This is a genomic window from Saccharospirillum impatiens DSM 12546 (assembly GCF_000423605.1).
In the GTDB taxonomy this organism is placed as follows: Bacteria; Pseudomonadota; Gammaproteobacteria; order Pseudomonadales; family Natronospirillaceae; genus Saccharospirillum; species Saccharospirillum impatiens.
Genome location: NZ_AUIH01000025.1, coordinates 1 through 57,671 on the forward strand (window position 1 = coordinate 1; position 57,671 = coordinate 57,671).

The window sequence follows — 57,671 nt, forward strand, 5'->3', positions numbered from 1 at the left end:
AGTTAATGTATGTTGCCGCACGTATCATTAAAACAGCCCGTTCAATTCACTTATCATTCGGGAAAGGCTGCCGGTCACTGGATGCTTTTAAGCATGTGTATGAAAAATTAGCTTATGAGTAGCTAAATAAAATGGTATTGAATGATTAACTTCTTCTCAGGCTAGGTTCTGCAGAATAGACTCGCTTGAAAAGAAGAAATTGTAGATAAAATGGCAATACGAAAATATTAACGCGCTATTTATGCTGAGCAGATATCAGAAAGGCAAGAATAATGGAGACTAACATCGTATTATTGGCATGACTAACAGTGTCTACAGAGAAGAAATGAGTTAATGCAATAAAATCACGGATTCAGGTGATTATTAACGCTGCCACCGGAATCGGAGCCGGAACTGTCGGCGCAGCCGGTAGCCAGGAGTACGAAGCCACAAGAGGCAAGAAAAAATACAGGGGTTTTTATGGAAAAGCGCCGGGTAGCAGAGACTGCCCGAGAAAAAAATACAGCAGGAAACATCATCAAATTCCTTTTTGATTCAAATACACCACACACTACAGGGGCCGTATGGCGGTCATGCCCGACCTTGCCACCCAGAGTCCATTCAACGGGTGCAATGTATACCATCTATTTACACAGGTGACCAGCCGTCGCGCCCGAAAAAATAAGAGTGACGGCTGGTCGCGATCTTACTCAACCGTGACCGATTTGGCCAGGTTACGCGGCTGGTCGACGTCTGTACCTTTGATAATCGCCACGTAGTAACTCAACAATTGCAGTGGCACGGTATAGAGCACCGGCGCGAGTATGTCGTCGATCGGTTCCAGCTCAATCAGCTTAAGGCCGTCGCCCGCCGTGAACTGGGCCCCTTTATCAGCGAACACATACAACTGACCACCCCGCGCACGAACCTCTTCCATATTGCTGTGCAGTTTCTCCAGCAGGTCGTTGTTGGGTGCAACCACAATCACCGGCATGTCGCTGTCTATCAGCGCCAACGGACCGTGTTTGAGCTCGCCTGCCGCATAGGCTTCTGCGTGGATGTAACTGATCTCTTTCAGCTTCAGCGCACCTTCCATCGCAATTGGATATTGTGTACCGCGACCCAGGAACAACGCATGGTGTTTGTCGGCAAAATCTTCGGCCAAATCTTCAATGGTGCTTGCCAGTGTCAGCGCCTGCTTCATCTGTGCCGGTAAGCTACGAAGACCCTGAACCACCTGGCCGATGATGGCCTGATCCACACCCCGGTGCTTGGCAATGCTCAACACCAGCAACATCAGGCCAATCAATTGCACGGTGAAGGCCTTGGTCGAGGCTACGCCAATCTCGGCACCGGCGCGCATCATGTACGCCAGGTCCGATTCCCGCACCAGCGATGAGCCGGGCACGTTACAAATCGCCAGCGTTGAGTGATAGCCAAGCTCTTTTGCCAACCGCAAAGCCGCCAGGGTATCTGCGGTTTCACCCGATTGAGAAATGGTGACAAACAAGGCGTTGTTCGCAACGACTGATTTGCGATAGCGAAATTCAGACGCGATTTCGACCTGGCACGGCACACCGGCGATTTCCTCGAACCAATAGCGCGCCACCAAACCGGCGTGATAGGAGGTGCCACACGCGACGATCTGCACGTTTTCTACGCCGGCCAGAATATCGTTTGACCCGGCGCCGAAGGCCTCGGTGATGACATCGGTATCGGTAATGCGTCCTTCGAGCGTGTTGTTGATGGCATCGGGCTGCTCATGAATTTCCTTGAGCATAAAATGCTTGAACGGGCCCTTGTCACCGGCATCGTGTTTGATATCACTGGTTTGGCTGGCGCGTTCAACGACCTGGTCGTCAACATCAACTATGTGCACACTGCGCCGGGTTATCTCGGCAACATCGCCCTCTTCCAGAAAGATAAACTGTTGCGTAACCGGCAACAGCGCCAACTGGTCTGACGCAATGAAGTTTTCGCCAATGCCAAGCCCGATCACCAAAGGCGAACCAGACCGCGCTACAACCAGGCGCGACGGATCACGCCGGTCCATCACCACCGTGCCGTAAGCACCCACCAGCTGTTTACGCGCGCGCTGCACGGCCTGCAACAGGGAGTCGGCTGTGCGCAGTTCTTTTTCGATCAAATGAGCGATCACTTCGGTATCGGTTTCTGATGCGAACTCAAACCCTTCCTGCTCCAGCTCCCGGCGCAAGCGAGCATGATTTTCGATAATACCGTTGTGAACAACGGCCACGTTCTCACCCGAAACGTGGGGGTGCGCGTTGCGTTCGTTCGGTTGGCCGTGCGTTGCCCAACGGGTATGGGCAATACCGGTACCTCCAGTCAGTGGCGACTCTGCCAACGCAGCGGCCAGCTCACTGACCTTGCCGACACGACGCACCCGGTGCATCTGCTGTTCATCAATGATCGCCACGCCTGCCGAGTCGTAACCCCGGTACTCAAGACGACGCAACCCTTCTACCAGAATTTCCGCCACATCCCGTTGTGCTACTGCGCCTACAATGCCACACATAGTTTTGCTCCTTGTGATTCGCTGCCCTGTGATATCAGGCAACCGTGAATCGATTGTTTGTGCCCGGCTTCGTATCAGATAACGTTGCCCGGGCTGTGTTCAGTTCAGTGTCTGTCTCTGCTCGCTTGAGCGGTTCCCGCAACCGGTTTGCCAGCCGGTATTAGGGCTTGACCGGGCGTGACCAGCCCTTCACGGTGACTTGCCGTGCCCGGCCAACGGTCAGTTGGTCGGCCGGTGCGGTTTTGGTCAGCACTGACCCTGCCCCCACAAAAGCACCAGCTTCAATGGTGACCGGCGCAACCAGAGTGCTGTTGGAGCCAATAAAAGCACCGGCACCAATGTCAGTCACAAATTTGTTCGCACCGTCGTAATTGCAGGTGATGGTGCCCGCGCCGATGTTGGCCCCCTCGCCAATCACGGCATCGCCAATGTAGCTGAGATGGTTAACCTTGCTACCAGCACCAATGCTCGCTTTCTTGGTTTCCACAAAGTTACCCACTTTAGCACCGGTGGCCAGTTCGGTACCCGGACGCAGGCGCGCAAAGGGCCCCACCGTTGCACCGTCGCCCAAAACAGCGCCGTCAATCAGGGTATTGGCCTCGACCACCACATCATCGCCAAGTCGGGCATTGCGAATCACACAATTGGGGCCAATGCGCACACCGGCGCCCAGGTCGACCTCACCTTCAAACACAGCATTGACGTCGATCAGACAGTCCGGACCAACCCTGACCGTGCCGCGAATGTCTATGCGTGCCGGGTCCATCAAGGTTGCGCCTTCCGCCATCAGGGCGTTGGCCGCACGCTGTTGATACCAGCGCTCCAGCACTGCCAGTTGCTGGCGGTTGTTGACGCCCAGGGTTTCTTCAACGTCATCGGGTTGCACGGCCTGTACCGACATACCCTCACTGACCGCCATACTGATCAGGTCAGTGAGGTAATACTCGCCCTGTGCGTTATTATTCTTCAGCCGGGGCAGCCAGGTGTGCAGCATCCAGGCGGGCATGGCCATAATGCCGCTGTTGACTTCCGTAAGGGCCAGTTGCTCGGGGCTGGCGTCTTTGTGCTCTACGATGGAGACCACCTGCCCCTGCTCATCCCGAACGATTCGACCATACCCCGCCGGGTTATCCAGCTCGACCGTCAGCAGTCCCATGGTCTGCTCAGTCACCTGCCCAATCAGCTTCTTAAGGGTTTCGGCCCGGGTCAGGGGGACATCGCCATACAACACCAGAACCACACCGGACTCCGGCAGGCCCGGCAAGGCTTGCGCGACAGCGTGGCCGGTTCCGAGTTGCTCTTCCTGAAGCCAGAAGTGGGAGGCGGTGTCGCTGAATGACTGCTTCACCTGGTCGGCCCCATGGCCCACGACCATATGAATGTCATTGCTGAATTGACATGCAGTCTGATGTACGTGGCGAGCCATTGGCACACCGGCTACGCGGTGCAGTACCTTGGGAAGACGGGACTTCATCCTTGAACCCTGACCCGCCGCTAAAATAACAACACTGACATCCATTTCTTTCTCCTGATACCCGAACATTAACGATTCGCTGCATTCTAGCGCCAAGTGTTCAGGTCGCAAGTGAGCAATTGTCAGAATTTTCCTGACAGGCTGCCTCATTTGAGGTTTCTTCCCGGCGACATCGACGAACGGGGCTCGGTCGTTAGAAACGGCCGTCTGCCCGCATTGAGCGCTGTCAGTTTTTCGACGGTCGGTATTAGTTCCGGAAAGAATGAGAACTGGTTCCGTAAAATGTCTCGATCACGTCAAACTTCCCACACAAAACCCTCGAAAACACGTCATTTATGTAACGAACGTCGGTATTTTTGTCAGCTTTCTGCAGCCTATGAACTCCGTCACAGGCGGCGCTCCGCCTTGTCCGTATAGTGGCCGAACGGTAGACATCCGAATCGAACCATTCCAGAGGCTTCTCTTACATGACGGCACGACTACTGGTTATTTGCACCACATTGCTGGCGCTCTATGGCTGCCAGATTGAGCCCGCAGAATTTGGTTCAGCCAATGCAGGCAGCGGCACTGGCTCCAGTATCGGTAATAGCAGCGATAACGACTCGGTTGCCCGCGCCCTGACTCTGTATTGGTCGGCTCCTGTCGAGCGCCTCAATGGCGAGCCGATGGATTTCACCGATATTGGCGGCTACGAGATTCGCTACCGTAGTCAGAATTCAGACAACTACACCAACATCGTGATCGACAACCCCGCCGTCGAGCAATACTCGTTCGATGCCCTGAGCAACGTTAACGACCTGGTATTTGAAGTGGCGGTGTTTGATGCCAATGGTATCTACAGCGAGTTTGTTATCGCTCAGGGCAGTTAGTCACGGCTGCGCTGTCCCCCTCTCTCTCTCTCGGGTGGAGAGAGGACTGCCGTGTGCAGTGCAGACCGCAACTGGCACGAGTTCCCAGGTGCTGCCCTATCTAAGTCTCTCCCCCTGTGGTGGAGAGAGAACTGTTGTATGCAGTGCTGCAAGCGATGGGCACTGGTTGTATTTCACCCAACCAACCGCTCCCTCTCCCGTCCCGCGGGAGAGGGCTGGGGAGAGGGCTCGCTTCACCCTCACCTGTCGACTTTTTTAACAAACGCCTGATCACCCGCCCATCACCGACTCACACCTTGCTCTATCTATCATGTATTTACATTAAGGAGTCGCATCGGCGTGGGGATGCCAATGTCCCCATACAATCAGCATCAGTCATGCATTGGCGGGCGGCAAAAGAGTCAACAACCGGCTACATCACGTGCGTTAGGCAGGCACGCCACACCGCCCTTTAATAGCCTGGCACGATAATCGCTAGTTATTGAGAAATGTCGCTGCACAGCGACCCAGACTGGGCGTCACCGTTTCATGGTAACGCTGCGTGAGCACTGAACTGTCTTCAGTCGGTCTTGTCTCAGGGAATGAACATGCGTAAAACCACAACTTCGATTGCGATCATTATTTCTTCTCTGGTTGCTGCCTCCAGCGCCCAGGCGGCCATTATTTTCTCCAACGTTACTTATGGCGCAACGCAGGCAACCCAGGCAGAAACCAATTACCTGACCAGCCTGGCAAGCTACCAACAGGAAACGTTCGATAATCTGGCCACGGTCACTGCAGCCGGCGCCACATCCCTGGGCGCTGCGCAAACAGGCAACCAGCAAAGTAGCTGGGTGATGGCTTCCGAACAGTTCAACACGTCAGTTGGCGTCTTCAGCATGGTGAAATCAGATGGCGCAGCCAACCGCAGCGATGTTCGCCCCGATTTGCTGATGATAGAAAACAGCAGCACCGGTGAATTCGGGCGCTCGCCTTCGCACGCTACGAACTGGCTCGACAGCAACGATGCCGATATTGTGAGCTGGGACATCTCCGGTGTCGGTTTTTTTGACAGCCTCGGATTCTACCTGTCAGACGTCAACGACCAGGGTGCAGCCCTCAAGCTGGTCTTCAACGATGGCACGGAACACACAACACAGTTGAACAGTTCCCTGAGCAATGGCAATCTGATGTACGTCTCCTTGATGGCCGATGTAGCGATCAGCAGTGCTTCCTTGCTGTTCGACAACGGAACCAACAAGAACGATGGCTGGGGTATCGATACCATTACCGTCGGTTCCATTTCAGTTCCAGAGCCCGCTACGCTGGCATTGTTGAGCCTTGGCCTGATTGGTGTCGGAGCGGCGCGCCGGGGCGTACGCCAGAACTAACGTTGTTTGGCTGTCAGGGCCTAAACAGAACCAGGTATTAATCCTGTTCAGGGTTGGCACATGCAACGCCATGCGCCAACCCTCCACCGGAAGTTGTAATGTCAGTAGTAGAACCAATAAAGCGATGTTTGCTGAGCCTGCGCCCTGGCTATACAGGGCTGTGCCTGTTGACTGTTCTTACTCTGTCACTGACCGGATGCATGGCACCTCAGGGCTTTAGCCGGGGCGATGTCATGCTGTATTGGGAAACCCCTCGAGAACGCACCAATGGCGACCCACTGCCTCTCGCAGAACTCGGCGGATACGAAATTCGCTACCGTCCGGCCAGCGAGAACCGGTTCACGGTCGTGTTGATTCGCGACAACGGCACAGACCAGTATTTGCTGGAAAACATCAGAAACCCCGACTCCGCCATCATCGAAGTTGCCGCATTCGATAAAGACGGCATTTACAGCAATTGGGTAAGAGCACGCTGACAGGCGGTCTTCTCCAAGCCTCATTCGCAGCAAACCAAAACATTGCCCTCCGAATTTGTAAAGTTTCTCGTCTACCTGCCTGACCCTGCTTCAACTTAGCGCTATACTGTTTCGGTATTCAAGGATGAACAGTGTTCTTTTAAGAACCGCTCAGGGAAAGCAATAACGGATTATGAACTACCTCTCGGTCACCTATACGGTCATCAGCACGGCTACTCTCATGACGGCCTGTTTGCTACTGGCTATGGCCTATCGCTCCCGCACCCAACGCTGGCAGTGGTCGCTCACGCTTGGCGTCGCCGCACAGCTCATCTGGCTGATCGCTCTGATCGGCAGCTATTCGCTGACCGCCAACCTCACCGCCTTGGTCTTGTCTGCTGAAGTGTTGCGCTTCGCCGGGTGGTTTGCGGCTATGGGCTGGTTATTGCACCGGCACGCTCAATGGTCGCAGTGGCCCCGCGCTACCCTGGGGCTCGTTCTGTTTTTTATGACACTGGCTGGCAGCTCGTTACTGGTGATCTGGCAGTTCAGCAAGGCCACCGACCTGACAGCAGCGCTGTACATCGCCATGGCCATTTCAATCCTGATCATGACTGAGCAGACCGTACGCAACGTTCGCCCTCACCGGCTGATCAAACTGCTGGCGGTTTGTTTATCACTCTCACTAGCGGGCGACGTGCTGGTGTATGCACAGCAACTGTTCACCGGCACCATTTCCACACTGGCCTGGCAGACTCGTACGGCCTCAGCCTGGCTACTGGCTGTTGTGCTGCTGATTGGCACATTGCTGTTTCGGGATCACCAGAACCACCGGCCACAGCTGCAGTTGTCGCGCCCGGTTTTTTTCTACTCGGCTTCCGTCGTGTTTACGCTGGGGTTTATGGCACTGGCGGCCATTGGCGGGTCGTACGTGAATCTACTGGGTGGTTTCTGGGGTGGCTACATCTACACCCTATTTACCCTGATTGTGCTTTTTCTGGCTGCCGCCCTGTTCATTTCAAAAGAGATGAGGCAGCGCTTTGAAGTGATGGCCAGCAAGCACTTTTTTAACCAGAAATACGACTACCGGCAAGAATGGCTGACGCTGATCCGCCGACTCTCCGAACTCGACCCTTCACACCGCCACTACCATCAACAGCTGTTGTCCGTTATTTGCACGGCGGTTAAGTCCAATGCCGGAACCTTGTGGGTAAACAGTGGGCCATCCCTGTCGTTCAAGGCGTCAACCATGAAGCAGGAATCATTGCCCCGGGAAATTTCGCTGGGAGAGCCCTTTGTTCGAACCATGGTAAAGCATGCCTGGATCTTTGTGCCCCATACCGACAACCCCAGTCTGGCCATGTACAACGACAACCTGCCAGATTGGGTGCAAGACGATGCACGCATCTGGATCATGGCGCCGTTGCTCAACCAGATGAAAATGACCGGCTTTGTCATTCTGGAGCAACCCATTGCCGCCCCCAACATCACCTTTGAAGACCTCGACCTGCTGACCAATGTCTGCACGCAAATCGCCAGCCACATTCGATTGCATGAACAGGAGAAGCTGATCAGCGAAGGCCAGCAAATGGAAACCTACCATCGCTTGTCAGCGTTCATCATGCACGACGTCAACAACGTTGTGGCCCAACTGGACCTGCTACATCGCAATGCCGAACGCCATAAAGACAACCCGGCATTTATTGATGACATGATCAAGACCGTCGCCAGTTCCGTGCGTCGCATGCAGGGGCTGATGTCGAAGTTCAACCCGTCGGCAAAAGAAGACCGGCGCCAATTGCAGGTTCAGGAATTGTTACGCGAACTGGTGAGCGAATGCAGCGACCGCGCCCCCAAACCCGAACTGCTGACGCAGGGTGACTTCTCAATCGATGCCGACCGGCAGAAATTCATGCTGGCCATTAAAAACCTCATTCGCAACGCACAGGATGCCACCTTGCCCGACGGACGCATCACCCTATCAACCGGTGTATCGGCCACCGGTTCACCCATGCTCAGCATAAAAGACACCGGCACGGGCATGCCACTGGAGTTCATTCAGGACCATCTGTTCAAGCCGTTCAGCACCACCAAAACCGACACCGGGGTTGGCATTGGTGCCTACCTGACCAAAACCTACCTTGAACATATTGGCGCCCAAGTGCGCGTTAACAGCGAGCCGTTTCAAGGTACCGAATTTGCCATTGTGTTCACCACCAATGGTGCTTAAACCACAAGGAGAGCCCATGGAAGCGCTCGATCGCATCATACTTATTGTCGAAGACGATGAAGGGTTGCAAAGCCAGTTGAAGTGGCACTTCGATGACTTCGAATCGACCCTGATTACCGCCCGGGACAGAACCGAAGCCCTGAACGCAGTGCGTATGTACAGCCCCAGCATCGTCATACAGGATTTGGGCCTGCCACCGGACGACGAAGGTGTCAGCGAAGGGTTTGCCTGCATAAAAGACATTCTGACCATTGCACCGGAAAGCAAGATCATCGTCATGACGGGCAAGAACGATCACAAAAATGCACTGGACTCGATCGCCGCCGGGGCATTCGATTTCTACTTAAAGCCCGTCGACCCTGAACAATTGAGCAAGGTCGTCGACCAGGCATTTCGCATCGCCCGGCTGGAACACGAAAACCGCTCGCAGCAAGCTTTCTTCGAACCCATTGCGGGCCTGGTCACGGCCGATGCGACGATGAAACGCGTGTGCCGCATGGCGGAGAAAATTGCCCAGTCGCCGGTAACCTCAACGCTGCTTGGTGAAAGCGGTACTGGCAAAGAAGTATTGGCCCGGGCCATTCACAACCTGAGCGATCGCAAGGCCTGCCCCTTTGTTGCCATTAACTGCGCCGCCGTCCCTGAAAACCTGATTGAGAGCGAACTCTTTGGTTATGAGAAAGGGGCCTTCACGGGCGCCGGAAAAACCACCGAAGGCCGCATTGAGCAAGCCAACAGCGGCACACTCTTTCTCGACGAAATTGGCGACATGCCCCTGCCACTGCAGGCGAAGTTATTGCGATTCTTGCAAGAACGGGTCATCGAGCGAGTGGGTGGACGTAAAGCCATCAACATCGATGCCCGGGTTATCTGCGCCACCAACAAAGATCTTAAGGCCATGGTCACCAGGGGCGAATTCCGCGAAGACCTGTACTACCGCATCTGCGAAATCGTGGTTGAGATTCCTCCCTTGCGCAACCGGGGCACCGATGCCCGGCTGCTCGCCAACTTCTTTTTGCAAAAATACGGGCGTTCCATGAAACAGCGAAGCCTGCGCTTTTCAGACGATGCGCTATCGGGCATTGATGCTTATGAATGGCCCGGTAACATTCGGGAAGTTGAAAACAAAGTAAAACGCGCGGTTGTATTGGCCGAGAACCACATTTTAAGCGCTGAAGATCTGGATCTGAAAAGCGATGGCGATGGGCTGCTGAACCTGAACCTGAGAAAAATTCGACAGTCTGCCGAAGTGGAAGCCATTGAGCAGGCGCTGGCCCTGAGTGAATACAATGTCTCAATGGCCGCCAAACTGCTGGGCATAACCCGCCCGACCCTGTACGACCTGGTCCGGAAATACTCGCTGAGTACCGACAAGAAAACAGACAAAGATTCGCTGTGACTTATTCAACATCATTCACACACGGCGCATCAATCCACCAAAAAAACTAGGACAGAAAACCCATGAACAGGATGTTTACCCCAAGCAATGCACTAACACCGCGCGTCTGTCGCCGGTCCTTTAGCTGGCTTGCGAGCCTGGCCGCTGCACTGTTGATCGTCGGTTGTAATGATTCGGCTCAGAGCGGCACCAGCAGCACGCACGTTCAACGCAGCCAATCCTATGAAGAACAGGGTCAGTATCGCGCCGCAATGATTGAACAACGCAACGCCATACAGGCCAACCCCGGTGACCTGGAGCAAACTCACCGGTACGCCCGGCTGTTACTCACCATTGGCAGCCCGAGCAGCGCCCAGACGTTACTGGAATCGGTCAGCGACCGCCACACCGATCAATCACGGCAATTACTGGCGCAGGCCTATCTGAACCAGGGGAAATTTGTGTCAGCCGATACGGTACTGGCCCAAGTGGCAACACCTGATGCGAACGGCGCAACGCAAGCCCGGCTGCGAGCGCTTGTCGATTTCCAAAGTGGCCAGACACAACCGGCCGTACAGCGCCTTACCCAACTGCATGCCGACTACCCGAATGATACTGACGTGACACTGGACCTGATCACCACCTTAACCGATACCGGTCGGTACACACAGGCGAATGCATTGATCGACCAACTGCCCGATGCGCAAAAAACCTTGCCACAAGTGAACTACCTGGCAGCGCGCGTTGACTACCAGAACAACCAACTGACTCAGGCCGAAGCGCACCTGACCCAGGCGCTGATCGACCTGCCCAACACCGACATGATGTTGCAAGACCGGGTTCAGGTATTGGAGCTGTTATCGTCTGTCCTTACCGAACTGGGCCGACCTACCGAAGCCACGGCTTACAACAACATCGTTCGCGAAGCCAACCCCGAAGCCTATTCCGCCCAGCAGCAATACCGGGAAGCCATTACTGCTGCCAGCCGGGGCGATGTGGTCAGTGCCAAGAGTGCGTTTCAGGACATCCTGAACCAGTTTCCGGCCAACCGGAACGCCGGCATGATGCTCGGCCTACTGACGCTTCAGGACGGCGAAGTCACCGAGGGGGAACAACTGCTGTCTAGCCACCTCGATCCGGAAACCGCACCGGCGACGTTTGTGCAGGCCGCCGCGCTGGCACAAGTTGAACTGGGCCGTAGCCAGGAAGCGCTGGATGTATTGAGCACCGCACTGCTGGCCCGCCCTGACGATACTGATCTGCTCGGCTTGTACGGCGCACTGCTGCTGCGCGACGGGCAAAGCCAGTTGGGCATTCAAACGCTGAGCAAAGCGCTCGAACTGGAGCCTGACCGCAGCCGTCTGATGCTGATGCTGGCTCAATACTACGCCGAACGCGGCCAACCCCAACTTGCCCTCGGCCATCTGCGCAAAGCCTATGCCCTGGCGCCTTCAGACTGGCTGACCACACAGTTTTACGTCACCACTCTGGTGGCGGAAAACGACCTGGCTGAGGCTCAGCGCATTGCCAATGAGCTAACCAGCGCCTTCCCTGAATCGCCGCAACCGTATTGGATCAACAGTATGCTCGTGTATCGCCAGGGCGATGCCAGCCGCGCGTTGATGCAGATGACGTCACTGCTGGAAGATCACCCTGAATTCACCGATGCCTACCCGGCCACAGCCCAACTGATGCGCCAGCAAGGACAAACGCTGGCCGCGACCGACTTGTTGATGAGGGGCTACCAGGCCATTCCCGAGCGACCCGATCTGCTCGAAGCCGCGCTGCAATGGCGAACCGATGCCACATCCGCCACCGCCACACTCGACTGGTTACTCGCCCAGGCCGCAAACAGCCCGCAAGATGTGGCCCTGCAATTAAACAGCGTCGCCATGAACCGACTGCTGGCCCAGGGCGACTTTGAACAGGCCAGCGGGCTTGCCGACCAGTATCAGGGCTATGACCAACCCATGGCCCGGGCCATGACCGGCCAGTATTTCAGAGTTCGGGCGCAACAAGCCGCCAGCCAGGAAAATTGGAACGATGCCGAACGCTGGGTGAGCCAGGCCGAGCAGCGCCAACCCCAAGACCTGCAGACGCAGTTTTTGGCCGCTCAGATCGAAAACAGCCAGGGCCGACCTCAGGATGCCCAGACTCGTCTTGGTGCTCTGCTGGCGAGCCGGCCCGATAACCACCAGATCGCCGCGCAGAAAGCCCGACTTACGGCAGCCAATGGCAACCGGGCTGGTGCCCTGAACGACCTCAGAACCTACTGGAACCAATCGCCCAGCCGTGAACTGGCACCCATCTATGTCGCACTGATCAGCGACCTGGAGCCCGAGCGACTGCTAATAGCCCTGGAGCAATGGCACCAGGTCGACCCGAATGCCGCCGCCCCCTGGTTTATGAAGGGTAACTATTATTTGAATCAGGAAGCTTCAGCCGACGCCATAACGGCTTACCGTGAAACCGTTCAGCGGGATTCAAGCCACGTTGCAGCGCTGAATAACCTGGCCTGGCTGCTGCGCGAAAACAGCCCAACCGAGGCACTGGACTTTGCCGCTCGGGCCGCCGACCTGGCACCGGAAAACGCAGGCGTACTGGATACCTATGGTTGGCTGCTGCACCTGACGGGCAATCACCAGCAAGCGGTGACCATTCTGACGCGGGCGCGCCAGCTGGCTCCCACCAATGCCGACATTGAACAGCATCTGAAAGCCGCAGAGGCCGGTGCGGTGTCTCCTGCCTAAACCTCGCCGGGCTCGCCCCGGCCGGTCAGTTTAACTGTCTGGCCACGGCATCGGTTATGCGTGCAACCGCGGCCCGGTCAATGCCCTCGTGCACGGGCAATGTGATCAGGCGGTCGGCAAACTGCCGGGCATTCGGCACCCTGGTTCGGTCGAACCGCCCTTCGAGCCCCGCAATATCTGGCAAAGCATGACGATACATCGCCGTTGCGCCGAGCCCAGCCTGTGACAGTGACGCCAACACCGCATCTCGTTGCTCCCGGTTGCTCAGCAGCACGGGGTAGCGCAACAAGCGCCCCCGGTTGGCTGTGCGACGGCCCTGTGTTGTGAGCCCCGGTACCTGAACCGACGTTATGCCCGCAAGGGCTTCGTCGAAACAGCGCTCCCGCCAGGGATCGAACCGCTGGTAGCGCTCAATGTTCGCCCCCAGTACCGCCCGGGGCTGCGGGTCCATGCCCACCAAACCGGTTAAAGCGTGATAACTCGTCTGCCCCAACGAAAGGCCGGGCAGCCGGCTCACCACGCCATACATCAGAGGGTGCAACAGGGCATTGTAAGCCCGGGCTTTTACCGGCCAAAGCCGATCGGTTTCAGGCGGTGTGATATCCATCGGTTGTGGCTGCACCCGAGTCGCCACCAAGCCACCGCCCAAAAGCCCAATGGCCTTGCCACGACCGAAGGAAAACGTCAGGTAATCGGCCTCGTTGGTCACAGGCCTGTCCGGCTCCGGGAACCACTGGGCGTTGTCTTCAATAATGGCAATGGGAGATACCTCGGGCAGCAAGCCCCGTATAGCATTCACATTAGCGGCAAGCCCCAAAAAGTTAACAGCCAATACCGCCAGCGTGTGTTCTGTCACCGCGCCAGCCAATGCCGCCGCATCGTACTCACTGGTACCATCGGCGAGATCGACCAGCCTTGGGGTGTAGCCTGCGTAATCGGCTGCCGCTACCAGATCGGGACAGCCATAGGCGGGAATCAGCACTTCCGGGTTTTCAACATGCGGGTGCAGCAACCGATGCTGGCACAAACACCACGCCAGCGCCGCCGTGCCCGATTGCAACCAGATCAACTGATGATCAGGAAACACACTACTGAAATCGAACGCTGACGACTGTAAGTCGACCGCGTTGCCCGCTGGGGGATAGACAGCCCAGCTCATCGGGCAGAGGGCTTCCAGGTCGTCATACGCTTGCCTTTAACGAACTGGATTGCCGAATCGGCCAGCGCCAGGTTCACCTGAACAAAAAAATACACCAGCCGAACCGCACTGTGATCCTGCCCACGGCGACCCCAATGCCCCCAGGCTGCAACGCCATAAAACACCGCTTGAGCCACCAGAGCCAGAGAATAGATCCAGCCATCGTTCGCCAGCACCAGCGTTACCACCAGCAATGCCCCCAAAAACCAGGGCACGCCCCAGCGCATGAGTTTGTGGCTGAACACCTGAAACGAAAACAAGCCAAACCGAACAGGGTTCAATACATCGGGGTGCCGCGCCAGCCCCGTCATGCCGCGCAACACGGTGCGGACTTTCCGGGCGTATTCACGAGAAGCGTCTTTGAGGTCTTCGTAGTAGCCGAGTACATCGGGCGCCGTCACCGAGCGCAACCCCAGGCGGGCGCAGTTCAGCGCCGTATTAAAATCGCTAGGGGAATGAATGTCCCATTGTTCACAGACTTCGGCGCGGGCAGCGAAAAAAGAACCACTCAGGCCCACCAAGCCTCCAAGCTGACTTTCTTGCCGGCGCAGCCACATTTCGTATTTAACGTAAGCACCCTCGCCAGCGACCTTTCCACTCTTGCTGATAAAACGGTCTTCACTCGACACCGCACCAACCCGCGAGTCGGCGAAATAAAGGCTCAGGTTCTGCAGAGCTTCAGGGTCCATTTGCGTGGCGACATCCGAAAACACCAGCACCTCCCCTTTGGCAGCCTGTATGGCCGCCAACTGGGCGTTTTCCTTACCCAAACGGTCCTGCGCCCTGACCAGCCGGATACCGCGGTCGGCATAGCCTTGCACGAGTTCATCGGTCCCGTCGTCACTGCAGTCAGACGCGACGATGAGTTCCAGCCGATCAGGCGGGTAGTCCAGAGCCAGCACGTTTTGAATCTTTTGCTCGATGCGGTGTTTTTCGTTGTAGACCGTAACAATCAGGCTGAGAAAGGGCGGCTCTGAGGCGTGAGTGGCTGGCGCCTTAATCGTGTCGGGGCGGATAAGGTTCCGCAACAGCAGCAGGGCCAAAGGGTAAAGGAAGTAGCTGTACACGGCGCAAAGCGCCAGAATCCAAAACAAGACAGGTAACATGGTCAGCTCCTTGGACCAGGGTGAATACGATCAAACACAAAGACCCGGAAAGGCGCTTTTAACGCAGCCCTCCCTGATGCATAATGTGCCACAGTATAACCAACACGGATGTTGAGTACATGTCGATTTCCCGATCCACAGAAAAGATCCGGGTCCTGCATATCATTTCAGGGGACCTTTGGGCAGGCGCCGAAGCCCAGGCCTACGCCCTCATCAAGCAACTCAACAAAGACTGCACCGTCGCTGCCGTTCTAATGAACGAAGGCGAACTCGCAACTCGCCTGCGCGCCATCGACATCCCCGTTACCGTACTCGACGAAACCCGTCTGTCAGCTTTGCGCCTGTTCCAGGGCCTGCGCAAGGCCATAAAAGCCTTTCGCCCAACGGTGATTCACACCCACCGCCAGAAAGAAAACATTCTCGGTAGCCTGTCCAACCTGACCACACTCCGCGCCCGATGCGTGCGCACCGTACACGGCGCCAGCGAATTCGACGGCGGCCTGAAAACACGCATACAGCGCTGGGCAGACACAGCCTGCGGCCGCTGGCTGCAAGATGGCGTGATCGTCGTATCACAGGAGCTTATGGACAAACTGCAAGGCCAATACGGTGCGCAAAAACTCTACTGCGTGCCCAATGGCGTCGACCTTGAAGAGCTGAACGAAAAAGCCAATGCCGGCACAGACCTGGTGTTTGAACCCGACTGCATACACATTGCCATCATCGGGCGACTGGTACCGGTTAAACGGGTGGATCTGTTTTTGGAAGCAGCGAGGCTCGTATTGGACCGATCAAACAACTACCGGTTCCACATAGTGGGTGATGGCCCCTTGGAAGTAGAACTGAAAACCCAGGCAAGTTTACTGAATCTCGTGGAGCCCAATGTTCAGTTTCACGGCCACCGATCGGATATACCTGCGATCATTAAAAAAAGTGATGCTGTCATCCTGTGCTCAGATCATGAAGGTATGCCAATGGTTGCATTGGAAACCCTTTGCTTGAAAACCACTCTGATCAATACGGATACAGTGCACCTAGAACAAAATGGTATTGCTACTGAGAGACAGCCCATTGTTCAATCTGCTAACGACCTGGCAAAAGCAATTCTAAATCTGCGACCAAGCAACGACCAACCCACCCTGAAAGATAAGAATTTTGAGCTTACTGTGGACATTTGTGCCCAAAAAACCCTAAGAGTTTACTGCAATAAATTGCTTGCTGAGTATGAGCCCAACTTTGTTCAGCCTTGATATCGACGATAACTGGAAATCTGCAGGCTAGTTAAGCCTGCCAACCAATTAGTGAGTGCACAATAAAATGCCAAAAATTCTTATGCTGTCAGACATCACGGGGCTAGGGCCAGACTATCACGTAGGCGATGAAGCCATGGCCGAAGTCGCTATAGAGCGCCTTGGAAAGCTGGTCGGGAAAGAAAACCTGATTCTAGGCTGTGCTAGCCCTGACAAGGTTCCAGAAACTTACGGCATAAAGGCCTTTGCGTTCTATCACACTCCAGAAGCAGAATTCCGAAAGATGCTCTGGAAAAAACCTTTGTCATACTTTAAAGCCATCGCCACCAATATCTATCAAGTCATCAAGTGCGATAAAGTGATTGTATGCGGTGGTGGCAACATGACCAGTGTATGGCCCGGCGTACTTGAAGCCCGGCTAAGGCTACTGAGAATAGCGAACTTCTTTAAGAAGGATGTCGTACTGGTTAGCCAAACCATAGGGCCTTACAACGAAACCCACCGTCGCGCCATTGATAAGGTACTTCCTTCTGCCAAATGGATTGGTGTTCGGGATATCAACTTCTCTCATACCCAGGTAACAGCACCTGTTCACTTCGCGCTCGACGATGCCTGCTTTCTAGAGAAAAAACACAGCGACTACACACAGAAAATCAGCGATTCTAGTAAGATATTCGCCTGTGTTTCGATGCGCAAATTCGGCGACATGGAAGACAAGGACGTACTGGCGGTTGCCACCGCCATGAGAAACACTGTGTCAGCGAACGACGTAAATACCGTGTTCATACCACACCATGCGCCCAGGGGGGCCGAAGGCGACATTAAACTGGCGAACAACATCCAACACTTGTGGCCTGAAGGTACATTCCACCTAGTCGACCCTATCCCGCTTGCATCGACGCTCAAGGCACTGACAGCCGACAGCCAGTTTGTTGTATCAATGCGCTACCATCAATTGATCTTTGCACTGTCGATTGGCGTACCAGCAGTCGGGATTTATGTGGATCAATACACCCAGGCGAAACTTACCGGCTCATTCGAGGCGCTGGGCCTAAAGCCTTTGGTAACCTCAATTCATGAAGTCGAGACCAGGCTGAGTGCGCTGGTAGAAGAGGCGTTGGCAACGAGAGCAGACTTCGAAGCAGCCGCGCGGAAGGTTCAGCTTGAAGCCAGAGCTATAAGCGAACGCCCCTACAACATCCTGGCAGGGCTGGCACCGCAATCACCGACCACCGACAGCACTGCAGACGCTACGGAGGCTAGCAGAACGTGACAGGGATGATGGTACTCTTTCACTGTGAATCCAACCCAGGTTATGCGGCATCCAGCCATGAACATACTTTTCTTGAGGTTGCGAAGCACTTTGTCGATGGAATGGACAAGGTTCACTATGCCTATGCGAACCTTGAAGGTGGAATGACACCTTCACTTCCCAGCGGTCTATCCAATGTCATACAGTTAGACACCCAATGGTCGGAGCCCTCCCAGCTCGAAGCCATAGAAACCTATATCAGGGAAAACAAGATCACTCGCCTACTGGGGTTCGACCAACCCGTGTCACGGCCCGCATACCAAGCATTAAGGCGAGGGGGTGTTAAAACTTTCGTTTCCTATTGGGGGGCTCCCATGAGCTCCATCAATACCGGCCTTAAGTTGATCCTCAAGAGACTTGAAGTGTCAGCCCGACGCTCTGGCCCCGATCACTACATCTTCCAATCTGACGGCATGCGCGATACCGCTGTAAATGGCCGTGGCATTCCTGCATCCAAAACGTCGATCGTTAAGACTGGGATAGATACAGAAAAGTACGCGCCAGACCCAACCAGGAAAGAATACGCCCACCAGTGTTTCGAGATACCCAGAAACCGGAAAATCGTTGTCTTTTCCGGTCATATGGAACGCCGAAAAGGTGTTCATATCATTTTGCAAGCAGCCAAAGTACTAACCCAGGATATGGACTACAAAGACGTCCAGTTCCTGATTCTTGGCAACCGGCCCGGCGAAAAAGAAGGGTTCAATGAGTTTCTTCAGGACCCAGAGGTTAATCAGCATATCACATTTGGCGGTTATAGAAGCGATGTGGCAGACCTCCTTAAAAGCTGCTCTGTGGGCATGATCGCATCTACCGAGTGGGATTCATTCCCAATGTCTTCATTGGAGATGGCAGCAACAGAACTGCCACTGGTAGTGTCTGACCTCCCAGGTTTGAACGAGGCAGTTACAAAAGAGACTGGCATAAAGTTCCCTGTGAGCGACCCTGTTTCAGCTGCCGAATCCCTGCACTCACTGCTCAACGACAATCCCCTGTTAACCGTAATGGGGGCAAATGGTCGAAGCCGCGTACAGGATGAGTTTTCAAGAAAGGCCCAAGCCAGGGGGATTATAAAAGTGTTCGAAACCCTAGAAGCCCAGCCGGAGTATTCGCTTTGAGCCAAGCTCAACAAATGGTGAAGCACTCAACCATCTATGCCGTAGGTAACATATCCAGGCAGCTTGTTGGTTTTATAATGCTGCCAATCTATACCAATTATCTAACGCCTGCCGACTATGGTGTTATCGGCCTATTAATCTTCATGGTAAGCCTGTTTGAAATACTATTGGGCGGACATATGTTTCAGGCTGTCCCAAAATTTTACCATAAGGAAGAAGAACGCCAACGAAAGAACGCTGTTGTTACAACCGCTTTGCTTGTAACATTATTTTTCAGTGGTATCGCTTGCATGATAATGGCTTTCTTCGCAAATCCACTTTCTATATTGGTATTCGGAGAACAAGAATACAGCATCTATATCATCATTTTCTCTGCGCTCATACTAACGCATGCCCTTGAACAATATGGCTTAACATACCTTCGCATCATCAAAAAACCCTGGGTATTCTTCAACTTCAGCATGCTGAAACTAGCAATGCAACTAAGCTTGAATATTATCACTATCGTAATCTTAGATTGGGGACTAATGGGTTTAGCACTAAGCAGCCTGATCTCATCTGTAGCAATATCAACACTACTAATAGCGTATACACTCTATAAAGTAGGGTTCAGGATTGACACCAAGGCAATAAGAAACCTACTCATATTCAGCTGGCCGCTTTGGATCTCTGGTTTTATAGGCCTGTATATAGGGTCATCTAACAGATATTTTATCAGGATATTTTCGAATCTAGATGATGTGGGCCTTTATGAGCTGGCTGCAAAATTTGGTATGATAGTTTCAGTCCTTGTATGGAGCCCTTTTTCGCAGTATTGGCAAACAGAACGCTTTGCCATTGCAAAAGATTCAAGTCCGTATCAAGCCTATTCAACTGCATTTCGCATGATACTAGCGTTGATGATGATATCGGGTATTGGTGTCATTGTCTTCTCTCAATTAGCAATAGATATTATGTCTGACCCACTTTTTCATCCCGCAACAAAGGCCGTACCCTTCCTGGTATTAGCTAGCATATTTCAAAGCTTAACTATCTTTAACAACTTTAGCTTTATGCATACCAATAGAACTATTGAGATCACGAAAAACAATATCGTTACTGCATTGTGCATTACCATACTCTATTTAGTGCTTATCCCTGCGTTTGGCTTCACAGGTGCTGCTGCAGGTTTTGCACTGGGATCATTAATCCAATATTCATACGCTTTGCACGCCGGGAAGAAACTATACGACTTACAGGTTTCACAGCGCCCCCTTATATTCACTACACTAATTCTCATCGCTAGTTCTCTAATATCCCAATCGATTATTCCCGATGATTTTAGTGCACTGCCGGTCATGTTGAGTATACTATTGGCAATAGTTAGTAGCTTTTTTGTAATATTAATCTCAATTGAAAAGAAAGAAATTGAGTACGCATGGACAGCAATAAATAGGTCCACTAAAAGGTAAAAAAATTGGGAGGAATTTTAGATATGACAGACCAAAAACAAAGGACGCGGTTTCGTATAATGAGTACATTTGGGAAGAGAGGGAGGCTAGATGGTAGGCTCGGCGCTTTCTTCCGCCAATCGTAAAAGCACTGTAGCCGTTCATTCCAACGCGCTGTTGACCGCTGCGTAGAGATCCAGTTTGTCATGGACAGACTAAATTCTAGACCAAGAGCTACACAAGATGGAAAATCATCGAACGGACTTTTTCTGGTGTGACAGGTAGATTTGCTTACCGCGCAAATGAATTGCACTTATTACTTGAAACTAAGGCATCTTTAATACATATTGCAATTAAGAAAGGGAACCGATACTGACATAGAGTAGCCTTGAGCACTACGCACTACGCACTACGCACTACATCAAATGCTGTCATTCAAACTTAGCTACTTGCATAAATTTATTACAGATCTAAATTTACCGCCCTTTCCTCGTGGTATCTCTTTTACAAAAATCACTTCAAAATCAAAATCATTTACGAAATATTCTTTTAATTTAGCTAATATCTTACACTTGAGTCCATCATCGAATTCTCTTTCTGGAATCACCTTCAATGTGATCAGACTCATACTAACCTGAATATACTGTGACTCTAGTATTGGCAAACCTTTAAGTATCGGACTCAACCTACTGTACTTTTTCCCGCTCTTGGAAATAACAACATCATCAACTCTACCTTCTATACCCCTGACTATTGGATAATGAGATCCGCATTCACATCTATCTTCCCTTATAACTTTAACCGTATCTCCAATTCTGTATCGAATTAATGGCATTGCATGATTTATAAATCCAGTACATATTATTTCTTGGCTTTGACCAGTTTCGTCAGTATCAACAAACTCGGCTAAGCCATAGTCTTCACGAATATGCATTGAACCATTCTGACACTCATAACCGAAAACACACATTTCTGCTGTGCCATATTGATTCCGGACTGGGCATCCAAAAGCATGTTCTATGGCACGCCTTTGATACCCGGACAACGTTTCAGATGATGTGCATATGAATTTCGGAGTTGGCAGTGAAATGCCATTAGTAATAGCAAAATTAGAAATTTCATACAGTACGGAAGGATAGCTATCTATGTATATTGGTTTGTATGCATTTATAGCCTTACAATACTCTCTCAAACTGGAATCGTTAATATGATACGCAGACATGTACAAAGTTCTATTAAAACGATCTAATAACCAATAGGGCGGTTTAACTCCGCTTGCTGGTCTAATTTTTCGCCCCGCAATAGTTATGGACTTATCTCTCGGTGTTGCTCCATGTATTCGAATAAACCAATCAAAGTACGCGTAGTTTCTTTTCCTGGCCTCAGCCGTACAAAATATCTCGAGAGGAGTTCCTGTCGACCCTGTGGTCTTTAATTTTAATAGTTTCAAATTTACATTTTTATCACTTATGTACTTTCTACCCTCAAGTTTTAAAGTTTTCTTCTCAAGCACGGGGAATTTTTTTAGCACGCCTAAAGCATCATTGTCATTGTCGCCTAAAGAATCGAAAAGTTTTCTGTAAGCTGGAACTTCTTTGGCTGATGCAAGAACTTCTTTTACGTTCGAATTTTTTATTGCATCTATGCGATCATGATCTAAATATGAGTTTTCTTCAACTTCCTTTAGAAACAGATAGTAATCCCCCGATCTTCGTTGAAAATACACATACATGCCAATTACATATAATAGAGCCTCTTGAATAAAGACAGGAAGCCTATAGAAAATCTGCTCAACAACTGACACTAGTTTTTACTCCATTCAGCTGTTACAGAATCAATTACCGATTTGATTTTCTTCCCAATTGTAGAATAAGAATAATTTTCTTCAATAAGCCGAATCCCTGCACGAGACATTAACTCTCTCTTAGTAGGGCTTCGCATAAGCGCTTCAATCTCTTTAACGTACTCATTAGCCGTGCGTGCAAAAACAACAGTATCTCCTTCTTTTACGTTAATACCTTCGCATGCTATAGGGTGAGCTATCAATGGAATGCCCATTGCCAAAGCATCTAGTACCTTCAACTTAGTACCACCTCCGTCATCTATAGGACAAACATATATCGCCGCTTTCTCCATAGGCATTCTAATATCATCAACAAAGCCCGCAGCAAATATTTTATTAGCTCTTTTAGATACATCTGCCAGCCCTTTGTGCCAGCCTTTTCCGCAGATAACAACCGGACCTTTCGTAATCGATAGATCGTACACCGGCTCTAACTCATTAACGATGAAATCAACGGCTTTAGCATTGGGATACCACTCAAGTCCACCTGCAAAAATACAACCCGTAACTTCTGAATCAGAGTAATCCTTTGAGCGTTTAAAATACTCAATGTCAACTCCATTCGGTATGACTTCTATCTCACAATTAACATATGTTCTCAATCTTTGTCTATCGAGTTCTGAACAAACTAAATTAACCTCTACCCTATTGCACCAATATTTCTCCCAACTTCTAGTTCTACTAGATTGCCACTTAAAATAGAGCTTTAAAATCCCAGAGGAATTGTTCGCTCTTCTCTCAAGCATCTGAGATTCTATATTATGATGATTTACTATCTTGGGGGAATTAACATTTCCTACATAAGCGGCCAGCCCTATAGTGTCAATGTACACTACATCATATTCATTACTCTCTAAAGCCTCCTGCACTGCTTGCTCGAATTTACTAGACCTTAGTGCGAGCACATCATAAGGAACTTGACTAAACAATGATTTGAAGCCCAGGAAATACTTGTTTAGCTTTCTTGCATTAAGTCCATGAGAAATTGTGACAAATTTTCTAACATATTTACTTAATGATTCAGAAATCTCTTTTTGGCCAGTCTGGAAGTCTGGGTAATAAGCTCTTACCTTAGATCGCGGCATTAACGTTACCAGATCAATATCTGCAAACCCTGCCATTTCTTTTAGCATGTTGAAAGATCTTTGCATTGCACCACCTTTAGGTGGATATGGTGCAAAATGCCCTATCCATAGAACTCTTACCCTGTCCATACTATCCCTTTTAATCAACTAGCAACTCAACTGTTAAGTTATGTATCTAATGCTAACTTACTCTTACGCTACCGCTATTATACTACTAGATTTGTCTTAGTCGAGGCACAGAGCCTGCATTAGACGCACAATGGTCAATTTCACTAGACATAAAGTGCTTCATCTTCCCGACCTAGTGCCGTATTTTTGACGGATTTAATTGACCAAGCGAGCCATCAATTGAAAATTGTAATTAATAGATAAAATGGCTAAGCCATCACGCTTTCAATTGTACTAGCTAGTGTACTATAGTTAGGTCAATCAATCTTGGTGAAATCATGAAACAGCATCTATTAGTATCATCACTTTTTTTCACAATTAGCTCGCTCGCGTATGCGGAGACCTCTTTAATCAATCCTGACTGGATATTTCAAGATGATTTCGAATCTACTGAAGACAGGTCGTTCTGGGGTAGCGAGGCATATACGGACTTTGGGGTTACCTGCCCTGGTGACAACTCTAATGGAAAGTCCCTTGTTTTCAACTACCAGGCTGACAAACCTGATGCAGGCAATAGTTGGTCTGAGAAAAGATTTAAGCTACCGGTAGACGCTGTTCAGCTTGAGATGAGCTACGATTTATTTGTGCCGACTGATTACATTAGATCTCCTCGCAATCATAAGAATTTTGTGCTTTGGTCTGGTACTTATGGCAAGTTTAACGCGAATATTTCTGTTTCTAGCGAAAGCTGGCCAACAGATGGAGGCGCGACTCCCTCTGTATATATTGGAGAAGATGGAAATAATTACGGCCATTCATTAAATCGTTTACGGCCCCACATGTATACTAATAATTCTGGAAGGTGGCAGCGAGTCCACGTCTTTCTGGAGCTTGCAACTGAACAGGGTGACTATGGAAAATTCGAAATTTCAAAAGACGGTGTATTTATCAATGGAACCCATCATCCCGATGCTAAAACAGACTCTTCAACAGATTTGAGCAATCAAATTAACTACGCTAACCGAGGAAACTTTATTGATCAGGGTTACTTGATGGGATGGGTTAATGGCGGATTCGACACTGAAACATCTTTCTGCGTAGACAATTTTGAAATAAAGGTCAATACAAGTCATGGAGAAACAACAGGTGGCCCGAATCTATCCTACGCCCCTGTCTTAAATAATGTCACTATTCAGTATTAGGTATTAAGTAAGAACTAGGAACTAGCACCAGTTTCGAGACAGGGATGTTTTACTAAACAAACTTCTGACTTTTTACCTTTACTTGCTTACCGTTTGATTTGCTAAGCCTACTCTTCGCAATGAAACCAACAACGCCGCAGATACCCATAGAAATGGATAGTATCCGACAGTGACAAATTGGCCCGCAATAAAGAAACCCAATACTCCTAAGCAAAGCCCTCTATCTATGTCTGAAAAAGGTTGATCCAATTTAGTTTTTGGAAATACACAATATCCAACTATTATTATGTAATATATAAGCGCCGGGATGCCTCCATCGGTACCAATTTGTATCAGGATATTATGTGGTAGTTCAGCAATTCTTTCGCCCTGGAGGTTCGTGAAAAGTATATCGTCCGGATAATGTTCAGTAAAGTATGGAATGTAATTGTAGTAGCCAACCCCTGTGAATGGGTGATCCAATATCATTTCAATACCTCTAGTCCAATACAATATTCTCTGCTCCGAAGTTCTATCCTCACCCATTGAGTCAAATCGATTTAGTTGCTCCTCTGGTAACAAAATCACAATTAGCGCCGATATCATTGCAAGAGAGATTAAGTACTTTATTTTGAATATTCGAAAGCGAACCAACCATATTATCAAAGCTACTAAAGCAAGCTGTGAACCTCGACTACTAGCTCCCAGTATCGTCATCACTGGAGCTAGTAGGCCTACAATTAAAATCAATCTTTCCCACTTGTTTGACAAGCCAAAGAAGCCTTTCATCAAATAATATGAAAGCCCAAAGAACACTAGCATTTGAATAGCCAACTCCCCGGAATTTTGAAAGTAACCTGGAGGTCCCATGATCCCAAAACTTGAAAATGAAAATCCTCGCTTTACCCAGATAAGTGCCGTGCCATACGCAAGCTTTAGTGAACATAAGTAGAAAACCAACAATAGTATGTAGAACCGTTCGCGAGTTGTCGTTATGTAAGTTATCGCAATGAAAATCACTACCCACTGTATAAAGAACTCTCTATACTCAATCGACCATTCTGGATAGTCTGCAGAAAAATATCCAAATAAAAACTGACAGCTCAGAAGGAAGATGCAAACATGAACTACTGATATTTTGAATTTTGACTTTTTGTCAAATACACTAAGTACGATAGCTCCCATTAGCAAGATTTGTGTCCAAGGTAGTATATTGATGGCTGGGTATATTGATTGTGGACGAAAGTACTCGAAAAAAAGATACCCACAGAGGAACCAGAACGCAGGGTGATCGCTCCAAAAATGCTTCCACAACGGTCCAATTTTTAGAAAGTAGAAGTCATCTACTTTAGCTTTTTTTCTGCTTTCTGAATTACCTGACATGTTCGATTAACGACATAGTTGCCGATACAACGATCGTTTCGCAATAGCTAAAAAAGGTTTTATTTGTGTTATATGGATCATGGATATAGGCGCTAGGACGATCACTGTAGAGACCGAGCAAGGTTATTTTTGCGTTACAATATTTCTCGCGTAATGGCAGAATATGCTTCGGTTCCATTCCAACAATCAGATCACCTTCAATATGCTTGTAATGCTCAATTGGTCTTGTTGCGTGATTAGTTAAATCAAAACCGGTAATGGAAGCAAAATTTATGGCTCGACAATCAGCAGAATCTCCCCCCGAAGTATTCAAGCCATAAGAAGTAGATTCCAACCCTACTGACTTCGCAACTATTTCAGCAATTGGACTTCTACAAATATTGCCTACACAGACAAAAACGATTCTATTAGGCTGACACTTCCTTTGAACCTTCAAATGGTCAAATTGACCTATTAGCCGCTTAAATTCAAAGTAAGAGTGTCGAGCAAAGCCCTTCTTTGAGCCATACCGATCATTAATCCAATTGTTGGGTACAGGCAAACTGCCAGCCGTGGTCATCGCACTTCCTTTTTGGTCATTTCTCCGCTCACTTGAAGGTTGTCTTGTTTGTAATTTACCTGCGCGGCCTCCTGCCTGCAGAATGGGTCGCCAATCTCTCTGTATTTCTTTAACATTGCATCAAGGCTGAAATTTGCTTCCACTCTAGCCATGGCGCTTGAATAAAGTTGCCCTGCTACCAAGGGCGACTGCATAACCTTCAGTATCGCCTGGGCAAGCATCTCTGGCTTACTAACAGGCACCAAAGCACCATCCACATTCAATCGAATAATTTCCTCTGGTCCACCACATAGGGTAGCTACAACGGGTATGCCACTGGCCATAGCCTCTATGGTTGCAATGGAAAACCCCTCACTGGATGAAGACAAAGCAAATACGTCGAGCTCTGCGAGAAAGTCAGCGGTTGAATCAATAAAGCCAATAAAGTGTACGTGACTTTGAACCCCAAGCGTTTGCGCTTGTTGGCTCAATTCAGACATCAACGGTTCTTTCTGGTGCCCGGCAATAACAAAATGCGCCCTTGGCTCTTGTTGAATCACATCGGCGGCGGCATTCAACAGATTGGCGTAGTCTTTTGCTGGCCTGATATTGCCCAGACTGCCCACCAGGAGTGCTGCGTCATCCAGGTTGAGCGACGCCTTCAATGCACCTGTTTTTTTATTGCGGTACTTACTTGTGTCGATGCCGTTGTGAATAACCGCTACCTGGCGTTCAGTAAAGACACCCCGGTCGACCATATTGTTGGCCAGTCGCTGGCTCACGGCTACCACCTTGCGCAGGCCATGCTTCATCAACCAGCGCTTAACGGGCACGAAACGCTCATTTGGGTTCACATCGACCTGGCCGTGAAGTACGCCAATAGCCGGTAAACGAGCCAACAGTCCAAACAGGGAAAAGGTTAACGCCGAGCCTAGTAGGTGGGCGTACACCAGATGAACCCGGTGTGTTCTTATCAACCGGTAAACTTGCCAGTAGTAAGGCAGGCTTAAAAAACCATGAGGTTTGAGCATTCGATAGGGGATGTGGCGCGCATCGAGCTGGTCTTGAACCCAGCCTGGGCCTTTAATCAGGGCTAACGTCTGGTGACCGGGCATTTGCAAATGCTCGGCAATATCCAGAAAAACGGTCTCTGCGCCACCCGGGCCGGTGGTGTCGATGGTATGCAATACAGTAGGAGTAGTGGCGCGCACGCTGGTCATTTCCTTTGAGCCAGTTGATGAATAGCATTCTAAACCTTGCAACTACTCCCGGCTAGTGCTGTTCAAGGTAAAAAGCATTTTGTACACTCTCGGGGCTTAACTCCAAGCAGTCATTATTGGAAAGCCTCGAATGGATTCGACATCGATCAGCGTTCTGGTTCCAGACGCCAATCAACGCAGTGCGCTCGCCGTTGTTCGTAGCCTGGGTCGTCATCCCGGCCTGCGTATAATTACCTGTGATTCCACACCAACTGCGCTTGCCGGGCAGTCCCGCTTCAGCGACTTATACATCCAGTGCCCTTCTGCTGAGCATGAGCCCATGCACTTTGTGGCCTGGCTAACGCGTTTTTTGGAAACGGAGCCCTGCCGGCTGGTAATGCCGGTTACCGAGGTGACCAGCCAACTGTTGCTGCAGTTTCAGGAAAGCGTGCCCGGCCTCAGGTTGCCGTTTTCTCCATTGTCGACGGTTTTGCAGCTTGCTAATAAATCCCATCTGGTGGCCCTGGCTGAGCGGTCAGGTGTTCCAGTGCCACGCAGCCAGCATTTTGAAGGTGCACATCAGGTAGATGTGCAGGCCGTGTCATACCCGGTGGTGGTGAAACCTGCGCTATCGCGCCTGTTCGATGGAAAACAATGGCTGGCAACCACAGTTCGAATTGCGCGCACCCCCGAAGACCTGACGCGTATTTTTCAACAGAACGCCTATCTGAACGAACACCCTTTCATGCTGCAGGCGTTTATACCCGGCACCGGTGCCGGTGTGTTTGCCCTGTTCAACCGCGGCAAGCCGGTGCAGTTTTTTGCCCACCAGCGGCTGCGTGAAAAGCCGCCGGAAGGCGGGGTCAGTGTGCTCAGTCAAAGCTGCCCGGTGCCGGCTGATCTGCAGGCGCACGCGCAAACGCTGTTACAGGCGGTCAACTGGCATGGCGTCGCCATGGTTGAGTTCCGCATCGGGGAAGACGGCACACCCTACCTTATGGAGGTGAACACTCGCTTTTGGGGCTCGTTGCAATTGGCGATTGATGCCGGGGTCGATTTTCCGTATCAGTTGCTGTGCGCCGAACTGGGCTGGCCGATTCCGGTAACGTCGAACTACCGCGTGGGCCAGCGGTTACGCTGGTTGCTGGGGGATCTGGACAGTCTGTACCTCGTGCTCAAACGCGCCAAAGGCTGGCGCACCCGGCTTCAGCGAATCGGCCAGTTTTTAACACCCCGGTTTCGCCAGCAGCGCCATGAAGTCAATCGCTGGGGCGATCTCGCCCCGGCATGGCATGAAATAAAACAGTACATTAGAGCATTACGGTGACTCAGCGATGACAACGCTCACACATACCCTGAAACAATCGATCAAGCGGCCGCTGAAAGCCGCGTTGAATCTGAGCCGGGACTGGCGCGGCGCGCACCGCAAACGCGCTGCGGAGCCTACGTTGTGGGTGCTGATGTACCACCGGGTACTGCCCGCGGACGATCCGCGTTGCGAAACGGAAGAACCCGGTATGGTGGTCACGCCGGAAACTTTTCGCATGCACTTACAAGAAATACAACGCTGGATGCCCGTCGTGGCCCTGGGCGATTGGGTTCAGCGTTTCGAGGCCGGCGAGGCAATGCCGGAAAAAGCCTGTGCCATCACCTTCGATGACGGCTGGCTCGATAACTACCAATACGCCTACCCTGAATTGAAACAACAAGGGCTGGTCGCGTCTATTTTTGCGGTGGCCGATCGAGTTGGCCAGGCGGCTCCGTTCTGGCCAAACCGCATCGCAGATCTGGTACTGCGTCAGTCGCCGTTGCTGCACCAACACCCGGTATTGGCGCCAGCCGCGCAACTGTTGGGCCAACCCTACTCACGTGAGGCCGTATCGGCCTGCATTCAAACCTTAAAACAACACAGTGAAGACACGCTGAATGCCGCGCTAAACAGCCTGGGCGATGCAACCGGGTCAGCACAAGGCACCACGCCCGATCTGATGCCCTGGCCAGCGCTTCAGGAACTGGATGCCAGCGGTGTGTTTGCCGTAGGGTCTCACACCTGCACTCACCGGCGCCTGAACCACGCCAATTCGCCAGAGCAACGGCACGCAGAAATCGTCGATAGCCGGCAGCGTCTCGAACAGCAGTTGGGCCATGAAGTGCCGTTGTTTTGTTTCCCCAATGGGGACTACGACGAAGCCAGCCTGACCCTGGTACGCGAACACTACCAGGCGGCCGTAACCACAAAAAACGGGCTGAACCGGGTCAGCTCGCTCGACTTGCACCAGTTGAACCGCATTGGTGTTCATGAAGGCAACTCAAGAACCACCCGGCAGCTCCGGGCCCGGCTGTCGGGCCTGGGTTAATGGTTCAGGGGGCGTTCTGGCGGGAGGGTGGAGCGTAAAGGCTGCGCTGGTCGAGCCAGGCATCCACCACCGCCAGGTTCTCGCCAAGCGCTGCTCTTTCGGCCTCGCAACCAGAACGCGTGCAGGGCGTTTGCACGTAAAACAGCGCCGTCACCGATCGACCCCGCAGCCATTCCTGCAACTGCCGGAGTTTCGCTGAGACGTCAGTCACTGCCGTTGCCTCGCCCAGTTGATAGGTCCAGATAACCAAACGTCGGGTACCGCTGGCATTCAATTCAAGAACCTGAACCGTGCGGCCACTGTCCAGTTCCCGGGTGTCGCGCTGCACTATGTCTGTAGCCGGGGCAATCCGGTTCCCATAGCCGACCAGTTCCTTGCCCTGAGTCTGCTCCAGGTACACTCTCTGCCCCAGTGTCAACTCAATGCCAGCGTGTTCAATTTGGTGAGTAAACTGCAGATCATAATGGTGAAACCCAGGTTGCCAGACGGGTGCGCCCGGGGCAGCCAACGCAGACCAGGACTCGGGCATTTGCCAGTTGCTCTGCACGCGCTGCTGCGCCAACCAGGGCGTACCTATGGCAATAACAACAGTCGCCGCGCCCAGAACAAGCTGAACTACCGGAGAAACCGGCGCCGTCTGATGACTGGCAGTGGCCTTGAATTGAGCAGCGCTGCTTGCCTTTGGCTGATAGGGCTTCAACCGGTGTGCCCAAACCAGAAAACCGACGTAAAACACGCAAAAGATGGCCCAGCCGAACAGGCCATGCTCAGTCACCAGCGAACTGGTCATTTCACTGTAATACGCGATCAAAATCAGGGCGCTCACCCGCACCCAGTTACCCACCATGCTGAGCAACAACAACACCAGCACGGCCAGCAATGTCATGGGGGTGGAAAGCTGCCGCTGCTGTCCGTAGGCCAGCGCCAGTACGATGGCTACCAGGCTGTAATTAAGCCCCGAGCAACCGCCTGCTACTTCAACTATCCCATAGGGCAAATGAATGAAATAACCATCGATGTAGGCGGGAATCGACCATTGCGCGATGGCGAAGGTGCTAACCACTGTCGTCAGGTTTTGCAGCGGAACGGTGAAAATATCCCAAATGGGAATGGCGAGGTACAAACCCAGCAACGGTGCCAGCGTCAATCGCAAGGCAGGCCAGCCAAACCCGGCTACGATAAGGCTGCCCAACAATGCCGGTAACGCCAGCTGTTGCAGCAAGCCGAGCTGAATCACAAAACCCGCCAGCCAAATGGCTGCGCTGAACCCAACGAATAACACACCCATCAGGCGTGGCCTGACCGGGTAAAAACCGGTCGCGAGCCGATACACCACTAACCCCAGACACACGGGAACCCAGAGGTACCCGTGGGAATAGGTGCCATTCAACTCTGTCCAGCGATCGTGCAGGGCACTCATGGTGTCGGGTGCCAGCGCCAAAAACAGGCCGGCTGCGAACAGGCACAGAAACAGCGGTAACCCGCGTTGGGTCAGAAAACCCGATCGTGACCGGGTAGCCGACCATTGATAGGACACAGCCATGTAACCTTCCTTTGGTTTGTCGAGTCGATCCATTACACTGCGCAGTATCACGGCATTTCAAAGTCGTGTAAATGGACCTCAACAAGACCGACTGGATTAGACATGGATGTGAACGACGCTCTAAAACGGCCAGAGCAGCTGGCTGCCTTTCTGTCGGACCTGCCTTACCCGGCGCACGCCCCGAGTGAAGCCTGCAAAGCCGACCTGCTGGCTAAAGCCGATGCTCTGCGTCGGCGCCAGCCAGAACTGAAGCAAAAGCTCACCGAAAAAAAAGCCATTGCCCGCCAGTTTCGTGAAGCCACCGATGAAACCCGCGAAGCACTCAAAGTAACCATGGCCCTTGCCAGCCAAACCCTCGGCCTACTGGAGACTGACCTGAAAGCTCAGCGTCAGGCACTGGTGGCACAATTGAGTGCTCTGACCGAGCCACCGGGAACCGAATCCATAGCCCAGTTTCAGCCCTGGGTGTCGCAGACCCCTCAGGCGTTTGATGGCGACATCACCATCACCGATTGGGAAGATCCACGCTGGGTCGACTGGTGCCAGCGCCAACCCCAGCGCAGCCAGTATCACCACCCGGCATTGGGCCGGGCCATACAAGAGGCTATGGGCCACCGGGGGCCGGTGCTGGTGGCCGTCAGCAACAACGTCGTTGTTGGTGCCTTACCCTTAATCATTCAGTGCAGCCGGTTGTTCGGCCGCTTTGCCACGTCGTTGCCTTATTTCAATTATGGCGGGCCGCTGGCGAATTCACGTGACGTTGCCATAGCGCTGATCAACGCAGCACGCCCCTTGCTGGCCGAACACCAGCTCAGTCACATTGAGATTCGAACCACCCAAGCGTCACTGCCCTTTGCGTGCAATGAACAAAAGGTCTCGATGCTGCTGCCACTGCCAACAACGGATGAGCGGCTGGATCAACAACTGGGGGCCAAAGTTCGCGCTCAGGCCAATAAAGCCGAAGAACACAAACCGGAAGTCCGCTTTGGCAGGGCAGACCTGCTGGACGATTTCTACCGGGTATTCGCCCACAACATGCGCGACCTGGGAACGCCGGTATACAGCAAGGCGTGGTTCAACACCCTGCTGCAAACCGAGGCCTTCAACGCACAGCTGGTGGTGGTGTACCAGGCCCGGCGGCCTGTAGCCTGCGGGTTTTTGATGGGTCAGGGCACTATGCTCGAAATACCCTGGGCTTCAACGTTGCGCCGCGCCAACCCGATGAACATCAACATGTGGATGTACCGGCAGATTTTACGCTGGGCGGTCGAGCAAGGTTATGAATGGTTCGACTTTGGCCGCTCAACCCGCGATGCCCCTACGTTTCAATTCAAAAAACAATGGGGCGCACAACCGGTTCAGCATTACTGGTACACGCTCACCCCCGGGAACAAACCCGCAGCAGCTACCCGGCCCGATAGCCCTAAGTTCAGGTTGATGATTGCAGTGTGGCAACGCTTGCCGGTTTGGTTAACCCGGGTGATAGGTCCGCCCATTGTGAAACAATTGCCTTAATAAAACGCTGTGTGGCTAAATTGATTTCTGTGTAAATCAAATCAGCCTGGAGACTGGACCGCTGTTTCATTTCGATCTGAAAAAGACATCGGAGCGTTGCGGAACCCAGCTAAATAGTTGATCAAAATCAATCGCTTGTACGGTGTTTCCCGATAAAGTGGTTGAACCAAACAAGCTTGTAAAACCAACCTGTCACGCGAGAGCGGACCAGTAGTTTCGCACTGAATAGCACCGAAAACTCTTCCGCTAGTCGCTAAACTGTGACAAAGTTGGCGTTGTTAAGGATAACAGCACTACATACAGACGAGATGTTACGGATGACCGTCAAAAGCACGCTTATTCAAGCGCTGACCAGCGCACCGATGAATCGCCTCATGGGTGGTTTGCGCAACCAGTGTCTGCCGGTGTTCATGTTGCACCGCATGCAAGACAAACCACTGGGCGTCAGCGGCCACAACCCGGATACCTTGCGTGCCGCACTGGCTTATGTGCGCCAACAGAATTACCACCCCATCTCATTACGTACCCTGATCGAGCACCTGCGCGAGGGAACCCCGCTGCCAACAAGAGCCGTAGCTTTCACCATGGACGATGGCTTTTACGATCAGGCTGAAATCGCCATTCCCATTTTTCAGGAGTTCCAGGTTCCCGTTACCGTGTTTATTGCCACGGGTTTACCGGATAATGAATGGTGGTCGTGGGATTACAAGCTCGAATACCTGATTATGTCGCGTATGAAAGGCGGGCAAAAGCTTCACATTGGAAGCCAGGCTTGGCAGTTAGAAAACACCAATAAAAACACTCGCCGGGCTTGCCTGCGTTCGGTGCGGTCGTTCATCAAGGGTCAGGATGGTACCGGCCACGACGATTACGTTGATGACATCAGCCAGCAATTGGGTTGCGACCTGCCACCGCTGCCACCGCCCGCTTATCGGGCCATCTCCTGGTCTCAGGCAAGAGCCCTTGAATCTCAGGGGGTCGAATTCGGCCCTCACTCGCACAGACACAATATATTACAAGCACAGTCACTGACCGACGCCGAACGAGAGATCCGCCACAGCTGGAGCCGGCTAAAAGCGGAGCTCAAGCACCCGCTTCCCGTCTTCTGTTACCCCACGGGGCGTACCGGTGTCGATTTCGGCCCCCGGGAAATGGCCATCGCACAGCACATTGGCCTACGAGCAGCTTTCTCAGCCGATGCGGGGTATATTGATCTGGGGCCCGATGCAAAAAATAACCTCTTTGCCCTGAGGCGATTTGCCTTCCCGGAAAAACTCAACGACTTCCGCCAGTACTGCAGTTGGCTGGAGCGGTTCAAAGAACAACGTTACGTTTTTTAACCCCACCATCGCGTGGCATTTACCTTAAAACCGAATATACTCATTAAAGAACAATCAGGGAGTTAACACCGTGTATCAGGAAAGGATTCGAAGCATAGTTGCAAAGTCCGTCAAGTTGTCGAAAGACATCACCGACATTCAGGATTCCGACGACCTCTACTCGGTAGGTCTGACGTCACTGACCACCGTCAATCTGATGCTCTCCCTCGAAGACGAATTCGACATTGAATTCGACGATAACCGTCTTTCCCGTCAAACCTTTGAAAGCATTGCCGCGTTAAACGACGCCGTTGAAGAGCTGAGCGCCTAGCCAGCTGTAATTGGCAGATCACGTCTCCGCTCTTTTAGCAAAAACAGGAGAACACGCATGGAAGCACACGCACTTAGAACCTTCGCCCAAATCAAAGCCACTGTCCATGAACTGGGCCAGAGCATTGTTGCCGCTCACGCCAACGACGTAGACCAACAAGCCCGATTTCCCCACGAGGCCTTTGCCGCACTGCGCAGTGAGCGTTTGTTATCCAGCTACGTGCCCGCAAACTTCGGTGGCGATGGCCTGAGCCTCACCGAAGTCTCGGAATTGTGCCGCATACTTGGCCACTATTGTTCATCTACCGCAATGATCTACGCCATGCACCAGATTCAGGTCGCGTGCCTTGTTCATCACGGTCAGGAATCCACGTATTTCAGCGGTTATCTGCGCAGGATGTGTGAAGAGCAGTTGTTGCTGGCTTCGGCAACAACAGAAATGGGGGTTGGCGGTGATCTGCGTTCGAGCATTTGCCATGTTGAAGTCGAGGGTGACCAGTTCACACTCACCAAACAAGCCCCGGTCATTTCCTACGCCCAGCATTCCGATGCCATTCTCGTCACCTGTCGCAGCCATAAAGAGGCGCCTGCCAGTGATCAGACCCAGGTACTGGTCGACACCGCCAAAACCAAACTGACGCCGCTGACCGGCTGGGATACGCTGGGTTTTCGCGGCACCTGCAGCGCCGGGTTCACCCTGGAGGCTCAGGGTCACAAAGACCAGATTCTGCCGACCCCGTTTTCTGTGGTGTTAGCGCACACCATGCACCCGGTGTCTCACCTGACCTGGGGTTCACTCTGGACGGGTATGGCACAGGGCGCCACGAACAAAGCCCGGCTTGCCGTGCGCGACATGATGCGCCGCAGCGATGAACTGCCCCAGGTCACGGCGCTGCGGCTGGCCGAACTGGATGAAGTGTTGTTCAGCATGAAAGGTGGATTGGCCGGCGCCATGCAGGCTTACCAGGCCATGCTCGACAGCAATAATCTGTTTCAGGCTGAAAAATACGGTTTCGCCATTCAGGTGAACAACGTGAAAACACGCTGTTCGGAAATGGTGGTGGATGTGGTTAGCAAAGCGCTGCAGATCGTCGGTATCGGTGGCTATCGCAACGATGGCAAATACAGCCTGTGCCGCGAACTGCGCGATGCCCACGGCGCTGCACTGATGGTCAACAACGACCGAATTCGTGGACACAACGCCACCATGCAGGTGGTCGTTAAGGAAAGCTAACACCCGAATCGCAAGGAGTGGCCGGGCTGATTCAGCACCGGCCAGCGCTGCCTATGAAACAGATACTGTCACTGGACCCAAGCACTTATCAGCGTCACGCCCTACACGGTGAGGACCGGGTGTGGTCGGAGACCAACTGCTACGTCGATGTTCTGATCGAACAAATACACGCCCTGGGTTTCGACCCGGTAGCTGGCCTCGCATTTACCCTGGCCATCGATTTTGAAGTCGACCAGTGGACGTTTTTCAAATACCCACCGGCCGATTTATGGCAACTCTACGGGTTTGAAATTCAGGAGATGAACCCCTGGCACTCCCTGGTCGAACACGTTGAACGGCACGTTGCGGATGGACGACCGGTGTTGGTGGAACTGGATTCGTGCTACCTGCCCGACACGCAGGGCACCACCTATCACGCCGAACACGTTAAATCGACGGTATCCGTCAATGCCATTTCCGTGGCTGAGCGCACCCTGGGGTACTTTCATGGCCAGTCGTATTATCAAGTCAGTGGCGATGATTTCGACCAGATATTTCAGACCGGCGGCCAGGTTCATGAACGCATGTTGCCACCCTACGTCGAGTACATTAAACGCCATCACACACCGGCAACACTCGATGCCACAACCCTGACTCAGCGTTCACTGGCGTCACTGCGCAACCAGTGCGATTTAATACCAACACACAACCCATTCAGCCTTTTCATAGAGGCCTTCAGCCGCGAGTTACCAGCGCTGAAAGCCGCTGGCATAGGCCACTTTCATCTCTACTCCTTTGCGACCTTACGGCAATTCGGGGCCTGTTATGCATTGGCTGAAACCTACCTGAACTGGCTGAACGAACGAACCGATTTACCGTTTGAAAACGCTGCGGCGGCCTTTGGGCGCATCAGCCAACAGGCAAAAACCCTGCAATTTCAGCTCGCGCGTGCCATCGCCCGTGATAAGCCACTGGATTTGACCGCCATGGAGCAGATGGCAGGCGACTGGCAACGGGCGATTGATGACGTCCGCACACAGATACGGGCTTGATGTCATGACGGTTGTATCCATCAGCGACTGCAACGGTTGGCAGCTGGCCAGCACCGTACCCGGTGACGAACCCGGGGCGACCGACTGGTACCCCATTCCTGCGGCACGGTCGGTCAACGCCCTGTTGAACGACGGTGTGCTGGATCACCTGCCCCGGCTCGCCGTTGCCCAACCCGGTGAACGGGACTGGTGGTATCGGTTAGCCTTGCCAGAGGAACGGCCCGCACACGCCGTGATAACGCTGGCCGGTCTGGCTACGCTGTATGACCTCTGGATCGACGACCAACCGGCTCTGTCCGGGCACAATGCATTCATCACCGACTACGTCGCCTTGCCCGCTTCCGCCAGGCAACTGACGCTGCGTTTCCGCTCGCTGGCCCGGGCAGTAAACGAGCGCAAGCCACGGCCTCAGTGGAAAACCGGACTGGTCAACAATAACCTTCGCTGGTACCGAACCTCATTGCTCGGCCACACTGCCTGGTCAGGGTCTTTGTGGGCCATCGGCCCGTGCGAACCGATGGTTTGCCGCAGCAATGCACACACCTGGCTCGACCAATGGTCGCTGTGCCCGGTCGTGCAGGGCAGCGACTGCCAGGTGCTGATTCGCCCGCCGGAAAATACCCCACCCGACCTGAGCGACACACGCCTCACGCTTCAATTGAGCGATGCGCCGTCAATCGCCTTATCGGGTACCGATGAAACCCGCTCTTTCGGTGACCTGCCTTTGTGGCAGGTACACAGCCAGGGAACCCCGCACCGCCATCGGTTCACCCTGGCCGTGTGGCAGGGCGAGGAATGTCTGGCAGAAAAGACGGTTCTGCTGGGGTTCCGGGCCATCGACGTGACCCGAAACGACCAGACTCTGGCGTTTCAGATCAACCAGCGCTCGCTGTTCATGCGCGGCGCCTGCTGGTCACACAGCAACCTGGCCGGCTACGAGTTCGATGCTGGCAAAGCCAGAAAAATACTCACTGCAGCCCGGGACGCAGGCCTGAATATGGTGCGCATTGGCGGCACCATGCAGTATGAAGCCGACGCTTTCTATGAGCTGTGCGATGAACTGGGGTTGCTGGTTTGGCAGGATGCTGCTTTCGCCAACATGGATTACCCCCATGACGATCCGGATTGGCTGGCGTCTGCGTCGACCGAAATTCGCCAGCAAGCCCGCCGGCTGAGCCAGTATGCATCGGTCGTGGCCTGGTGCGGCAACAGCGAAGTGGAACAACAAGCCGCCATGCTGGGGCAGCCTCGCGACCGCTGGCGCAACCCCTGGTTTGCCGAACACCTACCCGCCCTGCTGCGCGAGGCCAACCCCGATTGGCCCTACTGGCCTTCTACCCCTTGCGACGGTGCCCTGCCGTTTCATACCGATACCGGCCTGGCCCACTATTTCGGGTTGGGCGCCTACCGTCGCGACGAGCAGGACCTGCAACTGAGCCAGGTGCTGTTTACACCCGAATGTCTGGGCCATTCTCACCTGCCCGACGACGCCTTTATCGCCCGACACTTCGGTGCGCCTGCGCCACTGACCCACACCCCGGCCTGGAAAGCAGGCGTGCCACGGGATGCCGGCTGCGGCTGGGATTTTGAAGACATCCGCGATCACTACCTGCAACAGTATTTTCACACCGACCCGGTGCGGTTGCGTTCGGTTGACCCGGCTGGCTATGCCCAGCGCAGCCGCCTGCTAACCGGCTATCTGCTGAGCCAGGCCTTTCGTCTGTGGCGCAGCAGCGCGAGCCCGTGCCAGGGGGCGTTAACCTGGTGGCTCAACGACCTCGTTCCCGGCGCAGGCTGGGGGTTGTTCGACAGTGATGGCGGCGCCAAGCCAGCCCTACACGGTGTCGCCTCGGCCTGGCAAAGCGTGCAAGTCAGTCTGGTGCCTCGCGGGCTCAATGGTCACAGTCTGTCGTGCATCAACGAGGGGCCCACCCCGGTAGACGCGCGACTGAACGTAATGCTGTTAAACACCCGTCGGGGCAACCGGCTGGATCACCAACAACCACTGACTCTGGCCGCTCATAGCGATAGCCTGACGTCTCTGGATGTTGTGCTCGATGGCTTTCAGGACACCACCGCAAGCTACCAGTTCGGCGCCGAGCCATGGGATGTCATTGCGGTCTCGCTGCGCGATGGGAACAACGCCTTGCTCAGTCAGCACTGCCATTTCCCGACGGGGCTGGATTTACCGGTGGAGTACGACAGAGACACCCTGGGCCTCACCTGCGAGATCGAACGCCAGGGCGCTGACGTCTGGCTTACCCTGAGCGCCCAGCGTTTTGTGTTTTTTGCCGAATTCACCCTGACCGGCTGGCAGGCAGAACGGCAGGGCGTACACCTGCTGCCCGGCGCGCCTCAGAGAATCAGGCTGGTGCCCGACTCGCCGGACCAAACCCGGCTGCGGGGTCACCTCAGTGCTCTGAATCTTGCCAGCAAGATACGCCTGGCTGCGGAGGTCGAACGGCCATGACCACGCTGACTGAATCGATGACTGCAACGCCTGCCAGCAATCCGGACACCAAAGCGGCTATTCACCGCCAGGCGGGTTGGCTGTCGCAGAACAACGACCCAACGTTTTACTGGTTGCACCAGCCAGCTGAACAGCCTGTCACACAACTCGTGGTTCTATGCCCCCCGATAGGCTACGAATACGTGCACAGCCACCGTACGCTGAAATTCCTGGCGGACCAGTTGGCGCAGGCTGGCTGCTGCGTTGCCAGACTCGACTACCCGGGAACGGGCAATGCCGGATCGGACCTGACCACACCAGACCTGGTGCCGCGCTGGATTGGGGCCATTGGCGCCCTAAGGGATGACCTGAAGCGCCAACGGCCCGATCTGCCCTGCACGCTCATTGGCCTGCGCCTGGGGGCGACCCTGGCTGCCCAGGCACTGCAAAGCGGCGACGACCTGGTGCTCATCGAACCGGTGGTCAGCGGCAAGCGGCTGGTGCGAGAGCTGACGGCGGCGTCTCGTTTTTCAGAGGTTCAAAGCCAAAGCGAATTTATTGAATCTGGCGGGTTTATCTATACCGAAGCGACCCTGGCGGCACTCAGTGCCCTGGCGATTACGGCGCCAGACTTGCAGCTAGCCGGGCGGGTTTTGTGTTTCAGCGAGCAGCCCGCCAAACCCCTGCTGTCCATCCTGGCGCAGGTGGATGCCGTCTGCCAGCCATATCAGGGCTATGCGGCCATGATGGCCGAGCCGCAATACACCGAAATACCCGACGACTTGTTAACGCAGATTGCCGGGGCTGTGGTTCCGCCTGTATCAGCCCCAGCCAATCAGCCTCATTGCGAACGCCTGAGCGTCGCGCAGCCTAACTGGAGCGACGGGCGTTTCTCAGAGACCACAGGTACCGATGAGTTCGGTCAGTTCTGTCTGATTACCCAGCCAGTCAATGAACAGCCTGGCGCCTCGGTATTGGTGTTGATCAATTCCGGGTCGGTGCATCATGTTGGACCCAACCGGACTTACACCGAGTTTTGCCGGGCCGCGGCACTGCAGGGTATTCCTTGCGTCCGATTCGATATGTTTAACCTCGGAGACAGTGCCCGGGCCTCTGTGTCCGAAGAGAACCACTGTTACCCGGCCGATGCCAACCGCTTTGTGGTGGCGATGCTGAACGACATCAGGCAGCGTTTTCCGGGGCGGGACATTACCCTGGGGGGCATCTGTTCCGGCGCGCACCACGCTATGCACACAGCGTTGACTCAACCGGAGTTGGTGCAACGCCTGGCGATCATCAACCCATTGACGTTCTACTGGCGGCCGGGCCTGTCATTGGATATCCCCCGGGAGTCCACCACCCACCAGGATACCGCCTACTATCGACAGGCCATGAGAGACCCGAAGCGCTGGTTGAAACTGCTGAAGGGCCAGGCGAGCCTCGGCTATATTGCCGGTTATGGGGTGCGTTTTACGCGCAAGCGTCTGGCGGCACTGGGCGATCAGATTGCCGGTGTGCTCAAACCCATTCCCGACACTCGCCTCAATCGGGACCTGCAACAGCTGGTGCAGGCCGGCATTGAGGTCAACTTCGTGTTCTCAGACCGGGACCCTGGCTGGGACATACTGGCCGACGAAACCCGACTGCCCAAAACCAAACTGGCGCGAAAGCTCGGCGTCCACATCCACCCGGTGACCGAGGCAAACCACACCTTTTCGTGGTTTCACAGCCGGGCAACTGCGGCGCATCTGTTGGCATCGCTGGCGGGGGCGACACCTTCTTCTTCTATGCACTCTAGACCCGGGGCGATGCCCAATGACTGAACCGATTGACGCCAGTTTACGGTCTGCCTTGTCGAGCTACCGGGCGCTGGCCTTGTTTATTGCGGTGGCGAGTCTTGCTTGTTTTGACGTGCTGAACTGGTCTGGTCACCGCACCACCGAACGCTGGTTGCTCAATCTGTTCAACAACGCACCGGTGTTTTTTGTGTTTCTGTCGGGCTTGCTGCTGACGCTAAAACGCACCGAGCTCAGCAGCCTGGAATCCTATGGCCGGTTTCTTGCCCGGCACGCGTGTTTTATCGGTGTTCCCTACCTGGTTTGGCTGTTGCCGGGGCTGGCTTATGAGTATTTTCCAAACGGTGAACCCAGCGCGAATTACCCCCACCTGCTTGAGTGGCCGCTCTGGCTGCAACTGGGCTGGTATGTGGTGACTGGCGGCACCACCGCCAACTACCCGCTCTGGTTTATTCCGATGCTCGCCCTCATTTACCTGTCGCTGCCGGTTTGGCTGGCGCTGGCGCGTCGCCCCGCGTTACTCATCGGTGTGTTTGTGGTTTCGGTAATCTGGGCCAATACCCTGCAGCGGCCGCTCTACCCGAACCGGGAAGTCTGGTGGTTGTGGATGTACTTCTGGCCTGCCTTGCTGCTGGGGATGCTGGCGGCACTTTGGCTGGAACGGGGTCAGCCCTGTCGTCGATCGTTGCTGGTTGGCTGCGCAGTGCTGGCGGTCTCTTCGCTGTTGTGGATGACGCTGGTCGAGCGCCATGCCGGTGTCTATCGGGTCAGCGAATGGCTCGGCCCCGAGCGCGCACTGATCGACCTGTTACTGATCAACAAATTGTCACTGGCCGTTCTATTATTGCTCGTTTGCCTGTCGCTTTCAGCGCCGTTACACCGGTTATTACGGCCCTGGGCGGCTGAAAGTTACGGCATTTTTCTTGCTCACACCTACGGTACACTGGCTGTGGCCATTGCCATTGACCATGCGTTGATTACCGGTCACCTGGGTACCTGGCTGATCCGGGTTGCGCTCAGCCTGTTCGTGTTTTATGGCGCCATGGTGCTGACTCGCCGGGTGTTTTCGCACCGTGCTGACTGGCTGATCGGCCGTAAACGGGAGTGGTCATGAAGGCTTACTGGCTGTCCGCACCGCTGCCCCGGCAAGACATGCGCTTGCCGGCACTGGACCTGTTGCGCTTTCTGGCCGCGCTGATGGTGCTGCTGTATCACTACACCGCCAGCGGTGTCGGCAATACGAATTTTCCCGAACGCTATAACCTGATCGGCTCGACCGAATTGTTGCCTGGCTGGTCCAGCGTCACCCACTTTGGCTTTATGGGCGTGAACCTCTTTTTTCTGATCAGCGGGTTCATTATTTTTGCCTCGGCCAGCGGCCGCACCGCGCTCGACTTTGCCGTGTACCGCTGGATTCGACTGTTCCCGACCTACTGGGTATCCATTCTGTTTACGCTGGCCATGCTCTGGTTTTTTCTTGGGGAAAACCTGGACGTCAGTACGTTCGAGGTTGCTGCTAACCTGACCATGGTGCAATCCTATCTTGGCGTCACCAACCTGGACCCGGTGTATTGGACCTTGCTGGTTGAACTGCATTTTTACATCCTGATTGGGCTGGCCTTGCTGACGCGTCAACTCGGTGCTTACCGGTTCTGGCTGAGCCTCTGGTTAGTCTCGGCGATCGGCTACCGCCTGGTCGGCCAACCCTTTTTTCTGAAGTACCTGATCGCCCCGGATTACTCGGCCTATTTTATTGCGGGGATGACCCTCTGCGTATTGCGAACCCAGCGGCGTGACCCCTGGGCATGGATGGTACTGGTCGCCAGCTTCCTGCTGGCCTGCAGTTACTTGCCGGGGCAAATCGCATTTTACAATTTTGGCACCAGCACAATCGTCGACTGGCTAGCGGGCAGCCTGTTGCTCGCACTCGGCTTTGCCGCCCTGACGGCCATCAGCCTGGGTTACTGGAACCCGGTCAATCGCCCCTGGATCGTCTTGCTCGGCAGCCTGACCTACCCTTTGTACCTGGTGCACCACCAATTGGGCCGCTATCTCATTGACGCCTGGTACGGCCAGATTCCCGGAGCCCTGATTCTGATTTTTTGCACTGCCCTGAGCCTGCTGTTCGCCCTGATTGTTCACTGGCTGGGTGACCGCTGGATCGCGGGTGCCTGCCGCCGTCTTTATAAACAGCACATCAAACCCAAACTCACCCATCGGTTAAAAACCAAAGGACCCGCGCATGGAAGCCTCCCTTCGTAACGACATCGACGCCATACTGAGCAGCATTTTAAAACTCGACACGGCTGAAGGCCTGAACCGCCACCAGTGCGACACCTGGGATTCGATGGCACAGGTCGCACTGGTCTCAGCCCTGGAAGGTGAATTCGACCTGGCCCTGAGTCTCGACGATGCCATGCAACTGAACACGCTTGATGATTGCGTCGAGCTGGTGAACCGTTACCTGTAGGCAGACCCGATGAAATACTTGCAAGCCCACCGCGCGGTCTCTGCGCTTTCAGACGATGCTCCGGCCACCACTGTCTTACTGGTCACGTCGTTTCAGAGTGAGAATCTGGATCTGTATTTACAGGCGCGGCACGCCGTGGCGGGCAAGCGGTTGGTGGTCGACCATCTGCCGTTCAATACCCTGGCGCAACTAAGCTACACAGACGCCAGCCAGGAAGAGATCTGGCTGATGCTCCCCTGGGACTGGTTGCCGGAAACCAATTGGCGCACGGGCTTGCCACCTGCTCCACTGGATCTGGCCGAGGTGGAGACACGCCTGGCGGCACTGGAGCAGCGTTTACAACAACGAGGCGTGCCCATGGTGTATCTGGACGCACCCATACCACCGGTTATGGCCACCGATTCGTTGCAAGCGCAACTCAGGCATCGTTTGCGCGAAGCTGCCTACCGGGTGGGCGCCAGGCTGATCGATGACACCGCCTTTGATCTGACCGCCTATTTGAACACCGGTGTCGCGATTGCCGGTCGCAATGCCGACGATGTCGCCGGGGCCCTTTACTCGATGCGTTACCCGAGCCCAAAAGCGCCACGCAAAGTGCTGGTCACCGATCTTGATCAGGTCATGTGGCACGGCATTATTGGTGAAGACGGCATAGATGGCATTCAATACCGCCCCGAAGGCGCGGGTTATCCACATTTTCTGTATCAACAGGCTGTGCAGCGTCTGAAACAAAGCGGCACCCTGATCGCGGCGGTCAGTCGTAACGATGCTGACCTCGCCAAAGCCCCGTTTGAGGCAGGCCAGATGACACTGAACGATACCGATTTGGTCGCCATTCTGGGCAGCTATCAGCCCAAGTCTGCGCAGATACAGCACTTGCTTGAGCAATTGAGCCTGGGTCTCGATGCCGTGGTGTTTGTTGATGACAACCCCGTTGAATTGTCGGAAGTCAGTACCGCGCTGCCCGAGATTCAATGCCTTCGGTTTCCGGGTACCCTGGCTGAATTCCCCGGCTTTCTGTCTGACCTGCTAGCGCACTTCGAGCAAGACACCGCCAGCCAGGAAGACACTCAACGTACGGAACTCTACCGCACCCGCCTCAAAGGCATGGCACCGGTCGACGCCCGGGGCGCCGATTTAACCGCCTTTCTGGCATCGCTCGACATGACGTTGACCTGGCACGACCGCAACGAAACGCAGCGAGACCGGGCCTTGCAACTGATCAACAAAACCAACCAGTTCAATTTAAACGGAATTCGCTGGACCGACGACGAACTGGATGCGGTGCTCACCAGCGGTGGCCATCTGTTTTCAGCCAGCCTGACCGACGCCCACGGCGAGCACGGTGAGATCATGGCCTGTCTGATCGATGTTGAAGGTCGCATAGGGGCCTGGGTGATGTCTTGCCGGGTACTGCAGCGTCAGGTCGAGGCGGCCTTCCTGAACGTGCTGGCAGAACAGCTCAGTTCGCTGAATACCTTGTATTTTGAGCGGGTAGACACAGAACGAAACAAGCCACTACAGAACTTTCTGGCTACACTGACACTCGATAATCAGGGAATAAGCTGCGATGGACTGCATGAAAAAACCAGAACCGCCCGGACACTGTTCACCGTCAATTTCGACTCTGATGCGAGCCGTTTATGACTGATGATACCTTCTGGCTGACAACTCCTGACAAGGAATCGGTTTTCGCGCACTGGTTTGATGTCGACGTTCATCGGGCGCCCCCTGTGGTTCTGTGCCACCCTATTGGCCCTGAGTACATGCATTGCAGGACGTCCATGCGCCAACTGGCGCTGCAACTTCAGTTTGCCGGGCAGGCCTCACTGATTTTCGACTTGCCCGGGTACGGCAATAGCAGTGGCCAGTTAACCGACCCGGACCGGCTGGACAGGTGGCAACAAGCACTGGTATCTGCCACCGACTGGGTCAGTCATCACGCTGGGGAAACGCCCATACTGCTGGCACTACGCGCCAGTTGTTTGCTAACGCCCCCGGTCATTGCGAGCCGCAGGCTGGCAGGCCTGGTCTGGTGGTATCCATACACCCGGGGGCAAGCCTTTATTCGCGACCTGAACCTGATTGATCTGCAACTGAAGAGTCAAACCCCCGAGGATTCACCTTTCATCACCGGTGGTGGGTACCCCATGCACCGGGAGACTGCGTCGCAATTGGAACAAAAAAATCTGGAGGTCCACCCCGATTACCCGTTGAACACCCTCGTCATCCATACGCCCGAGCAAAAACGCATTCCAGCCCTGGCCGGACTTGAAGCAGCGGGAGGTCGAGTGGAACGGCACGCTTCTTCGGCTCTGTCTTTGATGGCTCGACAGGCAGAAGCGTCATGCGTTCCTCAACAGGATATTAGTCAACTGATCGCATGGCTTGGGGCTCAGCCACTACTGAAGGACTCGCGCGTATCAGAGCGGTTACCTCATGAGCCAAGCTGGCAATCGGAAGCGTTCAGCGAAACATCGATCAGGGCCAATGCCGTCTTTGGTATTCTGACTCGTCCGCTGCATCCTGCAAAAGAAGCCCCCTGGGTGCTGATCCCCAATACCGGAGCGGGGCATCATGCCGGACCCAACCGCCTTCATGTAGATCTGGCCCGTAGCCTGGCGTTACAGGGAATTGCCAGTGTGCGACTGGACCTGAGGCACCTCGGGGACAGCCCGCAGCAGGGTTCTGATTTAAGCAATGAAGCCTACAACTTAACCGGCCGGGATGATCTGGCTACGGTGATGCGAGCTGTGCTCGACCTTGGCGCACCGTCCGTTACATTGCTGGGTTTGTGCGCGGGGGCTTACAATGCTTTTCAGGCCGCGCTGGCCCACCCGGATCTGCCTATCGCCGGGCTCACCCTGATCAACGCCCAAACCCTGTACTGGGAAACCGGTGACGACAGCCGTATGCCTTCGGGTGCACAAACGGCACTGACAAGTGCACAGTATGCACAGTCTACCAGTGACCCAAAAGCCTGGTTGCGCCTGCTCACCTCGCCGCAGAAATGGTTGAATGTCGGTCGTTTTGTGGCCGTTCGATTTGCCGCAACGGTCAACTTGCTGCGCAATCGCATTGGCCGGACGCTCACGCCCTTTGAGCGTGACCTCTGTCAACTGTGCAACAGGGGCTTGAAGGTGCGTTTTGTGTTTTCGCCAGACGAACCCGGCATGGGTGCATTACACCAGGCGGGCGGGCAAGTTATGCAGCGCCTGATCGAAACCGGTCAAATCAGTTGGGACCAGGTTGAGCAAGCCGACCACACCTTTACCACGAGTCACAGCCGACAGCGACTGATCGACCACCTCTGTCGTCAGTTGGTTGACCGAGCGTCGATTACCGAGTCTACGGCGGGCTTCAAAACCGAAATCCAGGCATCGTAACCGGCCTGGCTCAGGTGAATGCCATCGCCAATGTGCATGGCAATGGCCAGGTTATCCGCGTCATTTTCCGGGGCGTGCGGAGAGGCCACCAGGTGGATCCGATCCGATTGCGCAAACGCCTCCATATAAGCCTCGTTCCAGCGACGAATATTGCGGTTGTAACCCACCAGCCCAACGCGTTCATCCATGGCATGGATGGCGGTTAATAAGACCGGCGTTTGTGCGGGCAGCCGCGACACAATGTCGCGCACATTGGCGACCGTCTGGTTAATGCGGTAGCCCTGTGCAATGTCATTGGCACCCAGGCTAATGATCACAACCCTGGCCGTTGCCAGGCTCTGGTAGCTGTCCATTCGATCAAGCACGGCGGCACTGGTGTCGCCGCGAATACCGAGATTCAATGAGCCGGGCCAGCGCTGATCGTTGTCCATCAATTCCAGATGACTGTCACCCAGTAACACGATCGCGCCGGCACCGGTCGCGCTATCCTGTTCGAGCATTATCTGCTGACGCTTGGCAGCATGGTCATCGAACATGGCATCTCTGAGCGGTAACTCCGGCTGCATAAAAAAGGCAATGGCGACGGTGGCCAGCGTTGCGAGTACTACAGCGACGATCAGCAGTACCCACTTCAGGCCCGGACGCCTGCGTTTCAGCAAAGGATTGACGATCATGCCGCCTCCGTCGTGAGGAATTGTTTCAAAATGGTTTTGCGGTCGTACTTGCCATTGGGTGTTCGGGGAAAAGGCTGGTCGGTACGTTCGATGCGGGTCGGCACCATATAGCCAGGCAGTCTCGCTTTCATCGACTCAATCAGGTCCGTCTGGCTGACACCCGGGTCGGCGTGAATCAGAGCTGCAATAAACGGTTCCTCCCCGTCTTGCTCCGGGCTGAATACAACGACGGCCTCTTCGATCGCGTCCAGACTGTTCAGGCCCGCTTCGATTTCGCCCAGCTCGATCCGGTACCCCAGATACTTTATCTGGTCGTCCAGTCGGCCCTGGTAATGCAGCAACCCCTGCTCGTCAATCTGCACCAGATCACCGGTGCAATACAGAGGGTCATGGTAGCGATTGTGCCAGGGATTCTGAATAAACACGTCAGTGGTTTTTTCCGCCAACCCCAGATAGCCGTAGGCAACCGAGGTGCCGCGCACCAGCAATTCTCCCTGTGCACCGGGCTGGCGAGTAAGCTCGCCAAGTTCGGTTCTTACCCAGATGTCCATATTACGACGAGGCCGGCCGATCGGAATGGACCGGGCATCGGCGTCCGGAACCTGGTCGATGATGTGGTAGGTACAATCGACCGTGATTTCCGTCGGTCCATACATATTGGTGAACTGAATGTGCGGATACATCAGCATCCACTGGCGCACCACCGCCGGTGGCAATGCTTCGCCAGCGCAGAGGATATGCCGTACCTGACGAAACGATTCAGGCTTCAGACGGCGAGACTTGAGCAGCAAGGTCAGCACCGAAGGCACACAGAAAAACGTGGTGATGGCGTGTTCATCCAACCAGCGAATCAACCTAGGCAATACTGCATTCAGGGCATCATCCACCAGGTGCAGGGTGGCGCCGGTTTTGAAGGCGGTGTACAGATCGAAGGTTGAATTATCAAAATACAAGGGCGCGTGATTGGCGATTTCATCCTGGTCGGTCAGCTCATAGGTTTCCACACACCAGTCGATGTAATCGACGATGGCTTTGTGTGGAATCATTACGCCCTTGGGCACGCCAGTGGAGCCCGATGTGAACAATACATACGCAAGATCAATCGACAGATTGGCGCAAGTCGGAGGCGCTGCACTCAGTGAATCTTCTGGCAGTTGATTCACATTAATGATGTCGATGCCTGAACCGTCCGGCAATCGCTCTCGCAACAGGGCTTCACTGGCGTCGCTGACCAGAATAACGTGGGTGTCGAGGCTATTGAGAATGGACTGCAATCGCTGCGCCGGTGAATTCACATCGACGGGCACATACGCACAATCGGCTTTTAGAATACCGAGGACGCAATGCATCGACTCAAGGCTCTTGGGCATAAAGAACGGCACCATTGACTGCGCTTGAACATCATTCTCCCACAAATGGCTGGCCAGCCGGTTAGTCGCCTGGTCGAGTGCACGATACGTGATGGACTGATCGGCACAACGTACGGCGATCTTGTCGGGGTAACGGTTCGCCGAAGCGATGAAGTAATCCTGAACCAACTGCGTCATGGTGTCCTCCTTAACGGTCGCAATCCTGTTGCCCTGCGGTCAGGGCGCCTGTTCCTTGAGACAACGATTCCCGGCAATGGGGGTTCTGCCTGAAAACCGTCCGATCAAACCCGGCATGGCTACTGACCCGCGTCGATCAACTGCACCCTCAACCCGATCAGCCATTGCCATTGTTCGTCATCTTCGCTTTCGGTGTATTGAACTTCTGCCAGACTTTGCCAGCGCGGACTGAGTATGCGTGTCCAGCTCGCATTGGTTTGCCATAACGATTCTTCCAGCCACTGGTACGAGGTATCCAGGGTGGTGGTGGATCTTGGTGACGCCTGATACTCAAGCCCGAGTTCAACACGGGCAGTGCGTTCCCGGCCGTCAGCAACATTGCTGCCGGCAAGAGTCAGTTCCTGCTCCTGATCCCCAAGTTCCAACTGAGCCGACACCGTCACATCCTGTTGCCACTGAACGTCAGACAGCGCCAGTATGAATTGGCGGTTTACCGCAAGCGCCTGCTGATCGACTGGCGTGTTCTGATTACCGATGGTCTGGGAACTGAGCGTATCGTCTACCGAGCGCGACACTTGCGCACGCCAAAGGCCCAGGTCCGTTTCGCGCTGCCATCCGGCCGACAAGCTGTAGGTTTCAAATTCGTCTTGCGCCCGGCTTGCTTCAATCCACTGGCCATTCAGGTTCCAGGTGTTTACCGACGTCTGATACTGCCAACCCAGACCGTAACGCCATTCACTCAAGCCCGACTCGCGTTCCTGATAGCGCGCCTCGGCCTGCCACAGGGTTTGTCTGCTTTGTTGAAAACCAGGCGCATAACCGGCCTGCCAACCATGGTCTTCGAGTTCCGACAAGACCAGATCATCATCGACCTGACGATTGCTCTGCCAGTCCCAACCGGCCTCAAGTCGGTGCACCAGGCGCTGGCCCTGTCGACGCTGCAGGGCAACCAGAGTAGACACGCTGTCATTCAGGGTGCGAGCCTGGCTGAAATCGACATCGTCTTCCGTATGCTGGTGCGCCAGTGACCAGGACAACACCTCATCGCTGGAGGTCCAGACAATGTCGTTTTCTGCCTGCCAGGGTGTACTGGGTTGCCACTCATCGACAGGCGTTGTTAACGCGACATTACCGGCGGACGCCCAGTCAACCCAGGGCGTCTCCAGTTCAAAAACATAGTCAGGCGTTAATGCCGCTGAGGTTTCGGTGCCGTCGTTCGCTACGGCGCCCGTTGCTGCCGCCTCCAGCGACCATTCAGCCCATGCGGTTGACGTGGCCAAGCCCGGTGACAACAACAGGACTGCCGCCAACGCCAGGCGACTTGTTCGCCACCCTGTTGAACAGGGTGAGGGCTCGCTACTACTGTTGGTACACAACACCGGTCACCCGTTCAGCGCCTAGTGCCTCCACAGCATCTTCGATGGCATCCATGCTGGCGCTGCCATAGGGCACCGTGATGACGGACTGGTCGCAAAACTTGGACAACACCCGAGCTTCACTGTTTGCCAGAACAGGGGGGGTGTTGATCACAATAAACCGGTCCGGGTAGCGGTTCTTCAACTCGTAGATTAAGTGCTCCATACCCTGGGAGGAAAACTGTTCGACGCTGATGCCGGTCTCGTTGCCAGCGGGTATGACCGCAACCCGGTCTATGCCCGAGGGGTAGATAATTCGGTCAAGCCCCAGAGCGCGATCTTTCAGGTAGTCCGTTACCCCCACTGACAACGGAGAGGTAACCAGACGTTGCAAATCGGAACCATAGGGATTGCAATCGACCAGCAACGCCGATGAATTCAGGTCGAGCGCGAAAGAAATGGCCAGGTTCATCGGCGTCAGAATTGAGTGACTGTTTACATCGACTGATGTCAGCATGACCACGATATTGCCGCCATTGGTATTGGCGCTGCCTGCCGTGCTTTTCTCAATCAACTTGATGCGCAATTCACGATAAGCGTTCAGGACCGCACGGTTTTTCATGCCGGAATAGACGAGTTTGTTCTTTTTCATATCGGCCTTCGACATCGGATCCGGATTTGGCATCAATTCAAGCGACGCCTGGCGGGCCAGGCGTTGCTCCTGAGGCAACAGGTCGGTAATCACATTGCTTGCCCGTGGCTTTTCACGCACCGGCTTGGTTTCACTTTCCGGCTCAAAATCCGCCGACTGGCTGCGTTGCGCCTTATTTTTTTCCAATGCTCGCAAGAGCTTACTGTTATCCATCAATACTCCGGCACGGCGTTACAAAGTTGGCAAAAAGGTGCTGATCAGTTCAGGCGATGCACCAAATACTACGTAGCCATAGACCGCCATATAGCCCAGCACCAGCAACGCCAGTAAAATCAGGCTGCGCTTACTGGCCACTTCGCTCACAGCACTGTTATACAGCGGAATGCTCGTGACCAGTTGCACATGAGCGGGCAATTGCGACTCCATGAAACTGGCTGAGCGCACCCGCGGATCGAACAGAACCAGTGCCCCGGTTAACCCCAACGGCAGGAACAGCCCGAGCAATGGACCCAGGGCCGCAAAATGGACCAGCTGCAGACCATCCCAGTTCACCGGATAGGAGGGGGGTTCATGGATTTTGTACGTCACGCCCTGGCCTTCGATATCCAATGTCATCGACAAACGGGCATTTTCGCGGGTTTGCAGCATGTCTTCATAGACACTTTTGGTCACGGAATAGTCACGCGTTAGCTCCTGCAGTCGTGCCTGTTTAGCCGCCACAGTCTCGGCGTTGGCATACTCTGACTCCAGCAATTCATTCAGGTTATTCAACCGCTGTCGCGCTGCGCTCAAGGTGGCCCGCTCATTACTGATCATTTCTTTCAGGTTGGTCATCGCCGGGTTTTCTACCCGCTCGACAGCACTGCGACCCGGGTTGTCGATCCGCGCCTGTTCGATCTGGGTGTCCAGAACGCTCATTTGCTCTATCAGGTTAACGATGTCCGGGTGCGTATCCCGATAGCTCAGTCGAAGTTCAGCCAGTTGCTCTTCGTAGGCTTCCATACGGCGTTCGCGACTGGTGGGCACGATATCCCGCTCGACCGTCAGGAATTCCGGCTCACTCAACATCTGGGTTTCGAAGCTTCGCAGCCGTGCTTCGCTGTCCTGCACTGACAAGCGCAGTGTCTGAATTTCGTTTTTGATTCCATTCACCCGATTCGTGACGCTTTGCTCGGTGATATCAATGTTCTGGCTGTTGAATTCCTTAAGCCGGTTTTCCGCCACTTCCAACTGGCGCTGGTAGGAAACAACCTGAGAGTCAATAAATTCGAAGGCACCCCGGCTCTCTTCCCGCTTCTTACGTGAGGTTTCCTCGATAAATTCCTGAGTAACTGCGCTGACGACCTTGAATGACTGGTCTGCATTACTCGACCGGTAGCCGATCTCCACATAATCGCCATTCGCTGTAATACTCAAACCACTGCGCAAACGGGGAATGCTCTCTTCCGGTTTCTCAAACCCACTGCCGACCGCGACCAGCCGTAAAATACGGTCGGTAAATACAATGTCGCGCGCCTCCTTGGCCCGGTCGATACGGGTTATTTCCGCCTGACCTTCCAGCAGATTGCCGATGATATTGCTGACGTCCGCATACAGAATCACTTTGGAGGAATACGTCTTGGGCATCATAAAGCCGGCAACCAGCACGATCGCTGAGACACTAATAAACAGGGCCGCGATCACGTAGCGGTAGCGCAGGGCTTCCATCTTGAGTGACTGCAATAAATCTTTAATATTACTCGGATCCATCAGAGCTCTCCCCGAAACACCGATTTCTCAGGCACCGTCAGGATATCGGAGGGTTGCAGTGGGTAATTGGTCCGAATATCCCCTTTGTTTAGAATGTCATCCAGCCGGACTGGGTATTCAACATAGCCGTCAGGTGTATCCCGGTTCAGGACCGCCCGATTGCCGGCACCAAAAGGGCTGATACCACCCGCCGCCAACACCAGATCCACCACCGTCATCCCGTCGACGAAGGCAATCGACACCGGTTCATTCACCTGCCCCATCGCCCGCACCCGATATTGGTAGGCGACACTGACCGGGTTGGTCACAGTGACACTGACTTCGGGTGAAATGATAATGACACCCAGCTCATTTGAAATGGCGGCAGCCAGCTCTTCGGGAGTTTCCCCTTCGGCTTGCATGTCCCCCATCAGAGGCATGGTGATCTGTCCGTCAGGTCTGACGATAAGCTCCCGGGTTAACTCCTGATTTCGCCAGACATCGACCCGCAACTGATCACCAATACCAATCACATAGGCCTCGCGCTTGTAGGTGATTTCCGGCCCCTGCCCACTGTTCACACCGGATGCAGCGCAGCCGACCAGCATCAGAGCGCAAACCGCACCAATGGCTATTGCACAGTGTTGCCTAAAGTCTGAAACAGTCATCAATGAACTCCTTTGCCCAGCAGAACGACTTCAACCGTCTGAATCATGATCAGTATGTCCATGACGAAACTGTGATTTTTGGCGTAATACAAGTCGTACTCAAGTTTGCACCGCGCGTCTTCAACAGACGCACCGTAGGGATAATTCAATTGTGCCCATCCCATCAAGCCGGGCTTAACCGCGTGTCGATGCGTATAGAAGGGAATGCTGTTTTCGAGATCCACAACGAATTCCGGACGCTCCGGCCGCGGGCCGACAAAACTCATGTCGCCGCGAATGACGTTGTACAGCTGGGGAATTTCATCCAGCCGGGTGTTGCGAATAAACGCCCCGACCCGGGTTACGCGGGAATCCTGCGCTTTGGCCCAGACTGCTTTTCCGTCTTTCTCTGCATCCTGGCGCATGCTTCTGACTTTGTAGATTTTGAATGGCTTGCCATGCTGTCCGGTACGAATCTGGCTATAAACAAATGGCCGGCCCGACTCAATGTAAACAGCGGCAAACACAAACAGCATGATCGGCGCCAGCACGATGGCCAGCGCAACACTGACCACCAAATCGAACAGTCGTTTAACGGCATCCCGGGATTTGGAAGCCTTAAAGCCGTCGGAGAAAATGATCCATGAGGGCTGTAACAAATTCAGGTCGATTCGGTTGAGTTCACGCTCGTAGAAGGCCTGGGCACTGGAGATCTGAACGCCACCCAGCTTACACCGTATCAGGTCGTCTAACGGGAACTGGGCGCCTTCGGTTCTTCGACGCTCCTGTGTTGCCACGACGATCTCGGAAATCCGGTTGTTTTTACAAAAGGTAAACAAATCATCGGGGGTCGGCATGCAGGCGCTGGCTGGGAGGGTTTCATCGGCATTGCCGAGATAGCCCAGGATGCGAACGCCCAGGCTGCGCCGATACCGCTCATACTCACGGTGAATCTGACCGGCCAGTTGCCCGGTACCCAGCACCAGAATCCGGCGCGAAAGCTGGTCGGAATCGACCAGGTGCACAAAAGCACGCCGAACCAGCAGCGTGATGCCGGTCGAGATCATCACCGCCCAGAACAAATTGGAACTGCCCACATCCAGAGCAGGCCAGATCACCGTTACAATCGTCAGCCCCAGGGATCCCAGAAAACAAAAGGCAACCAGTGTTCGGAAGAACATGGCGGCAAAACCTTCCCGCATCATGGCCAGGTAAACGCCCATCGCAAGCGAGCCCGCACTGAGCAGTGATGCGTATAAAAGAGAAGACCAGAGGCTGTATGAAACCGGCACCAAATCGAATGCCTGCTGGATCTGACTGAGCACATAAAAACTCAGAAACAGCACAAGAAACTCGAGCAGGCCGAGTGCCAGGTAGGGAACATGCAGATAATGCTTTCGAATACGGATATACGACATGGTAGCTTCCTTGCCCAATAATCTGGAACTATGACCCAAGGTGTTAACACCAATGGGACAGCCAACTCCGATGGCTATCCCCTATTATGGTGCTCTTTTTCCTTGAAAATCACAAGTCTTGCCCCTGGTAATCCACATGCATTAACCACTAGTGCATCTTTCGCACAGAAGCAGTAAACTCGCTTTTCAAAGGATAGCCAACCCAGTGGTATTATTCCAACGACCGATACCCGGGTACGATGTTACAGGATGTAGCCATGCTCGCCGGAACCTCAACAGCCCCCTGCCCAGCAGCAAAAAATGCCATGACCATTGATGTGGAAGACTACTTTCATACGATGGCGCTGGCGGGTGCTGTTTCCAGGGCTGACTGGCACAACTTGCCTTCCCGCGTCGAAATGAACACAGATCGGTTGCTTGAATTGTTCGACCAGCAACAGGTGCAGGCCACGTTTTTCATACTCGGCTGGGTTGCGGAACGCTTCCCCAGCCTGGTGCATCGCATTGCGGCCGCTGGCCATGAGATCGGCTGCTATGGCTACCATCATGAATCGGCACACGACCAGCTTCCCGCAACCTTCAGGGAAGAAACCCGCCGGGCCAAACACTTGCTTGAAGACCAGACAGGTCAACGGATTGACGGGTATCGCGCGGTTAACTGTTCGGTAACCCGCAGCTCTCTCTGGGTGCTTGATGTACTGGCTGAACTCGGGTTCAAATGGGATGCCAGCATTTATCCGATCTATCACGATCAGTACGGCTTGCCGGAAACACCGTCAGAGCCATACACCATTATTACCCGATCGGGCCGTAGCTTATCTGAGTTCCCATTTACCACGGCAAATTTTATGGGCTTACAAGTGCCGGTTTCCGGCGGTGGGTCTTTTCGTCAACTGCCCTACCCGCTGTTCAAGTATCTGTTCCAATCGGCTGGCCAGAGTGGTCATACGCCCAGAGTCTTCTATTTGCACCCCTGGGAAATTGACCCGGAACAACCGCACTTCAACGGGCTGAGCCTGGTTTCACGGCTGCGCCATTACCGCCACCTAAAGCCCTGCTTCAAGAAGTTTAAGCGTCTGCTGAGTGACTTTGATTTTACCACCCTGAGCCAAAGCCTGACTGACCACCGCTGGGCAACCACCTATACCAACCTGGACGGCTCGCTCGTTCAGTTGACCTGACTGACCACTTTACTCTCACAGGATGTGACTATGACCCAGAATCAAACCCGAACCGCTCGCGGTGCATCCGCTACTGCCGACCAGGAGCCTCACAACCGCCGGATTTCAATCATCGGCCTTGGGTATGTTGGTCTGCCCGTTGCCGTTGCGTTCGGCCATCAGCATGGTTGCGTGGGTTTCGATGTAAACACTCGCCGCATTCAACAATTGCGGCTCGGTGATGATCATACCGGCGAGGTTGCCCTCGATGATCTGAACCGGGCCGACATTTTGTTTACCAGCGACGCCGCAGACCTGCAACGAGCCGACTTTCACATTGTCTGCGTCCCCACGCCGATCAACGACTCCAAGCAACCCGACCTTACGCCCCTGATCAAAGCATCCGAAACGTTAGGCCCGCACTTAAAACCGGGCGATATAGTGGTCTATGAGTCGACCGTCTATCCGGGCACCACCGAGGAAGACTGCGTACCGGTTCTCGAACGCCTGTCCGGACTAACCTGCGGCATCGACTTTTTTGTCGGCTACTCGCCCGAGCGGATCAACCCGGGAGATCGTGAACGCACCTTCACCAATATCCTGAAAATCGTGTCTGGCCAAACTCCCGAGATTCTCGACATCGTCGCCCGGGTTTACGAATCCGTGGTGACCGCCGGAGTGCACCGGGCACCGTCGATCAAGGTTGCCGAAGCAGCCAAGGTTATCGAAAACACGCAACGCGATCTTAATATAGCGCTGATGAATGAACTGGCCATCATCTTCAACCACATGAACATCGACACCACTGAAGTTCTGGAAGCCGCCGGAACCAAATGGAATTTCCTGCCGTTCAAACCCGGCCTGGTCGGTGGGCATTGCATCGGTGTTGACCCCTATTATTTGACGCATAAAGCAGAAAAACTCGGGTATCACCCGGATGTTATTTTGGCTGGGCGCCGAATCAATGACGGAATGGGCGAGTTTCTGGCGACTCAGATAGTCAAACAGCTGGTTGCCCGAAATCAGCCAGTCAAGGGAGCACGCCTGGGCATTTTCGGCATTACTTTTAAAGAAAATTGCCCCGATATTCGCAACTCAAAAGTGATTGATGTCATTCGCAGCTTGCGCAGCTGGGATGTAGAGGTCGTGGTCCATGATCCACACGCCGACGAAGCCGACACTTTGCATGAATACGGGTTGCCGCTGGCAAAAGTTGAAGATCTGCACCAGCTCGACGGCATTGTCATCGCCGTGGCCCACAACGAATA

Annotated in this window: 44 protein-coding genes (1 of these 44 running past the window's edge); 27 read left to right on the plus strand and 17 right to left on the minus strand. The window is 53.9% G+C overall.

The window, feature by feature from the left end; translation table 11 throughout:
• Positions 1-685 precede the first annotated feature (685 nt).
• The gene (gene glmS / locus G565_RS0113105) at positions 686-2,515 is read right to left on the minus strand and encodes a glutamine--fructose-6-phosphate transaminase (isomerizing) (RefSeq protein ID WP_028671333.1); all 1,830 of its coding nucleotides are present in this window, start codon (positions 2,513-2,515) and stop codon (positions 686-688) included.
• Positions 2,516-2,675: 160 nt separating this feature from the next.
• Positions 2,676-4,034 carry a bifunctional UDP-N-acetylglucosamine diphosphorylase/glucosamine-1-phosphate N-acetyltransferase GlmU gene (gene glmU / locus G565_RS0113110; protein WP_028671334.1) on the minus strand — a complete coding sequence of 453 codons (1,359 nt, stop codon included), beginning with the start codon at positions 4,032-4,034 and terminating at the stop codon, positions 2,676-2,678.
• A gap of 422 nt (positions 4,035-4,456) precedes the next feature.
• Here glmU and G565_RS0113115 point away from each other — a divergent pair, with 422 nt between their 5' ends.
• The 6 genes from G565_RS0113115 (at position 4,457) to G565_RS0113140 (ending at position 13,041) form a co-directional block, all read left to right on the plus strand.
• Positions 4,457-4,858, plus strand: coding sequence for a hypothetical protein (locus tag G565_RS0113115; protein ID WP_028671335.1), 402 nt, complete (start codon positions 4,457-4,459; stop codon positions 4,856-4,858).
• Positions 4,859-5,445: 587 nt separating this feature from the next.
• Positions 5,446-6,228, plus strand: a complete 783-nt coding sequence (locus G565_RS0113120) for a PEP-CTERM sorting domain-containing protein (RefSeq protein WP_037339185.1) — start codon at positions 5,446-5,448, stop codon at positions 6,226-6,228.
• A gap of 98 nt (positions 6,229-6,326) precedes the next feature.
• A complete protein-coding gene (locus G565_RS0113125) occupies positions 6,327-6,704 on the plus strand; it encodes a hypothetical protein (RefSeq protein WP_157600078.1) in 378 nt (125 codons plus the stop codon).
• A gap of 172 nt (positions 6,705-6,876) precedes the next feature.
• Complete coding sequence (prsK, locus tag G565_RS0113130) at positions 6,877-8,913, plus strand: XrtA/PEP-CTERM system histidine kinase PrsK (protein ID WP_028671338.1); 2,037 nt, start codon at positions 6,877-6,879, stop codon at positions 8,911-8,913.
• A gap of 16 nt (positions 8,914-8,929) precedes the next feature.
• A complete protein-coding gene (prsR, locus tag G565_RS0113135) occupies positions 8,930-10,312 on the plus strand; it encodes a PEP-CTERM-box response regulator transcription factor (protein ID WP_028671339.1) in 1,383 nt (460 codons plus the stop codon).
• Between the two features lie 62 nt (positions 10,313-10,374).
• On the plus strand, positions 10,375-13,041 hold the full coding sequence (locus G565_RS0113140) for a tetratricopeptide repeat protein (RefSeq protein ID WP_028671340.1): 2,667 nt from the start codon (positions 10,375-10,377) through the stop codon (positions 13,039-13,041).
• A 25-nt stretch (positions 13,042-13,066) separates the two neighbouring features.
• Here G565_RS0113140 and G565_RS0113145 read toward each other — a convergent pair whose 3' ends face one another.
• Both G565_RS0113145 and G565_RS0113150 read right to left on the minus strand, forming a co-directional pair.
• Positions 13,067-14,200: a DegT/DnrJ/EryC1/StrS family aminotransferase gene (locus G565_RS0113145; protein ID WP_028671341.1), complete on the minus strand. Its 1,134-nt coding sequence runs from the start codon at positions 14,198-14,200 to the stop codon at positions 13,067-13,069.
• Positions 14,197-15,345 (minus strand): glycosyltransferase family 2 protein, encoded by a 1,149-nt coding sequence (locus tag G565_RS0113150; protein WP_028671342.1) that lies wholly within the window; start codon positions 15,343-15,345, stop codon positions 14,197-14,199. The genes G565_RS0113145 and G565_RS0113150 overlap by 4 nt, the downstream gene beginning before the upstream one ends.
• A gap of 119 nt (positions 15,346-15,464) precedes the next feature.
• Here G565_RS0113150 and G565_RS0113155 point away from each other — a divergent pair, with 119 nt between their 5' ends.
• From G565_RS0113155 to G565_RS0113170, 4 genes are all read left to right on the plus strand, one after another.
• Positions 15,465-16,595 carry a glycosyltransferase gene (locus tag G565_RS0113155; protein ID WP_169579651.1) on the plus strand — a complete coding sequence of 377 codons (1,131 nt, stop codon included), beginning with the start codon at positions 15,465-15,467 and terminating at the stop codon, positions 16,593-16,595.
• An 82-nt stretch (positions 16,596-16,677) separates the two neighbouring features.
• Positions 16,678-17,868, plus strand: a complete 1,191-nt coding sequence (locus tag G565_RS0113160; protein ID WP_281168928.1) for a polysaccharide pyruvyl transferase family protein — start codon at positions 16,678-16,680, stop codon at positions 17,866-17,868.
• Between the two features lie 5 nt (positions 17,869-17,873).
• Positions 17,874-19,025 carry a glycosyltransferase family 4 protein gene (locus G565_RS0113165; protein WP_028671345.1) on the plus strand — a complete coding sequence of 384 codons (1,152 nt, stop codon included), beginning with the start codon at positions 17,874-17,876 and terminating at the stop codon, positions 19,023-19,025.
• On the plus strand, positions 19,022-20,476 hold the full coding sequence (locus G565_RS0113170; RefSeq protein ID WP_028671346.1) for a lipopolysaccharide biosynthesis protein: 1,455 nt from the start codon (positions 19,022-19,024) through the stop codon (positions 20,474-20,476). The genes G565_RS0113165 and G565_RS0113170 overlap by 4 nt, the downstream gene beginning before the upstream one ends.
• 424 nt (positions 20,477-20,900) lie before the next feature.
• Here G565_RS0113170 and G565_RS0113175 read toward each other — a convergent pair whose 3' ends face one another.
• Both G565_RS0113175 and G565_RS24080 read right to left on the minus strand, forming a co-directional pair.
• Positions 20,901-22,259 carry a phenylacetate--CoA ligase family protein gene (locus G565_RS0113175; RefSeq protein ID WP_028671347.1) on the minus strand — a complete coding sequence of 453 codons (1,359 nt, stop codon included), beginning with the start codon at positions 22,257-22,259 and terminating at the stop codon, positions 20,901-20,903.
• On the minus strand, positions 22,259-23,512 hold the full coding sequence (locus tag G565_RS24080; RefSeq protein WP_084649376.1) for a glycosyltransferase family 4 protein: 1,254 nt from the start codon (positions 23,510-23,512) through the stop codon (positions 22,259-22,261). The genes G565_RS0113175 and G565_RS24080 overlap by 1 nt, the downstream gene beginning before the upstream one ends.
• 317 nt (positions 23,513-23,829) lie before the next feature.
• Here G565_RS24080 and G565_RS0113185 point away from each other — a divergent pair, with 317 nt between their 5' ends.
• Positions 23,830-24,693: a hypothetical protein gene (locus G565_RS0113185; protein WP_028671348.1), complete on the plus strand. Its 864-nt coding sequence runs from the start codon at positions 23,830-23,832 to the stop codon at positions 24,691-24,693.
• Positions 24,694-24,771: 78 nt separating this feature from the next.
• Here G565_RS0113185 and G565_RS0113190 read toward each other — a convergent pair whose 3' ends face one another.
• From G565_RS0113190 to G565_RS0113200, 3 genes are read right to left on the minus strand one after another with little or no spacing between them, the layout of a single operon-like run.
• Positions 24,772-26,055: an O-antigen ligase family protein gene (locus tag G565_RS0113190; protein ID WP_028671349.1), complete on the minus strand. Its 1,284-nt coding sequence runs from the start codon at positions 26,053-26,055 to the stop codon at positions 24,772-24,774.
• The gene (locus tag G565_RS26055; protein ID WP_051207877.1) at positions 26,045-26,614 is read right to left on the minus strand and encodes an arsenate reductase/protein-tyrosine-phosphatase family protein; all 570 of its coding nucleotides are present in this window, start codon (positions 26,612-26,614) and stop codon (positions 26,045-26,047) included. Before G565_RS26055 ends, G565_RS0113190 begins: the two co-directional genes overlap by 11 nt.
• The gene (locus tag G565_RS0113200; RefSeq protein WP_169579653.1) at positions 26,611-27,804 is read right to left on the minus strand and encodes a glycosyltransferase family 4 protein; all 1,194 of its coding nucleotides are present in this window, start codon (positions 27,802-27,804) and stop codon (positions 26,611-26,613) included. The genes G565_RS26055 and G565_RS0113200 overlap by 4 nt, the downstream gene beginning before the upstream one ends.
• Before the next feature lie 139 nt (positions 27,805-27,943).
• Between G565_RS0113200 and G565_RS0113205 the strand changes: the two genes are divergently transcribed.
• Both G565_RS0113205 and G565_RS0113210 read left to right on the plus strand, forming a co-directional pair.
• Positions 27,944-29,119 carry a carboxylate--amine ligase gene (locus G565_RS0113205; protein WP_028671351.1) on the plus strand — a complete coding sequence of 392 codons (1,176 nt, stop codon included), beginning with the start codon at positions 27,944-27,946 and terminating at the stop codon, positions 29,117-29,119.
• 7 nt (positions 29,120-29,126) lie between these two features.
• Positions 29,127-30,149 carry a polysaccharide deacetylase family protein gene (locus tag G565_RS0113210; RefSeq protein ID WP_028671352.1) on the plus strand — a complete coding sequence of 341 codons (1,023 nt, stop codon included), beginning with the start codon at positions 29,127-29,129 and terminating at the stop codon, positions 30,147-30,149.
• 4 nt (positions 30,150-30,153) lie between these two features.
• Here the strand turns inward: G565_RS0113210 and xrt are convergent, their stop codons facing one another.
• Positions 30,154-31,692, minus strand: coding sequence for an exosortase (gene xrt, locus G565_RS0113215; protein WP_028671353.1), 1,539 nt, complete (start codon positions 31,690-31,692; stop codon positions 30,154-30,156).
• Between the two features lie 102 nt (positions 31,693-31,794).
• Here xrt and G565_RS26060 point away from each other — a divergent pair, with 102 nt between their 5' ends.
• From G565_RS26060 to G565_RS0113275, 12 genes are all read left to right on the plus strand, one after another.
• On the plus strand, positions 31,795-33,207 hold the full coding sequence (locus G565_RS26060; protein ID WP_051207879.1) for a FemAB family XrtA/PEP-CTERM system-associated protein: 1,413 nt from the start codon (positions 31,795-31,797) through the stop codon (positions 33,205-33,207).
• Between the two features lie 317 nt (positions 33,208-33,524).
• Positions 33,525-34,547: a polysaccharide deacetylase family protein gene (locus tag G565_RS0113225; RefSeq protein ID WP_028671355.1), complete on the plus strand. Its 1,023-nt coding sequence runs from the start codon at positions 33,525-33,527 to the stop codon at positions 34,545-34,547.
• Between the two features lie 70 nt (positions 34,548-34,617).
• On the plus strand, positions 34,618-34,857 hold the full coding sequence (locus tag G565_RS0113230; protein WP_028671356.1) for an acyl carrier protein: 240 nt from the start codon (positions 34,618-34,620) through the stop codon (positions 34,855-34,857).
• 57 nt (positions 34,858-34,914) lie between these two features.
• The gene (locus G565_RS0113235; protein WP_028671357.1) at positions 34,915-36,090 is read left to right on the plus strand and encodes an acyl-CoA dehydrogenase family protein; all 1,176 of its coding nucleotides are present in this window, start codon (positions 34,915-34,917) and stop codon (positions 36,088-36,090) included.
• Positions 36,091-36,143: 53 nt separating this feature from the next.
• Positions 36,144-37,121 carry a DUF1839 family protein gene (locus G565_RS24090; protein ID WP_037339214.1) on the plus strand — a complete coding sequence of 326 codons (978 nt, stop codon included), beginning with the start codon at positions 36,144-36,146 and terminating at the stop codon, positions 37,119-37,121.
• Positions 37,093-39,591: a glycoside hydrolase family 2 protein gene (locus G565_RS24095; protein ID WP_157600081.1), complete on the plus strand. Its 2,499-nt coding sequence runs from the start codon at positions 37,093-37,095 to the stop codon at positions 39,589-39,591. Before G565_RS24090 ends, G565_RS24095 begins: the two co-directional genes overlap by 29 nt.
• Entirely contained in the window at positions 39,588-41,393 is a 1,806-nt protein-coding gene (locus G565_RS0113250) for an alpha/beta hydrolase (protein WP_028671358.1), read from the plus strand. Before G565_RS24095 ends, G565_RS0113250 begins: the two co-directional genes overlap by 4 nt.
• Entirely contained in the window at positions 41,386-42,480 is a 1,095-nt protein-coding gene (locus tag G565_RS0113255; RefSeq protein ID WP_028671359.1) for an acyltransferase family protein, read from the plus strand. The genes G565_RS0113250 and G565_RS0113255 overlap by 8 nt, the downstream gene beginning before the upstream one ends.
• Positions 42,477-43,628, plus strand: a complete 1,152-nt coding sequence (locus G565_RS24100; protein WP_037339195.1) for an acyltransferase family protein — start codon at positions 42,477-42,479, stop codon at positions 43,626-43,628. Before G565_RS0113255 ends, G565_RS24100 begins: the two co-directional genes overlap by 4 nt.
• Positions 43,609-43,836 (plus strand): acyl carrier protein, encoded by a 228-nt coding sequence (locus G565_RS24105; RefSeq protein WP_037339198.1) that lies wholly within the window; start codon positions 43,609-43,611, stop codon positions 43,834-43,836. Before G565_RS24100 ends, G565_RS24105 begins: the two co-directional genes overlap by 20 nt.
• A 9-nt stretch (positions 43,837-43,845) precedes the next feature.
• On the plus strand, positions 43,846-45,483 hold the full coding sequence (locus G565_RS0113270; RefSeq protein ID WP_028671360.1) for an HAD-IIIC family phosphatase: 1,638 nt from the start codon (positions 43,846-43,848) through the stop codon (positions 45,481-45,483).
• The gene (locus G565_RS0113275) at positions 45,480-47,222 is read left to right on the plus strand and encodes an alpha/beta hydrolase (protein ID WP_157600082.1); all 1,743 of its coding nucleotides are present in this window, start codon (positions 45,480-45,482) and stop codon (positions 47,220-47,222) included. Before G565_RS0113270 ends, G565_RS0113275 begins: the two co-directional genes overlap by 4 nt.
• Here G565_RS0113275 and G565_RS0113280 read toward each other — a convergent pair.
• The 7 genes from G565_RS0113280 to G565_RS0113310 form a co-directional block, all read right to left on the minus strand.
• Positions 47,153-47,896: a GDSL-type esterase/lipase family protein gene (locus tag G565_RS0113280; protein WP_028671362.1), complete on the minus strand. Its 744-nt coding sequence runs from the start codon at positions 47,894-47,896 to the stop codon at positions 47,153-47,155. The two genes, G565_RS0113275 and G565_RS0113280, sit on opposite strands and share 70 nt — an antisense overlap.
• Complete coding sequence (locus G565_RS0113285; protein WP_028671363.1) at positions 47,893-49,443, minus strand: amino acid adenylation domain-containing protein; 1,551 nt, start codon at positions 49,441-49,443, stop codon at positions 47,893-47,895. Before G565_RS0113285 ends, G565_RS0113280 begins: the two co-directional genes overlap by 4 nt.
• Before the next feature lie 119 nt (positions 49,444-49,562).
• On the minus strand, positions 49,563-50,723 hold the full coding sequence (locus G565_RS0113290) for a hypothetical protein (protein WP_157600083.1): 1,161 nt from the start codon (positions 50,721-50,723) through the stop codon (positions 49,563-49,565).
• A gap of 79 nt (positions 50,724-50,802) precedes the next feature.
• Positions 50,803-51,663, minus strand: a complete 861-nt coding sequence (locus G565_RS0113295; protein ID WP_028671365.1) for a P-loop NTPase family protein — start codon at positions 51,661-51,663, stop codon at positions 50,803-50,805.
• An 18-nt stretch (positions 51,664-51,681) separates the two neighbouring features.
• The gene (locus G565_RS0113300; RefSeq protein ID WP_028671366.1) at positions 51,682-53,199 is read right to left on the minus strand and encodes a hypothetical protein; all 1,518 of its coding nucleotides are present in this window, start codon (positions 53,197-53,199) and stop codon (positions 51,682-51,684) included.
• Positions 53,199-53,846, minus strand: a complete 648-nt coding sequence (locus G565_RS0113305; protein WP_028671367.1) for an XrtA/PEP-CTERM system exopolysaccharide export protein — start codon at positions 53,844-53,846, stop codon at positions 53,199-53,201. Before G565_RS0113305 ends, G565_RS0113300 begins: the two co-directional genes overlap by 1 nt.
• Entirely contained in the window at positions 53,846-55,243 is a 1,398-nt protein-coding gene (locus G565_RS0113310; RefSeq protein ID WP_028671368.1) for a TIGR03013 family XrtA/PEP-CTERM system glycosyltransferase, read from the minus strand. Before G565_RS0113310 ends, G565_RS0113305 begins: the two co-directional genes overlap by 1 nt.
• Positions 55,244-55,548: 305 nt before the next feature.
• Here G565_RS0113310 and G565_RS0113315 point away from each other — a divergent pair, with 305 nt between their 5' ends.
• Together G565_RS0113315 and G565_RS0113320 are read left to right on the plus strand one after the other, a co-directional pair.
• Positions 55,549-56,424 carry an XrtA system polysaccharide deacetylase gene (locus tag G565_RS0113315; RefSeq protein ID WP_037339224.1) on the plus strand — a complete coding sequence of 292 codons (876 nt, stop codon included), beginning with the start codon at positions 55,549-55,551 and terminating at the stop codon, positions 56,422-56,424.
• Positions 56,425-56,454: 30 nt separating this feature from the next.
• Positions 56,455-57,671 carry the 5' portion of a nucleotide sugar dehydrogenase gene (locus tag G565_RS0113320; RefSeq protein WP_084649379.1) on the plus strand. 124 nt of this gene lie beyond the right edge of the window, so the window shows 1,217 of its 1,341 coding nt (coding positions 1-1,217); its start codon is at positions 56,455-56,457; the stop codon falls past the right edge of the window.

Coding starts and splice junctions, on each gene's coding strand:
- glmS (WP_028671333.1), bottom strand. CDS start 2,515: ATGTGTGGCATTGTAGGCGCAGTAGCACAACGGGATGTGGCGGAAATT.
- glmU (WP_028671334.1), bottom strand. CDS start 4,034: ATGGATGTCAGTGTTGTTATTTTAGCGGCGGGTCAGGGTTCAAGGATG.
- G565_RS0113115 (WP_028671335.1), top strand. CDS start 4,457: ATGACGGCACGACTACTGGTTATTTGCACCACATTGCTGGCGCTCTAT.
- G565_RS0113120 (WP_037339185.1), top strand. CDS start 5,446: ATGCGTAAAACCACAACTTCGATTGCGATCATTATTTCTTCTCTGGTT.
- G565_RS0113125 (WP_157600078.1), top strand. CDS start 6,327: ATGTCAGTAGTAGAACCAATAAAGCGATGTTTGCTGAGCCTGCGCCCT.
- prsK (WP_028671338.1), top strand. CDS start 6,877: ATGAACTACCTCTCGGTCACCTATACGGTCATCAGCACGGCTACTCTC.
- prsR (WP_028671339.1), top strand. CDS start 8,930: ATGGAAGCGCTCGATCGCATCATACTTATTGTCGAAGACGATGAAGGG.
- G565_RS0113140 (WP_028671340.1), top strand. CDS start 10,375: ATGAACAGGATGTTTACCCCAAGCAATGCACTAACACCGCGCGTCTGT.
- G565_RS0113145 (WP_028671341.1), bottom strand. CDS start 14,200: ATGAGCTGGGCTGTCTATCCCCCAGCGGGCAACGCGGTCGACTTACAG.
- G565_RS0113150 (WP_028671342.1), bottom strand. CDS start 15,345: ATGTTACCTGTCTTGTTTTGGATTCTGGCGCTTTGCGCCGTGTACAGC.
- G565_RS0113155 (WP_169579651.1), top strand. CDS start 15,465: ATGTCGATTTCCCGATCCACAGAAAAGATCCGGGTCCTGCATATCATT.
- G565_RS0113160 (WP_281168928.1), top strand. CDS start 16,678: ATGCTGTCAGACATCACGGGGCTAGGGCCAGACTATCACGTAGGCGAT.
- G565_RS0113165 (WP_028671345.1), top strand. CDS start 17,874: ATGATGGTACTCTTTCACTGTGAATCCAACCCAGGTTATGCGGCATCC.
- G565_RS24080 (WP_084649376.1), bottom strand. CDS start 23,512: ATGGACAGGGTAAGAGTTCTATGGATAGGGCATTTTGCACCATATCCA.
- G565_RS0113185 (WP_028671348.1), top strand. CDS start 23,830: ATGAAACAGCATCTATTAGTATCATCACTTTTTTTCACAATTAGCTCG.
- G565_RS0113190 (WP_028671349.1), bottom strand. CDS start 26,055: ATGTCAGGTAATTCAGAAAGCAGAAAAAAAGCTAAAGTAGATGACTTC.
- G565_RS26055 (WP_051207877.1), bottom strand. CDS start 26,614: ATGACCACGGCTGGCAGTTTGCCTGTACCCAACAATTGGATTAATGAT.
- G565_RS0113205 (WP_028671351.1), top strand. CDS start 27,944: ATGGATTCGACATCGATCAGCGTTCTGGTTCCAGACGCCAATCAACGC.
- G565_RS0113210 (WP_028671352.1), top strand. CDS start 29,127: ATGACAACGCTCACACATACCCTGAAACAATCGATCAAGCGGCCGCTG.
- xrt (WP_028671353.1), bottom strand. CDS start 31,692: ATGGCTGTGTCCTATCAATGGTCGGCTACCCGGTCACGATCGGGTTTT.
- G565_RS26060 (WP_051207879.1), top strand. CDS start 31,795: ATGGATGTGAACGACGCTCTAAAACGGCCAGAGCAGCTGGCTGCCTTT.
- G565_RS0113225 (WP_028671355.1), top strand. CDS start 33,525: ATGACCGTCAAAAGCACGCTTATTCAAGCGCTGACCAGCGCACCGATG.
- G565_RS0113235 (WP_028671357.1), top strand. CDS start 34,915: ATGGAAGCACACGCACTTAGAACCTTCGCCCAAATCAAAGCCACTGTC.
- G565_RS24090 (WP_037339214.1), top strand. CDS start 36,144: ATGAAACAGATACTGTCACTGGACCCAAGCACTTATCAGCGTCACGCC.
- G565_RS24095 (WP_157600081.1), top strand. CDS start 37,093: ATGACGTCCGCACACAGATACGGGCTTGATGTCATGACGGTTGTATCC.
- G565_RS0113250 (WP_028671358.1), top strand. CDS start 39,588: ATGACCACGCTGACTGAATCGATGACTGCAACGCCTGCCAGCAATCCG.
- G565_RS0113255 (WP_028671359.1), top strand. CDS start 41,386: ATGACTGAACCGATTGACGCCAGTTTACGGTCTGCCTTGTCGAGCTAC.
- G565_RS24100 (WP_037339195.1), top strand. CDS start 42,477: ATGAAGGCTTACTGGCTGTCCGCACCGCTGCCCCGGCAAGACATGCGC.
- G565_RS24105 (WP_037339198.1), top strand. CDS start 43,609: ATGGAAGCCTCCCTTCGTAACGACATCGACGCCATACTGAGCAGCATT.
- G565_RS0113270 (WP_028671360.1), top strand. CDS start 43,846: ATGAAATACTTGCAAGCCCACCGCGCGGTCTCTGCGCTTTCAGACGAT.
- G565_RS0113275 (WP_157600082.1), top strand. CDS start 45,480: ATGACTGATGATACCTTCTGGCTGACAACTCCTGACAAGGAATCGGTT.
- G565_RS0113280 (WP_028671362.1), bottom strand. CDS start 47,896: ATGATCGTCAATCCTTTGCTGAAACGCAGGCGTCCGGGCCTGAAGTGG.
- G565_RS0113285 (WP_028671363.1), bottom strand. CDS start 49,443: ATGACGCAGTTGGTTCAGGATTACTTCATCGCTTCGGCGAACCGTTAC.
- G565_RS0113295 (WP_028671365.1), bottom strand. CDS start 51,663: ATGGATAACAGTAAGCTCTTGCGAGCATTGGAAAAAAATAAGGCGCAA.
- G565_RS0113300 (WP_028671366.1), bottom strand. CDS start 53,199: ATGGATCCGAGTAATATTAAAGATTTATTGCAGTCACTCAAGATGGAA.
- G565_RS0113305 (WP_028671367.1), bottom strand. CDS start 53,846: ATGACTGTTTCAGACTTTAGGCAACACTGTGCAATAGCCATTGGTGCG.
- G565_RS0113310 (WP_028671368.1), bottom strand. CDS start 55,243: ATGTCGTATATCCGTATTCGAAAGCATTATCTGCATGTTCCCTACCTG.
- G565_RS0113315 (WP_037339224.1), top strand. CDS start 55,549: ATGACCATTGATGTGGAAGACTACTTTCATACGATGGCGCTGGCGGGT.